Source organism: Candidatus Allofournierella merdipullorum (genome assembly GCF_048426865.1).
GTDB lineage: Bacteria > Bacillota > Clostridia > Oscillospirales > Ruminococcaceae > Allofournierella_A > Allofournierella_A merdipullorum.
This window is the reverse complement of the sequence record NZ_DBFNWJ010000026.1, coordinates 1-56,570: the sequence shown is the minus strand read 5'-3', so window position 1 is coordinate 56,570 and position 56,570 is coordinate 1. Positions and strand designations below refer to the sequence as shown.

51 protein-coding genes, 1 tRNA gene and 1 other RNA gene (1 of these 53 running past the window's edge) are annotated in these 56,570 nt (G+C 60.8%); 13 read left to right on the top strand and 40 right to left on the bottom strand.

The window, feature by feature from the left end:
• The 5 genes from ACMNAY_RS04650 to ACMNAY_RS04630 all read right to left on the bottom strand — a co-directional run.
• Positions 1-134 carry the start of a ComEC/Rec2 family competence protein gene (locus ACMNAY_RS04650; RefSeq protein WP_418718563.1) on the bottom strand. 859 nt of this gene lie to the left of the window's left edge, so 134 of the gene's 993 nt are visible here — the first part of the coding sequence; the start codon lies at positions 132-134; its stop codon lies off the left edge, out of view.
• A 9-nt stretch (positions 135-143) separates the two neighbouring features.
• Positions 144-2,057, bottom strand: a complete 1,914-nt coding sequence (locus tag ACMNAY_RS04645) for a YgiQ family radical SAM protein (RefSeq protein WP_418718562.1) — start codon at positions 2,055-2,057, stop codon at positions 144-146.
• Positions 2,058-2,081: 24 nt separating this feature from the next.
• A complete protein-coding gene (locus tag ACMNAY_RS04640; protein ID WP_418718561.1) occupies positions 2,082-4,613 on the bottom strand; it encodes a DNA translocase FtsK in 2,532 nt (843 codons plus the stop codon).
• A gap of 187 nt (positions 4,614-4,800) precedes the next feature.
• A complete protein-coding gene (locus ACMNAY_RS04635; protein ID WP_418718560.1) occupies positions 4,801-5,250 on the bottom strand; it encodes a GNAT family N-acetyltransferase in 450 nt (149 codons plus the stop codon).
• A gap of 271 nt (positions 5,251-5,521) precedes the next feature.
• The gene (locus ACMNAY_RS04630; RefSeq protein WP_394966643.1) at positions 5,522-6,226 is read right to left on the bottom strand and encodes a ClpP family protease; all 705 of its coding nucleotides are present in this window, start codon (positions 6,224-6,226) and stop codon (positions 5,522-5,524) included.
• Between the two features lie 271 nt (positions 6,227-6,497).
• On the opposite strand from ACMNAY_RS04630, the gene ACMNAY_RS04625 reads away from it, so the two are divergent.
• From ACMNAY_RS04625 to ACMNAY_RS04600, 6 genes are all read left to right on the top strand, one after another.
• A complete protein-coding gene (locus tag ACMNAY_RS04625; protein WP_394966641.1) occupies positions 6,498-7,136 on the top strand; it encodes a redox-sensing transcriptional repressor Rex in 639 nt (212 codons plus the stop codon).
• 25 nt (positions 7,137-7,161) lie between these two features.
• The gene (locus ACMNAY_RS04620; RefSeq protein ID WP_394966639.1) at positions 7,162-7,779 is read left to right on the top strand and encodes a thymidine kinase; all 618 of its coding nucleotides are present in this window, start codon (positions 7,162-7,164) and stop codon (positions 7,777-7,779) included.
• 140 nt (positions 7,780-7,919) lie between these two features.
• Positions 7,920-8,546 (top strand): TetR/AcrR family transcriptional regulator, encoded by a 627-nt coding sequence (locus tag ACMNAY_RS04615; RefSeq protein WP_394966637.1) that lies wholly within the window; start codon positions 7,920-7,922, stop codon positions 8,544-8,546.
• Positions 8,547-8,693: 147 nt separating this feature from the next.
• Positions 8,694-9,179: a hypothetical protein gene (locus tag ACMNAY_RS04610; protein WP_418718559.1), complete on the top strand. Its 486-nt coding sequence runs from the start codon at positions 8,694-8,696 to the stop codon at positions 9,177-9,179.
• 7 nt (positions 9,180-9,186) lie between these two features.
• Positions 9,187-9,372, top strand: coding sequence for a hypothetical protein (locus ACMNAY_RS04605; RefSeq protein ID WP_418718558.1), 186 nt, complete (start codon positions 9,187-9,189; stop codon positions 9,370-9,372).
• Positions 9,359-10,339, top strand: coding sequence for a DUF1266 domain-containing protein (locus ACMNAY_RS04600; protein WP_418718557.1), 981 nt, complete (start codon positions 9,359-9,361; stop codon positions 10,337-10,339). Before ACMNAY_RS04605 ends, ACMNAY_RS04600 begins: the two co-directional genes overlap by 14 nt.
• 266 nt (positions 10,340-10,605) lie before the next feature.
• On the opposite strand, the gene ACMNAY_RS04595 is transcribed toward ACMNAY_RS04600, so the two are convergent.
• From ACMNAY_RS04595 to ACMNAY_RS04550, 10 genes are all read right to left on the bottom strand, one after another.
• The gene (locus tag ACMNAY_RS04595) at positions 10,606-11,214 is read right to left on the bottom strand and encodes a V-type ATP synthase subunit D (RefSeq protein ID WP_177521807.1); all 609 of its coding nucleotides are present in this window, start codon (positions 11,212-11,214) and stop codon (positions 10,606-10,608) included.
• Between the two features lie 25 nt (positions 11,215-11,239).
• The gene (locus ACMNAY_RS04590; protein WP_394975681.1) at positions 11,240-12,643 is read right to left on the bottom strand and encodes a V-type ATP synthase subunit B; all 1,404 of its coding nucleotides are present in this window, start codon (positions 12,641-12,643) and stop codon (positions 11,240-11,242) included.
• A gap of 23 nt (positions 12,644-12,666) precedes the next feature.
• Complete coding sequence (locus ACMNAY_RS04585; protein ID WP_394966628.1) at positions 12,667-14,424, bottom strand: V-type ATP synthase subunit A; 1,758 nt, start codon at positions 14,422-14,424, stop codon at positions 12,667-12,669.
• Positions 14,425-14,448: 24 nt separating this feature from the next.
• On the bottom strand, positions 14,449-15,033 hold the full coding sequence (locus tag ACMNAY_RS04580; RefSeq protein WP_418718556.1) for a V-type ATP synthase subunit E: 585 nt from the start codon (positions 15,031-15,033) through the stop codon (positions 14,449-14,451).
• Between the two features lie 10 nt (positions 15,034-15,043).
• Positions 15,044-15,352: a V-type ATP synthase subunit F gene (locus tag ACMNAY_RS04575; RefSeq protein WP_177521811.1), complete on the bottom strand. Its 309-nt coding sequence runs from the start codon at positions 15,350-15,352 to the stop codon at positions 15,044-15,046.
• Positions 15,353-15,365: 13 nt separating this feature from the next.
• Positions 15,366-15,821 carry an ATP synthase subunit C gene (locus ACMNAY_RS04570; RefSeq protein WP_394975683.1) on the bottom strand — a complete coding sequence of 152 codons (456 nt, stop codon included), beginning with the start codon at positions 15,819-15,821 and terminating at the stop codon, positions 15,366-15,368.
• 93 nt (positions 15,822-15,914) lie between these two features.
• On the bottom strand, positions 15,915-17,894 hold the full coding sequence (locus ACMNAY_RS04565) for a V-type ATP synthase subunit I (protein ID WP_418718555.1): 1,980 nt from the start codon (positions 17,892-17,894) through the stop codon (positions 15,915-15,917).
• Between the two features lie 39 nt (positions 17,895-17,933).
• Entirely contained in the window at positions 17,934-18,899 is a 966-nt protein-coding gene (locus tag ACMNAY_RS04560; protein WP_418718554.1) for a hypothetical protein, read from the bottom strand.
• A 12-nt stretch (positions 18,900-18,911) separates the two neighbouring features.
• Positions 18,912-19,970, bottom strand: a complete 1,059-nt coding sequence (locus tag ACMNAY_RS04555; RefSeq protein ID WP_418718553.1) for a V0D/AC39 family V-type ATPase subunit — start codon at positions 19,968-19,970, stop codon at positions 18,912-18,914.
• A 1-nt stretch (position 19,971) separates the two neighbouring features.
• Entirely contained in the window at positions 19,972-20,298 is a 327-nt protein-coding gene (locus tag ACMNAY_RS04550; RefSeq protein ID WP_394966615.1) for a hypothetical protein, read from the bottom strand.
• Positions 20,299-20,561: 263 nt separating this feature from the next.
• Here ACMNAY_RS04550 and ACMNAY_RS04545 point away from each other — a divergent pair.
• Positions 20,562-20,637 (top strand) — tRNA-Ala (locus ACMNAY_RS04545).
• A gap of 105 nt (positions 20,638-20,742) precedes the next feature.
• Here the strand turns inward: ACMNAY_RS04545 and smpB are convergent.
• From smpB to ACMNAY_RS04515, 6 genes are all read right to left on the bottom strand, one after another.
• Positions 20,743-21,210, bottom strand: coding sequence for an SsrA-binding protein SmpB (smpB, locus tag ACMNAY_RS04540; protein WP_394969040.1), 468 nt, complete (start codon positions 21,208-21,210; stop codon positions 20,743-20,745).
• 56 nt (positions 21,211-21,266) lie between these two features.
• Positions 21,267-21,866, bottom strand: coding sequence for a recombination mediator RecR (gene recR, locus ACMNAY_RS04535; RefSeq protein ID WP_394975690.1), 600 nt, complete (start codon positions 21,864-21,866; stop codon positions 21,267-21,269).
• A 12-nt stretch (positions 21,867-21,878) separates the two neighbouring features.
• A complete protein-coding gene (locus ACMNAY_RS04530) occupies positions 21,879-22,217 on the bottom strand; it encodes a YbaB/EbfC family nucleoid-associated protein (protein ID WP_418718552.1) in 339 nt (112 codons plus the stop codon).
• A 29-nt stretch (positions 22,218-22,246) separates the two neighbouring features.
• On the bottom strand, positions 22,247-23,941 hold the full coding sequence (dnaX, locus tag ACMNAY_RS04525; protein ID WP_418718551.1) for a DNA polymerase III subunit gamma/tau: 1,695 nt from the start codon (positions 23,939-23,941) through the stop codon (positions 22,247-22,249).
• A gap of 83 nt (positions 23,942-24,024) precedes the next feature.
• Positions 24,025-24,123, bottom strand: an RNA gene (gene ffs / locus ACMNAY_RS04520) — signal recognition particle sRNA small type.
• Between the two features lie 134 nt (positions 24,124-24,257).
• Entirely contained in the window at positions 24,258-24,821 is a 564-nt protein-coding gene (locus ACMNAY_RS04515; protein ID WP_394969034.1) for a PduL/EutD family phosphate acyltransferase, read from the bottom strand.
• A gap of 186 nt (positions 24,822-25,007) precedes the next feature.
• Between ACMNAY_RS04515 and ACMNAY_RS04510 the strand changes: the two genes are divergently transcribed.
• Positions 25,008-25,574, top strand: coding sequence for a uracil-DNA glycosylase (locus tag ACMNAY_RS04510; protein ID WP_418718550.1), 567 nt, complete (start codon positions 25,008-25,010; stop codon positions 25,572-25,574).
• Positions 25,575-25,615: 41 nt separating this feature from the next.
• On the opposite strand, the gene ACMNAY_RS04505 is transcribed toward ACMNAY_RS04510, so the two are convergent.
• The 6 genes from ACMNAY_RS04505 to ACMNAY_RS04480 all read right to left on the bottom strand — a co-directional run bounded on the left by ACMNAY_RS04505 (position 25,616) and on the right by ACMNAY_RS04480 (position 31,251).
• Positions 25,616-26,377, bottom strand: a complete 762-nt coding sequence (locus ACMNAY_RS04505; RefSeq protein ID WP_418718549.1) for a 4Fe-4S binding protein — start codon at positions 26,375-26,377, stop codon at positions 25,616-25,618.
• 73 nt (positions 26,378-26,450) lie between these two features.
• Positions 26,451-27,092, bottom strand: a complete 642-nt coding sequence (gene hisH / locus ACMNAY_RS04500; RefSeq protein WP_394975697.1) for an imidazole glycerol phosphate synthase subunit HisH — start codon at positions 27,090-27,092, stop codon at positions 26,451-26,453.
• On the bottom strand, positions 27,089-27,859 hold the full coding sequence (gene hisF, locus ACMNAY_RS04495) for an imidazole glycerol phosphate synthase subunit HisF (RefSeq protein ID WP_418718548.1): 771 nt from the start codon (positions 27,857-27,859) through the stop codon (positions 27,089-27,091). Before hisF ends, hisH begins: the two co-directional genes overlap by 4 nt.
• Positions 27,856-29,223 carry an N-acetyl sugar amidotransferase gene (locus tag ACMNAY_RS04490; protein WP_418718547.1) on the bottom strand — a complete coding sequence of 456 codons (1,368 nt, stop codon included), beginning with the start codon at positions 29,221-29,223 and terminating at the stop codon, positions 27,856-27,858. Before ACMNAY_RS04490 ends, hisF begins: the two co-directional genes overlap by 4 nt.
• A 117-nt stretch (positions 29,224-29,340) precedes the next feature.
• Positions 29,341-29,901 carry an ANTAR domain-containing response regulator gene (locus ACMNAY_RS04485; protein ID WP_394969022.1) on the bottom strand — a complete coding sequence of 187 codons (561 nt, stop codon included), beginning with the start codon at positions 29,899-29,901 and terminating at the stop codon, positions 29,341-29,343.
• Positions 29,902-29,934: 33 nt separating this feature from the next.
• Positions 29,935-31,251, bottom strand: coding sequence for a glutamine synthetase family protein (locus ACMNAY_RS04480; RefSeq protein ID WP_394975703.1), 1,317 nt, complete (start codon positions 31,249-31,251; stop codon positions 29,935-29,937).
• A gap of 258 nt (positions 31,252-31,509) precedes the next feature.
• Between ACMNAY_RS04480 and ACMNAY_RS04475 the strand changes: the two genes are divergently transcribed.
• The gene (locus tag ACMNAY_RS04475) at positions 31,510-32,697 is read left to right on the top strand and encodes an LL-diaminopimelate aminotransferase (protein ID WP_418718546.1); all 1,188 of its coding nucleotides are present in this window, start codon (positions 31,510-31,512) and stop codon (positions 32,695-32,697) included.
• 56 nt (positions 32,698-32,753) lie between these two features.
• Here ACMNAY_RS04475 and ACMNAY_RS04470 read toward each other — a convergent pair whose 3' ends face one another.
• Positions 32,754-34,355, bottom strand: a complete 1,602-nt coding sequence (locus ACMNAY_RS04470) for a CTP synthase (protein WP_418718545.1) — start codon at positions 34,353-34,355, stop codon at positions 32,754-32,756.
• A 140-nt stretch (positions 34,356-34,495) separates the two neighbouring features.
• Entirely contained in the window at positions 34,496-36,595 is a 2,100-nt protein-coding gene (locus ACMNAY_RS04465; protein ID WP_418718544.1) for a glutamine synthetase III, read from the bottom strand.
• Between the two features lie 395 nt (positions 36,596-36,990).
• Here ACMNAY_RS04465 and gltB point away from each other — a divergent pair, with 395 nt between their 5' ends.
• From gltB to ACMNAY_RS04445, 4 genes are all read left to right on the top strand, one after another.
• On the top strand, positions 36,991-41,526 hold the full coding sequence (gltB, locus tag ACMNAY_RS04460) for a glutamate synthase large subunit (RefSeq protein ID WP_418718543.1): 4,536 nt from the start codon (positions 36,991-36,993) through the stop codon (positions 41,524-41,526).
• Positions 41,527-41,539: 13 nt separating this feature from the next.
• Complete coding sequence (locus tag ACMNAY_RS04455) at positions 41,540-43,021, top strand: glutamate synthase subunit beta (RefSeq protein WP_418718542.1); 1,482 nt, start codon at positions 41,540-41,542, stop codon at positions 43,019-43,021.
• Between the two features lie 35 nt (positions 43,022-43,056).
• Positions 43,057-44,643, top strand: coding sequence for an asparagine synthase B (asnB, locus tag ACMNAY_RS04450; RefSeq protein ID WP_418718541.1), 1,587 nt, complete (start codon positions 43,057-43,059; stop codon positions 44,641-44,643).
• A gap of 155 nt (positions 44,644-44,798) precedes the next feature.
• Positions 44,799-45,527: a hypothetical protein gene (locus tag ACMNAY_RS04445; protein WP_418718540.1), complete on the top strand. Its 729-nt coding sequence runs from the start codon at positions 44,799-44,801 to the stop codon at positions 45,525-45,527.
• Between the two features lie 43 nt (positions 45,528-45,570).
• Here ACMNAY_RS04445 and ACMNAY_RS04440 read toward each other — a convergent pair whose 3' ends face one another.
• From ACMNAY_RS04440 to ACMNAY_RS04390, 11 genes are all read right to left on the bottom strand, one after another.
• Positions 45,571-46,104: a biotin transporter BioY gene (locus ACMNAY_RS04440; protein ID WP_418718539.1), complete on the bottom strand. Its 534-nt coding sequence runs from the start codon at positions 46,102-46,104 to the stop codon at positions 45,571-45,573.
• Between the two features lie 51 nt (positions 46,105-46,155).
• Entirely contained in the window at positions 46,156-46,416 is a 261-nt protein-coding gene (locus ACMNAY_RS04435) for a D-alanine--poly(phosphoribitol) ligase subunit 2 (protein ID WP_418718538.1), read from the bottom strand.
• The gene (locus ACMNAY_RS04430; protein WP_418718537.1) at positions 46,409-47,869 is read right to left on the bottom strand and encodes an AMP-binding protein; all 1,461 of its coding nucleotides are present in this window, start codon (positions 47,867-47,869) and stop codon (positions 46,409-46,411) included. The genes ACMNAY_RS04435 and ACMNAY_RS04430 overlap by 8 nt, the downstream gene beginning before the upstream one ends.
• A gap of 15 nt (positions 47,870-47,884) precedes the next feature.
• On the bottom strand, positions 47,885-48,718 hold the full coding sequence (locus ACMNAY_RS04425) for a VanW family protein (protein ID WP_418718536.1): 834 nt from the start codon (positions 48,716-48,718) through the stop codon (positions 47,885-47,887).
• Positions 48,719-48,750: 32 nt separating this feature from the next.
• Positions 48,751-49,254 carry a hypothetical protein gene (locus tag ACMNAY_RS04420; protein ID WP_418718535.1) on the bottom strand — a complete coding sequence of 168 codons (504 nt, stop codon included), beginning with the start codon at positions 49,252-49,254 and terminating at the stop codon, positions 48,751-48,753.
• Between the two features lie 65 nt (positions 49,255-49,319).
• Entirely contained in the window at positions 49,320-49,487 is a 168-nt protein-coding gene (locus ACMNAY_RS04415; protein ID WP_418718534.1) for a hypothetical protein, read from the bottom strand.
• A gap of 69 nt (positions 49,488-49,556) precedes the next feature.
• A complete protein-coding gene (locus ACMNAY_RS04410; RefSeq protein ID WP_418718533.1) occupies positions 49,557-50,831 on the bottom strand; it encodes a hypothetical protein in 1,275 nt (424 codons plus the stop codon).
• A gap of 20 nt (positions 50,832-50,851) precedes the next feature.
• The gene (locus ACMNAY_RS04405) at positions 50,852-53,212 is read right to left on the bottom strand and encodes a hypothetical protein (protein ID WP_418718532.1); all 2,361 of its coding nucleotides are present in this window, start codon (positions 53,210-53,212) and stop codon (positions 50,852-50,854) included.
• Complete coding sequence (locus ACMNAY_RS04400; RefSeq protein WP_418718531.1) at positions 53,209-53,982, bottom strand: ATP-binding cassette domain-containing protein; 774 nt, start codon at positions 53,980-53,982, stop codon at positions 53,209-53,211. The genes ACMNAY_RS04405 and ACMNAY_RS04400 overlap by 4 nt, the downstream gene beginning before the upstream one ends.
• 20 nt (positions 53,983-54,002) lie before the next feature.
• Positions 54,003-55,214, bottom strand: coding sequence for a hypothetical protein (locus ACMNAY_RS04395; protein WP_418718530.1), 1,212 nt, complete (start codon positions 55,212-55,214; stop codon positions 54,003-54,005).
• Between the two features lie 145 nt (positions 55,215-55,359).
• On the bottom strand, positions 55,360-56,570 hold a 1,211-nt coding region (locus ACMNAY_RS04390), incomplete at its 5' end, for a hypothetical protein (RefSeq protein ID WP_418718529.1).

Genomic DNA, 56,570 nt, shown 5'->3' with positions numbered 1-56,570 from the left:
GCAGCACCCACACCGCTGGCCGCGCCGACCCACAGGCCAAGCGCCAGACAAAGACCGACCAGAGAAAAGACTACCGTTTGAAACGGTGTGAGGCTGGTTTTCCGCCTGCGGCGGGATGTTCTTCGTTTTGCCATGGGGATCTGTTACTTTCTGCCCTTGCGGGGCGGCTTGGAATTGGGTGTAAAGCGTCCCTGCTGTACGCTCCTCCCCTGCCGTTCATTCCGGCCTCTGGGTGTGGCTGCGGGGACGCGGGGCTCCTTTCTGGGCTTCCAGGTGGGAGCCAGCAGCGGGATGAGGTCCTCACGCCCGGTCTTGTGCAGAGCCTTGACCACCTTCTCGGCGTTGCGGGGCTCATAATACTGCAGCAGTGCCCGCTGGAGCGCCTTGCCTTCTGGCGTTTTCTCCACAAACACCGGCTTCATGGTATAGGGGTCAAGGCCGGTATAGAACATACAGGTGGACACGGTGCCCGGCGTGGGATAAAAATCCTGCACCTGTTCCGGACGAATTTTGTGCTTATAAAGGTATTCCGCCAAAATCACCGCGTCGTTCAGGGTGCTGCCGGGATGGCTGCTCATCAGATAGGGCACCAGATACTGCTTCTTGCCCGCCTTTTTGGTGAGTTCATAGAACTTGGCGGAGAACTTGTTGAACACCTCCACCGGAGGCTTGCCCATATACTTCAGCGTGTTGGGTGCGCAGTGCTCCGGGGCAACTTTCAGCTGGCCGGAGACATGATGCTCCACAAGCTCCTTGAAGAACTCGTCGTTTTTGTCCCAGATAAGGTAATCGTAGCGGATGCCGCTGCGGATGAACACCTTTTTGACGCCGGGCAGTGCCCGCAGTTTGCGCAGCATGGAAAGGTACTCGGTGTGATCCACCAGAAGATGGGGGCAGGGGCTGGGAGCGAGACACTTTTTGCCGCCCTGACACATGCCCTTGGTCATCTGCTCCTTGCAGCTGGGCAGACGGAAGTTGGCGGTGGGGCCGCCCACGTCATGGATGTAGCCCTTGAAACCGGGCTGACGGGTGAGCAGTTCGCCCTCTTCCACCACGCTTTCCACGCTGCGGCTGGTGACCCGCCGCCCCTGATGCAGGGTGATGGCGCAGAAATTGCAGCCACCATAGCAGCCGCGGTTGTGGATGATGGAAAACTCCACTTCCTCAATGGCGGGCACACCGCCCACCGCGTCGTAGCTGGGGTGCCAGCGGCGGGTAAAGGGCAGCGCCGCCACCTTGTCCAGCTCCTTGCGGTTCAGAGGCTTTGCCGGCGGATTTTGCACCAGATATTTTTCGCTCTGCTTCTGCACCACGATCTGGCCGGTAACGGAGTCCTGGTTATCCATCTGGATGCGGCAGGCACGGGCATAGGCCGCTTTGTCGGCGCTCACTTTGGCAAAGCCCGCGCACTCCACATAGCGGTCCGGTAGACCGGCAAAGTCGGTCATGTAGCAAGTGCCGGCAACGTCGCGGATTGTCTCCGCCTTCTCCCCCGCTGCCAGGCGCCGGGCGATGGCCACCGTCTGGCGTTCGCCCATACCGAAGCTGATAATGTCCGCCCCGGAAGTCTCGGCGATGCTGGGCAGCACGGTGTCCATCCAGTAATCGTAATGGGCAAAGCGGCGCAGGCTGGCCTCAAGGCCGCCCAAAATCACCGGAAGGTCGGGGTAGGCCTGCTTTGCAAGCTGCGTATAAACGGTGGCGCTGCGGTCCGGGCGCTTGCCCGCCACCCCGCCCGGGGTGTATTCGTCCACGTTGCGGCGGATCTTCGCCACGGAATAATGGGCCACCATGCTGTCCACATTGCCGCCGCCGATGAAAAATCCATAGCGGGGTTTGCCCAAAGCCTTGAAGCTCTCGGGCGTGGTGTAGTCCGGCTGGCTGAGCACGCCCACGCGGAAGCCCTCCGCCTCCAGCACGCGGCCGATGATGGCCGAGCCGAAGCTGGGATGGTCCACATAGGCGTCGCCGGTGACCAGAACGAAGTCCAGTTCGTCCCAGCCCCGCGCCGCCATCTCCTCACGGCTGATCGGCAGAAATTCCGTTCCCTGCTGCATGGAGCGGTCTCCTTTCGCTCTTTGTCAAATCTCGTCGGGCACCGGACCGCCCTCGGCCCGCATGCTCTTTTCGATCCACTGCTGGCGGGTGATGAGCACCTCCCGGGGCTTTGCGCCCTGGTACGGCCCGATGATCCCCAGCTGTTCCATCTCGTCCATGATGCGGGCGGCCCGGGCATAGCCCAGCTTGCAGCGCCGCTGCAAAAGGCTGGTGCTGGCCTGGCCCGCGTCGATGACCACTTCCACCGCCTGGTCCAGCATGGGGTCGTGGCCGCCGTCGCCCTCCTCGCCGCCGCTGCCGGAGCCTTTCTCCGCTGCGGCCAGCTTGTCCATCTGGGCGATCATCTCTTCATCGTACTGGCTGGTGGTATCCTGTTTAATGAAGTCCAGCACAGCGCTGATCTCTTCGTCCTTCACATAGGTGCCCTGGATGCGCACGGGCTTGGCCGCGCCCACCGGCATGAACAGCATATCGCCCATGCCCAGCAGCTTTTCCGCGCCGCCGGCATCCAGAATGGTGCGGCTGTCCACTTGGCTGGAAACGGCGAAGGCAATGCGACTGGGAATGTTGGCCTTGATGAGGCCGGTGATAACGTCCACACTGGGGCGCTGGGTGGCCACGATCAGATGCATGCCCGCCGCGCGGGCCTTCTGCGCGATGCGGCAGATGTAGTCCTCCACCTCTTTGCCCGCGACCATCATCAAATCGGCCAACTCGTCGATGATGATGGCGATGTAGGGCAGCTTTTCCAGGCCGTCGGTCTCGGCGGCAAGGCGGTTGAAGCTCTTGATGTCACGCACGTTGTTTTCGGCAAACAGATGGTAGCGGCGCTCCATCTCCGCCACGGCGCTGCCCAGAGCGCCCGCCGCCTTGCGGGGCTCGGTGACCACCGGCATCAGAAGGTGGGGAATGCCGTTGTACTCCGCCAGTTCCACCACCTTGGGGTCGATGAGGATGAGACGCACATCCTCGGGGCTGGCCTTATACAGGAAGCTGATGATGATGCTGTTCACGCACACCGACTTACCGCTGCCGGTGGAGCCGGCGATGAGCAGATGGGGCATTTTGCACAGATCCGCAATCTGGGAGTTGCCCGCGATGTCCTTGCCCAGAGCCAACGTCAGGGGCGACGCGCTCTTGGAATAGACCGGGGACTCGAATATGCTGCGGATGCCCACCGGGCTCTTTTTGCGGTTGGGCACCTCCACGCCCACGGCGGGCTTGCCGGGGATGGGGGCCTCAATGCGCACGCCGCCGGCGGCGAGGTTCAGAGCGATGTCGTCCGCAAGGCCGGTGATACGGCTGATCTTCACGCCCGCCAGCGGCTGCAGCTCGTAGCGAGTGACCGACGGGCCGCGGCAGATGTCCAGCACGCGGGTGCGCACGCCGAAGCTCTCCAGTGTGCTCACCAGCAGCTCGGCGTTCTTTTTCAGTTCGTCCTCCACGCCCGCGTCCTCCGACGTGCCGGTGCGCTCAAAGAGGCTCAGCGGCGGATAACGGTAAGCCTGCGGCTCCGTGGCAGCCGGGGCGATCATCATCTGGTCGTTCTTTCCCGTCACCACGGCGGCGGGGGTCATCTGCGAAGCGCTGGCCGCACCCATGGCCCGCTGGACCAGGTCATCCAGATCGCTGCCGCCCACCGTCTCGGGCAGAGGCTCTTCCACACTGGTCAGTTCGGGGGTGGGTTCTTCCTCGTTTTCAAGCAGAATGGGCGTTTCGAACTCCGCAGGTTCCTCGGCCGGCGCAGCATCCTTCGGCGGGAACATGCCAAAGGTACCGCCCGGCCCCACCAACGGTTCTTCCGGTTCGGGGGCAAGGTCGGTCTCGTGCACCGGGTCGGGGCCGAGGTCAATGTCCACCTGCGCGGAGCGGCGGCGCACCTTGGCCGCGGGGGCCGGCGCCGGGCGCTCCCTGCGCCGGGGCTGGGGCTCGGCAGGCTCTTCCTCCTGCTCCTCGTCCCTGCGCGCCTGGCGATCTGCCTGTTCGTTGCGCCAGAGGGCATAGCGGCCCGCAAAGAAATTCCACAAATCGCCCGGAGTAACGCCGGCAAACCACATCACACCTGCCGCCAGCAGCACCAGCAGCAGGATGTTGGCCGCAGGCCGGCCGCACAGCACCAGCAGAGTGCCGCCGACCACGCCGCCCAGCACACCGCCGCCCAACGCGCCCTGGCCCTGCTCATACAGGGCTTTGATGATCTGACTGAACTCCATGCCGGTGAGGTTCACCCGGGAGAACACAACCGCGGTGCCGCACAGGAACATCATGAGGCAAAGGGCTTTGGCGCATTTGGACCAGATGGGCAGGCCCAACGCCACCAGCACCGCCACATACAGCACCAGCAGGCCCAGGACGTACATTCCCAGGCCGAACACGCCGAACAGCGCCGCGCGCATCCACGCCCATGCGGATTCGCCCTGCACGAAGATCATTGTCACCAGAACGGCCCCCAAACCGAAAAGCAGGATGCTCCAGCTCTGGGCGATATCCGGCTGAGGTTTGCGTCGCCGGTTGCCGGAGGAGGTTTTTCTGGTGGAAGTTTTCTTTGTCGCCATAGTGTTTCTATATCCTCTTTTGCCTTGCGTTGATATCGTTCACCCGGGACCTGCACGGTCCTCGGCACAGAATGCTTAACTTAATTATTTTACCATCAACGGTGTGAATTGTAAAACCCAAATTTGGCGAACGCGGGCGTCTGAAAACGAAAGCTCCGGAGCAGTTTTCTCCGCGGACAACGCTCGCTTATTGCCGCAGGGTCAGCACAAGTTCCACTTCATCTTCAAATACTGCTCCGGTCGGCACAAAGCCTTTTCGCCTGTACAGATCCATCGCTCGGGTATTGTCTTTGTTGCAGGTCAAGACCACCCGGTCCGAAGCCCCGAAAGGCTTCGTTTTGATATATGCAAGCACCTGGTCCAGGGCGGCTCTTCCATAACCCAGGCCCTGGCTCGAGACATCGATCATCATGTGCCATATATCGTATTCCGGGATATCATAATCGTAGATGACCATCACATAGCCGACCATCGTGTCATCTTCATAGATACCGAAGGGCTGGCATTGTTGCCTGTAAACATACGCCTGAGCGAGGCTGCGGATCGGGTGTGAAACGAAGCGCTCCTGTTCGGGCGCAAGTTTCAAATTGAACGCGTCAACAAAATTTTCTTCGGTGATTTTTTCGAGATGGGTCATAAATACCTCCACAAATCATTCTTTGTTCATCTGCAAGCTGATTTTGCGCGAACATCTTATGAAGGGCATCAGACCGCATAAAAAAAGCCGCGGCAAATAAGCCGCGGCAAACCTATGAAACGCTCACAATGCGACCGAGGCCCTCAAAAGATATTCAGCTCGTGCATTCGTTCCGCTGTTTTTCATAGTTGAGCACCCCGCTTTCTCTGTTGATTTATTTCATCATAATCCCTGTCCTCAAAAATGTCAACAAAGGAAAGCGCCGGGGCTGTCAGCCCCGGCGTTCGATCTCGCCGTAAAGGTAATCCAGCGCGTCGTTCAAACTGCCCAGCTGGTCGATCAGTCCCTCGTGCACCGCTTGCTGGCCGGTGAGTACGGTGCCCACATCCATCACCAGTTCGCCGGTGTGCATCATCAGCTCCACAAAGCGCTCTTTGCTGATTTTCGAGTGGCTCTCCACAAAGCCTGCGATGCGCTCCTGCATCTGCTCGAAATAGCGCATCGTTTGAGGCACGCCCAGCACCAGCCCGGAATGACGCACCGGGTGGATGGTCATGGTGGCGGTGGGCACAATAAAGCTGCGCCGGCCACTGACCGCCAGCGGGATGCCGATGGAGTGGCCCCCGCCCAACACCAGAGTGGCGCTGGGCTTGCTCACCCCGCTGATGAGTTCCGAAAGGGCAAGACCCGCCTCCACGTCGCCGCCCACCGTGTTCAAAATCACCAGCAGCGCCTCAATGTCCGGGTCCTCTTCAATCGCCACCAGCTGCGGGATCACATGCTCATATTTGGTCACCTTCTGGCTCTGGTCCGCGCTGACATGCCCCTCGATCAGACCCACCACCGTCAGGCAATGAATGGCGTGGCGGCCTTTGGTGCGGATCACCGAACCGGTATCCATCATATACTCCTGTTCCAGTTTTTCCTGTTCCACCTGCGCGTCGGTGGGAGGCTGCCTGTTGTCGTTCGGTTCCATCGGATTCTTTCCCCCTTTTCAGTCGTCTTTGAAAGTGTTCCCACCCCGGGGGCGCTATTATACAAAAAACCGATGACTGCCCAAAAACTTTGTATAAGGTTTGACAAAGCCGATTCAAGGATTATACTATATAAAGGGCGTCTTGTTTTCAGGCGCTTTGCCCCGGTCTGTGGTCCGCAGCACAGCCGGATCGGGGAGCATGAGCGGCCTGCTGCTGCTTTGCATTTTTGCAAGCCTCGCTTGAAGAATCTGACAAAAGATGGTGAAACGAATGAACAACTCTCAGGGCAAGGTCTCTCTGCCGGTCATCAAACGGCTGCCGAAGTATTACCGCTATATCGCGCAGCTTCACAAATCCGGTGTGGCGACCATTTCTTCCAGCGAACTGGCACGCATGATGGGCACCACCGCCAGCCAGGTGCGTCAGGACTTCAACTGCTTTGGCGGCTTTGGCCAGCAGGGCATCGGCTACAACGTGGAAGTTCTGGAGAAAGAGATCGGCCAGCTTCTGTTCGGTCATGGTGAAAAACTGCCCACCATTCTGCTGGGCGCCGGCCGTCTGGGCACCGCGGTGTCCCGCTTTTTGACCACCGACACCAACGGCTACAATCTGCTGGCCGTTTTCGACGTTCGCCAGGAACTGGTGGGCCATGATTTGGACGGCGTACCCATCCATCACATTGACGAGCTGGAGGAGTTCTGCAAAGCGAACCACCCCACCGTCGCGGTGCTGTGCCTGCCCCGGGAAAGCGCAAAAGAAGTTTCCGGCCGGCTGGTGGAACTGGGTCTCAAGGGCTTCTGGAATTTCAGCCACTATGATCTTTCTGTGCCCTACCCCGGTGTCACAGTGGAGAACGCCCATCTGGGCGACAGCCTGATGAGCCTGGGCTATCGGCTGCGCAACAAATAAAACGGAAAGCGAGCGTCACTCTTTTATGGCAAAACTTTATTTCCGCTACGGCGCGATGAACAGCGGTAAAAGCACCGCTTTGATGCAGGTGGCTTTCAACTACGAAGAGCGGGGCATGCGGGTGTTCATCCTGAAGCCCAGCATCGACACGAAAGGCGGAGAGTGCCTGCTGAGCCGCCTGGGCGTCAGCCGTCCCGTGGACAAGGCCGTCACCCCGGATATGGACGTGTTCGAGCTGGTGCAAAAGGAAGCCGCCCGCGGCGACAAGCCCCTGGCCTGTGTGCTCACCGATGAGAGCCAGTTCTTCACCCCGCAGCAGGCGGAACAGCTCTTCATGGTCACCGTAAAGCTGAACATTCCCGTGATTGCCTACGGTCTGCGCACCGATTTTTCCATGCAGGGCTTTCCCGGCTCTACCCGCCTTCTGGAGCTGGCTCACGCCATTGAGGAGATGAAAACCATCTGCACCTGTGGCCGCAAGGCCACCTGCAATGGACGCAAGGTGAACGGCGAGTTCGTGTTCGAGGGTGACCAGGTGGCCATCGATCAGGAAAACAACGTGGAATATCAGAGTCTCTGCGCCCAATGTTATTTTGCCGAGCGTGAAAAGTTCTATCAGCGTCACCCAAGGGTTCGCGTCTGAATATCTTTTATATACTGCTCTGCTTTAAGAGTGCCGGAAGTACCGCTTCCGGCACTCTTTCTTTTACTTGTGCTTTCACTGCCACCATGCTATAATAAAAACAAATTCATTAAACGTGTTTTTATTTGTGAGGTGACTGTATGCCGCGGGTCGCGTATTCTGAAGCGCAGCGGAGCCAGATCCGAAAAGACCTGGTAGCTGTTGGCCTTGATTTGATGACGAAGCAAGGCATCCAGCACACCACTGTGGAGCAAATTTATCAGAAAGTGGGTATCTCCCGCTCCTTTTTCTACTCCTTCTTCCCCACCAAGGAAGATCTGGTGGTGGAAATGCTCTATCTCCAACAGCCTCGGATCGTTGAGTTTGCACGGCAGCTGCTGCGCACCCCCGAACTGGACTGGTGGCAGGCCGTCACCCGATTTCTCCACGCCTGCTGTTACGGCGAGCAAAATGGCATCGCGGTGTTGACCGTCGAGGAGCAGCAGAAGATTTTCCGTCGCCTCTCCCCCGAAAGCTACCAATCTTTCCGTGAAAAGCAGCAAAGGCTGTTTGGGCAGCTGCTGCAAGTTTTTGGTGTGCGACCTGAGCCAGACCGAATCAGCCTTTTCACCAACCTGTGCCTGGCGATTATGGTGATACAGCGTGCCATTCCCGGCAGCCTTCCCCTGCTTGTGCCCGAAGCCGCGGATGCGACCATTGATGTGCAGATCAACGCCATTGTGGACTGGCTTGCTTCTCTTCGCAGCCAGGACACGCAAAGTCAATAACATTCGGCCCGTTTGGCCTCTTTGCGGCGGTATTTCCAAACGGGCCATTCACTTACCCGCAATAAATACAAAATATCATTTTTATCTTTATGTATGTTTTCCCCGTCGTATGGCGGAGAGATAATAAATACTCAGGAGGGTTTTGACATGGGCATTTTCAGCAAGCTTTTCAAGGGGCCGGAGATCGACATGGAAAAAAGCGCAGCCAACGCCAAAAAAATGCGGGCGCTGTTTGACCATGTGGTGGAAGGCGGCAGCGAATACCGCTTGATTTTTGGCTATACCGAGGACGTGAGCCGCTTTAACTACGGATTTGTTCACGGCAGCAAGACGAAAATCGGCAATCTCATCGTGGGCTGGAACGAGGCTCAGGAGACCATCGTGGTCGTTCCCACTGTGCCGGATCTATCCGGCTGCGGCGAGCCCACCTATTACCGCCGCGCCGAAATTTTGAAGGCCTATCGGAACAAGTACCCCACCGACGCGTTTGTCATTTACCCGGATAAGCGGGGCTACATTGCCATCAACGCCTACGACTGGCTGGAGGATGAGAGTCTGTATGTTTACGTCTCTCAGGATGAAGAACTGGCAGCCTTCACCGATTTCTTCATGAATCGATTTACAAAAAAGTGAGGCGCCGATGTCCTGGAACGATCTTTTCTGGATACTGCTCCTGCTCACAGCGGTAACAATTTTCGGCCAGCTCTGGTTCCATTTCGTGGAGTTTTTGCTGGGGCGGGCAAAGCGCCTGTTGTTTCGCCATGAGCAGCCGCCGGTCTGGCACACCTTGCCAGATGAAAAGGAGAATGACGATGGACATCAATGAGATCATGAACCGTGCAAAGGCTGCGCAGGCGCGAGCAACCGCAAGCCTGCATGAGATGGAGGAAAAAAGCGAAGAGCTGGCCGCCTCTTCTTCCCCTAAGTCCCCCGCCCCGCCGCAGGACAGCGCCGACCGTGAGGCAGAGCAGCAGGCAGCCAACGCACAACGGCAGGTGGAGATTCTTGGACAGTTGTTTGACACCCAGACCATGGCCCAGATGGCGGCCAATCAGGAACAGCTGCAGCAGATGATGGAACAGCGGGTGGCAGAAGCTGCTTCCGCCAGCACCGAAGCTGTGATGAACCAGCTGTTTGGCGAGGACATGGGCGTGCTGGCCGCCGCTCTGGAGACGCTTTCCCTGGAAGCCGAGTGTGAAGGATTCGGCCTTGACAGCGAGAACGAGGACAACGATGTTCTCTACACCCTGCTGGACGAAACCATGGCCCGGCTCGAAACCCTGCCCGAGCCTGCATCTGCGGAATACGGCAGAGATACGGCACTCTGGGGCCAGTTTGGCATCTTGCTCTCAGGCATCGTGTCCACTCTCAATGACCACAGCCTGGATGGGCTGGACGTGGAAGAGCATGTGCCTGTACTGGAGCAGCAGGTTCTCTCGCTGGTCCGCCGCTCCTGGGGCATCGACGGACGGGGCGCTCTTCTTGAGACAATCCGTTACTTAAGTCAGGGCGGATACACCGAGCGATACCGTTTCTATTGCGAGGCAGAATCGCCGGAAGAACTGATGACCGGTGAAGAGGATTCGGATGAGCGTGAAGACGTTGTCCGTGCGTGGGAGTTTGCTCAGCACTATAAGCAGCAGTACTCCCCCGCTTTTATGACCGGCTGGGATGTGGGCCGCGCCGCCATGCTGGCCCGCTGGGGGAGCTATTTGGGCTGGATCACCCCCGAAGAAGCCCGGGGCATCCTGTGGGACTTGGCGCAGCGGGCCACGCAGGATCTGGGCGGTTGACGGGAATTTGCCCAGTCCTACCTTTTTGGCGGACTGATGTGGAAGCTGCTTTGCAACAGCCCGGCCGCGGGATATCTTGGTTACCTTTCCGATGCAGCCACTGCCCTTTTGATGGGCAAAGACGACGGCTCCGGAGGCCAGTGGCGCGACTTTTCCTGGCCTGCCCGGCGCAGGCTGGGTTTCACCCTGTAACATAACAGCAAAACAAAAGCCCCTTTGCGGAGATTCCGCAAAGGGGCTTTACTTTACAGGTTTGCAGCAGTGGTTCAGCCGTCCCGCTGCTTTTTGATGACCTTCAGGCGGGAGAAATCCTCCCGTTCCTTTTCCTCCAGCACCTCGGTGATGTACTTAATGGTGGCGGTGAACTGGGGGATCATGATGTTGTTCAGGGCGTTGGCGCGCTTCTGGGTCTTCTGGATGGCCACAGCCAGGCGATAGACGCTGCTCTCTACCTCGGCAAGTTCCACGGTGAGGCGTTTGACCTCGCAGAATTTCAGATACACGTCATCCAACTGGCTGTTGGTGGAATCCAGGCCGTAGTAAAGGCCGGGGGCGCTCTCCTCCATCTTCACGATGGGGAGCTCCACGCCCATGACGCTGCGGTAGTCCAGCTTGAGGCCGGTCTCTACGGGCACCGTCTTTGCAAATTCGCCCACAACGCCCAAGGTGATGTTGGCGCGCTGCAACGCCTTGTAGGCTGAGGAATAGGCGGTGGCGATCTCGTCCTGGATGACCGCCGCCCGGTCAATCAGCTGCATCATTTCCCGCACGAGGATGTTCCGTTTGCGGTCCATCAGGTCATAGCCCTGGCTGGCGAGCGCAAGGCTGCGCTTTTGCGCCATCAGGTTCGATTTTGTAGGGAAAACCTGTGCCATACGGCAGCCTCCTCTCTGTTAAGGGTCACTTTTTGAGGATCGTGCCGAGATCCTGATGGACGGCATTGGGCTTGTAGTAGTGGTCCAGCATGACCTGGTCCACACGGTCCAGCTCCTCGCGAGGCAGCATGGAAAGCAGCTCCCAGCCCAGATCCAGCGTTTCCTCGATGGTGCGGTTGGTGTTGCCCTGGCCCACGAACTTCTGCTCGAAGGCGCGGCCAAACTCCATGACCCGCTTGTCGCTGGCGGACAGCTCTTCCTCGCCGATAACGCTGGCCAGAGCCTTGGCGTCCTGCACGCGGGCATAGGTGGCGAAAAGCTGGTTGGCCAGGGGGTTGTGGTCCTCACGGGTATAGCCGGCGCCGATGCCGTCCTTCATCAGACGGGACAGGCTGGGCAGCACACTCACCGGCGGATAAACGCCGGTGGCATCCATGCCGCGGTCCAGAACGATCTGGCCCTCGGTGATGTAGCCGGTCAGGTCGGGGATGGGATGGGTGATGTCGTCGCCGGGCATGGTGAGGATGGGGATCTGGGTCACAGAGCCCTTGCGGCCCTCGATGATGCCGGCGCGCTCGTACAGCGACGCCAGGTCGGAGTAGAGGTAGCCGGGGTAGCCCTTACGGCCGGGGATCTCGCCCTTGGAGGAGGAGAACTCACGCAGAGCCTCGCAATAGCTGGTCATATCGGTTAGGATGACCAAGATGTTCTTGCCCAGGTCGAAGGCCAGGTACTCGGCGATGGTCAGCGCCGCACGGGGGGTGATGATACGCTCGACGATGGGGTCGTTGGCCAGGTTCAGCAGCATGACCACCCGGTCCATGACGTTGGCGGCTTCAAAGCTCTTTTTAAAGTAGTCGGCAACGTCGTTCTTCACGCCCATGGCGGCGAACACGATGGCGAAATCCTCGCCGTCGGAGACGTCCGCCTGCTTGACGATCTGCACCGCCAGCTCGTTGTGCTTCATGCCGGAGCCGGAGAAAATGGGCAGTTTCTGGCCGCGAATCAGAGTGGCCAGCGCGTCAATGGAAGAAATGCCGGTGCGGATGTAGTTACGGGGGTACACGCGGCTCACCGGGTTGATGGGAGAGCCGTTCACGTCACGCCGGAACTCGGGGTAAATTTCGCCCAGACCGTCGATGGGACGGCCCAGGCCGTCCAGCGTGCGGCCCAGAATTTCGGGGCTCAGGTCCACCATCATGGGATGGCCGGAGAGGGTGGTGCGGGTATTGTCCAGCGAGAAGCCGGTGGTGCCTTCGAACACCTGGATGACGCACTTGTCGCCCTCAATCATAACGATACGGCCCACGCGCTGGGTGCCGTCGGTGAGCTTCATCACCACCATCTCGTCGTAGGAAGCGTTCTGCACGCCGTCCAGGACCACCAGCGAGCCGTTGATCTGGCTTAAGCCAACATGTTCAAGGATCATATGTCTTTCGCTCCTTTCCCTTGTTAAGCGCGCAGCAGCTCGCCGATCTTCTGATCGATCTCGGCGGTGTACTCGTCGAACATTTCCAGCTTGTCGTTGGGGATATCGTACTTCATCTTGACCAGCTTGTCGAACAGGCCCAGACGCAGCAGCTTGCTAATGGGGATCTGCCGGGCCACCAGCGCCTGGCTCTTCTCGTAGAGATGCAGGATGACCTTCATCATCTTCAGCTGCTTCTCCAGGCTGACATAGGTATCCTGGTCATGGAAGAAGTTCTGCTGCAGGAAGCCCACACGAATGACACGGGCGATCTCGATGACCAGTTTCTGGTCGTCGGGCAGCACGTCGGAGCCGATCAGCTTGACGATTTCCATCAGGCTGGTCTCCTGCAGCAGCAGGCTTGCGATCTGCTCGCGGCAGGACAGAAAATCCGGGCCCACATTGTCGTAGTACCAGGGGGCCAGGTCGGTGATGTACTCGGTGTAGCTGGTGTTCCAGTTGATGGCCGGGTAGTGGCGGGCGTAAGCCAGAGCCTTGTCCAGCGCCCAGAAGCAGCGGGTAAAACGCTTGGTGTTCTGGGTGACAGGCTCGGAGAAGTCAGCGCCCGGAGGGCTGACGGCGCCGATAACGGTAACGGAGCCCTCTTCCCCGTTCAGGGCGCGCACATAGCCGGCGCGCTCGTAGAACTCGGCCAGACGGCTGGGCAGATAAGCGGGATAGCCTTCGTCGGCGGGCATCTCTTCCAGACGGCCGCTGATCTCGCGCAGAGCCTCGGCCCAGCGGCTGGTGGAGTCGGCCATCATGGCGGTGTGGTAGCCCATGTCGCGGTAGTACTCCGCCAGGGTGATGCCGGTGTAGATGGACGCCTCACGGGCGGCCACGGGCATGTTGGAGGTATTGGCGATCAGCACCGTGCGGTCGGTCAGAGGCCGGCCGGTCTTGGGGTCGATCAGTTCGCCGAACTCGGTCAGCGCCTGGGTCATCTCGTTGCCGCGCTCGCCGCAGCCAACGTAGATGATGATGTCGGCGTCGCACCATTTTGCCAGCTGGTGCTGGGTCATGGTCTTGCCAGTGCCGAAACCGCCCGGGATAGCGGCAGCGCCACCCTTGGCGATGGGGAACATGGTATCCACCACGCGCATGCCGGTGATCAGCGGGCGCTGGGCGGGCATGCGGGCCTGCACGGGACGGGGACGGCGGATGGGCCATTTCTGGCACAGGGTCAGTTCCCTCTCGTTGCCGTTCTTATCGGTGATGCGCACAACGGTGTCGTTCACGGTGTAGCTGCCGTTCTCCGCAACCCAGGTCACGGTGCCTTCCACGCCGGGAGCGGCCATGCACTTGTGCAGGATGACCGGGGTCTCGGGGCAGGTGGCATAGACCTGGCCGGGGACCAGTTTGTCCCCCACCTTCACGGTCACGGTCACGTCCCACTTGGCCTCGGCGTCAAGGCTGGGAATGTTGCAGCCGCGGGCAATGAAGGGGCCGCTGGATTTTTCCAGTGCGGGCAGCGGCCGCTGGATGCCGTCGTAGATGTTGCGCAGAATGCCGGGGCCCAGCGTAACACACAGGGGGCCGCCGGTGGTGGTCACGGGCTCACCGGGCGCAAGGCCGCTGGTCTCCTCGTAGACCTGGATGGTGGTGAGGTTTTCGTCCATACGGATGACCTCACCCACCAGATGGTCGTTGCCGACATGGACCATTTCCATCATGGAAAGGTCAGTCTTGCCTTTGATGGTGACCACCGGGCCGTTGATGCTGTAGATGAGATTTTGAGCCAATTCGGTTCACCTCGGTTTTCGAAATTAAAGGGCGATGGACATACCGGAATTCTGCAGGAACCAATCCTTCTGGGCTTCCAGCTTCATATCCAGCGTGTCATCCGCCTCCACCGCGCCGCTCTTGGCGCGCAGGCCGCCCAGACGGATGGTGGCGTCGGCGGTCACCTCGCAGCCAGCAGGAAGCACTGCTTTCGCGGCCTCCACGTCCTGCGGGCGGGCGTAGAATTCAGCCTTGTCCGCGTGGAGCAGCTGTAAAAGGGCCTCGGCGCTCTTTTTCAGATAGTCGGCATACTCCGGCTTTGCGGTAAAGGCGGCAAGTTTTTCTTCGCAGGCGTCGAACACCTTCTGGGAAATCTCGCTGCGGCGGGCGGCCAGCTCGGCGCCGGTCTCCACCACACTGTGAGACAGCTTGCGGTTGGTCTCCTCCTGCAGGCGGACCTTTTCATAGTCCCCCATCTGCCCCGCTTTGGCGGCGGCGGCGGTCTTTACCTTCTCCAGCTCTGCGGCGATCTCCTCGTCGATGGCCTGGATGATGGCGGTGCGGCGCTTTTCGCCGTCCCGCTGGATGGCCTGCATGAATTTTGCCGCGCGCTCGTTTTCTTCAATCATTTGCTGCACCTCAAATCTTAACGCCGATGGCTTCACGCACATAGCGGGTGATGCGGTCTCGGCCAAGGGCCGAACCGTGCCGGTCCGGGATGGCCAGCACCAGCGGGCCCTCCTGGTCCTTCTTCGCGTCGTTGACGATCTCGGTGAAATCGTCGGCGATCTTTTCCGTCACCAGGATCATGCCGATGTCCGGCTGCGAAAGGGCCAGTTCAAAGGCGTTGGTCACTTCCTCGGCGGTGTGGGCCACCACGCCTTCAATGCCCGCCAGCCGCATGCCGGTCTGGGTGTCGGTGTTGTCGCTGATCAGAAAGAAACGCATTGCTGCGCCTCCTTTATACCAGTTTGTTCAGGATCAGGATGGAGATAACGACGCCGTACAGAGCGATGGACTCGCCCAGAGCCACGAAGATCAGGCTCTTACCGAAGCTCTTGGGATCCTCGGAGGCGGCGGCGATAGCGGCAGGAGCGCCGGCGGCCACGGCCATACCACCGCCGATGCCGGCAAGACCGGTGACCAGAGCGGCAGCGATCAGGCCCAGGCCCATGCTCTCGTTGCTGGCAGCGCGCTCGGCAGCGGTCATAACAGCGGTGGCGGTCTCGCCCTCAGCGCTTACAGCAAAGGCAAAGCAGGCGGCCAGCAGCAGAACCACCACGAAGGCGGTGATATTCAGGCTCAGGGTGCGCTTGACAGGCATGCCCTTGGCAGACTGACGGGCCAGGTAGGCAGCGAAGCCCATGAGCAGGCTCAGGGGCAGAACGATCAGGCAGATGGTCAGGAAAGTATTCATGGTTAAATCCTCCAAATCAATTTAATGTCTTGTATTGAAAACAGGGTGCCGGGCCGGAAGGCTCCGGCGTCCTGTTCTGGCAATGGGAAAAACTCACTCGGCCTTGTCGGTCAGGCTCACACCCTTGAAGGGATGTCCGCCGCCCTCGTAGCAGCGGCTGAACATCTCGTAGAACTCAAGACGCAGGCCCTGGATACCGGAGAGCAGGCCTTCCAGCGCGATGATAAGGGCGTTGCCCAAAATCACAACGATGGGGTTGACCGGGTCGCCAGCCAGGCTGAAGATGGCCATCATCATGGCCGCGTGGACAAAGACGAAAGCGCCCACACGCAGGAAGGAAACGGTGTTGCTGAAATAGCTCAGCACATACTCCAGCAGCTCGAAGATGTTCTGCATGCAGTAGTCCGCCCAGCTTTCGGGTTTCCAGTTGGGATGACGGTCCACAAGGCCGATCAGGATCTCCTTGAAGAACAGCAGCACCAGACCGCCGCCGATCAGGGCAAAAGCCACCCCGGAAGGCAGGAAATGGGGACCGCTCATGAAGTCGCTGACGAAGGACACGCCGCCGCAGTAGACCAGAATGCCCACCAGGCCGTTGTTGGAGAAGATCGCCTCGCCCCACTGGCCTTTGCGCACAGCGGCGATGATGTGCAGCACCATAGCGGCCAGAACCAGCGCCACGCCGATGAAGATGGCGCAGACCAGAATGGGGTTGATGGCGGCGGTGTCAAGCACCGAATGGGGTGTACCGGGCCAGTTACTGATGGGCTTGCCGGACATACCAAGCATCTCATACACCGGATTCAGCGCTTCTTCGAAGCCGAACACGGAGCCGAACATGAAGCCGAACACCATGCTGGAGATACCGCAGGGAACGATGAGCCGGGCAAGGGCCATCTTCTTCCATTTCCACAGGATGAAGCCGCCCACGGCCAGCACAGCGCCCTGGCCCAAATCGCCGAACATGATGCCGAACAGCACCGTGAAGGTGATGGCCACAAAGGCGGTGATATCCATCTCACCATAGCTGGGCAGGCCGTACATGTCCACAAAGAACTCGAAAGGTTTGACGAACCAGGGGTTCTTCAGCTTGGTGGGCGGGGTCGCATTCTCCACCTCTTCCGGGTCGGAGATGGTCACCCGCATATGGCGGATCTGCTTGACCTTCTCGGCAAAAGCATCCGCCTGCGCGGCGGGCACCCAGCCCACCAGGAAGAAGTAGTTGTCGCGGTAAGCAGCGTAGTGGCGAAGGTCAAAGGCTTCCTCATGCCACTTCAGCTGCTGGTAGATCTCGCTGCAGGTCTCTTTCTGCTCGGCCCAGCAGCGGGTGATCTCGGCTTCTTTCTCCTCAATCTTCTTCTGGCAGTCGGCGATCTCATCGCTCAGCTGCTTTACGATGGACTCGGGGGTACCGGAAGCTTCAGGCAGATGCAGACGCTCGAAGAACAGAGTGGCGAAGATGCCGTCGATCTCGTCGGCATTCTGCAGCGGCGTAAAATAAATGCCCCAGTAACCGCCCTTGTCCTCACTGCAGGTGACGAACAGAACATGGGGGTTTTCAGCATACGCCACCATCATGCGGGCGTAGCTGGCCTTGGGCAGAAAGCCGAAACGCACCTTGATGTACTCGCCCTTGATGATCTCGTCAAAGGGCATATCCAGGCCGGTAAAGTGGCTGAACTGGGCTTTCTTTTCTTCCAGTTCGCTCTTTTCCTTTTCCAGCTCCGCTTTCTCGGTCTGCATGCGGGCCAGGCTCTCGGCGAGCTCTTCGATTTTTTCCTTGTCGTCCGGCTGGATGTCGCGGGCGGTCTGGGCGCTCAACGCCGGAGCGCTCTCCCCCACCAGCTGGAACAGTTCCTCCATCTTCTGCACATGGGCGGTATAGGGGTTGTCCTCGCTGAGGGTGATGTAACCCAGGGAGCCGGACATGTGCTGGATCGCCGGTTCCGGATGGAAGTTGCCGTCCAGACAGCAGTTGTAGATGACGCTGTCCAGATTTTTGAGCAGGCCGTCCACCCGCACCAGTTTCATTTTTTCAATGGCCAATGTATCCTCATCATCCTTTCGGGTCATACCGACCTTCGGTCGTGGCCGCTGATTCAGCGGCCTTCATCACTGCTCGGGATTCTCCTGTTTCCAGCGGCGCATGGGCATCGTCATGTCCTGGGCAAGATTCAACCCGCCCACGCCGGAACATGCATCGGTGAAAGCCGGGATATCCGGCTGCGCCACCCACACACAGTAGAAGAAGTGTTCGCCCCGCACCGCCGCACAGCGGCGCAGTTCAAACAGCCGGGCAAGACTGCAGACCGAAGCATAGATGCCGGCGACCTTCCATTTTTCCTCGTTCCAAAGCCGGGCCATCTGCCCGTTTACCTCGGCGATCTCGCTGTTCAAAAGTTCGATGTTCTTTTGCAGGTTCGCCACGATCTGCTCGGGAGTGCCCGCCGCACCGGGCAGGCGGACACGCTCGAAAAACGCCTCGGAGAAGATGCCGTCCACACGAGCCGCGTCCTTCTTCGGTGCAAAGTAGACGCCCCAGAGGGCCTTGTCGTCCTCGCTGCAGGGGACGAACAGGATGTAGGGGTCGGAACTGAAATCCTTCTGAAGCATCGCATACCCACGCTTGGGCAGGCGGCCGAAGCGGATCTTCACATACTCGCACTGCTGGGTCAGTTCCACCGGCACATCCAGAGAGGAAAAGTGCGCGAAGGACTCGGCACCCTTTGTGCAAATCTCCAGCTGTTTTTCCATTAGTTCCCGATCCTTGCGGTGAGTCTCCAGACGCTCGTTCAGGTCGGCGAGATAGTCCCGCGTTCCCTGAGCGCGGCCGTCTGCGAGAGTAGGTTCCACCACCGGGATCTCAAACTCTTTGGCCAGAGCCTCGATCTGCTCCACCATCGGGCCCCAGGGATTGTCCTCGTTCAGCGCGGCGTAGCCCGCGGAGGCGCTCATGTGGTCCAGCGCCCGGGCGGGATGCACCCGCTTGCCGTCCACGCAGCAGCCCTCGATGAATGCGTCCAGCTTTTCCAGGGGACCGTCCACCCAGACAAGCTGCATTTTGGGGTCAAAAAACATTGCGGCACCCCCTTAATCGCCCACGCCTACCAGCAGGGTGGCGATATCGTCCGGGGCAAGGCCATAGCGCACGCCCTCGATGATGTGCACGATGTTGGTAAGCTCGTTTTCAGCCAAAAAGATGTAGCAGAACAGCACCACGCTGGGGTTAGTGGAAAAGCGCAGCTTTTTCAGATGCCAGCGATAGTCGATCTTGCGCACGCCCTCTTCGATATAGTCGAAGCTCGCGCCGTAGAATTCGGAAGCATAAGGCGTGTTCACCAACCGGTGGATCACATCCTGGGCGTCCTGGGCGTCCATGAGGTTTTCCAGCTGACGCGGCGTCATGTTGGAAACGCTCAGGCTCACCCGCTTGCGGATAAACGCCTGGTCGGCCCGAAGCACGCTCTTCAGGCGGTAGATATCTGCGATGGCCCGCAGATCGCTCTGACGGCGCAGTAGATACAGCATCTCTTCCTTGCTCTTGCCCGACAACTTGGTAGAAGCGATCTGTTCCACCTGGGTGTTGACGAAGCTGTCCAGCGCTGCTTCCAGTTCCAGCAGACCGCTGTTTTCCAGCGCGAAGTCAGGATCGTCTGCAAAGGGGCGCAGCACCTTTGCGTAAGGCGTGCCTTCCAGCGCCAGCACCAGCATTTTGAAGCTGGTGGCAATGGACATGGCGTTGAGGTTCAGGCAGGAATGCTTTTTGATGAAGTCCGGCATGGTGTAAATGGACACATCCCCATCCGGCGCATGAAGTTCCTGCAGACGGGTGGTGATGGCCTGTACCTCGCTGCGGATGATAAAGTAACGATAGAAGTCGTGGCCGATGTTCATCTCATACCGGCACAGGGAGGCGTACTGCTCAAACAGATTGAGCCGTAAAAGTGTCTCCAGGTGAGCACGATGGGTGGTGGCCGGGTTCGCCGCCTGCAGCGCCTCGGAATAGGCGGTGCGGGTCTTGAGGTAGCTGATCAGGTCCGGCAAGTCGCGGCAGTTCAGCAGTTCCTGATAGTTTCGTGCGGTGAGCCGGCGGCCGTACATCGCCCGCGCCTTTGCCAAAATGGCGTTAGACGCCTGGGTGTTGCCCATGTCACTGCCCCCCGCCCAACACTCGGGTCAGAATGGTATCGACCCAGGCGTCCTGATTTTTTTCAAGCTGCTGGTCCAGCTGGTCCAGGATCTGCTGCTTGCGCTTGGCCTGGGCGGCAAGCTCGCCTTCAGCGCGCTCTTTCTCCGCCTGCGCGAATGCGTCCACGTCGCGACGCATATCCTCCATCGCCTGCTCCTCCAGCTGCTTTTCCTTCGCAGCCTTGTCGGCCTGTGCTTTTTGGCGATACTCCTCGGTGGCCTGGGTGCGTACCCGCTCCTCCTCGTCGATCTTTAAAATGGCGCGCAGCAATTCATTGGTGCCATTCATTGCAAAACATCTCCTTCCAAAAAACGCAGGGTGATTGCCTGCCAGAGCAAATTTCGGTTTGGCACCGCAGCTCTTTAATGCTTATTATATAAGTAAACGGAAGCCAAATCAGCTTCATTATAAACCTATTTCAGAGGTGAAACAAGAGATTTGAATTTTTTCGTCAAGTTACACATTTCCCATTTCTTTTTAATTTTCCTCTTGACAAGGTACATAGCGTTTGATATAATAGCGAAGCAGCCTTGAAACGGCAGCACCAATATGGGGGTATAGCTCAGCTGGGAGAGCGCTTGAATGGCATTCAAGAGGTCAGCGGTTCGATCCCGCTTATCTCCACCAAACAAAAATCCGAACCTTGGAAGAGGTTCGGATTTTTTGTTGCCACCAGCAATAAAGAAAGCCCGGGCACTCGCTGCTGTGCGAATGTCCGGGCTTTTTGTCGATTCAGCGGCTGCGCTCTTTCATCGCGCGGTCGATGTCCCGCTGGGCGGCACGTTTTGCCGCAGTCTCACGCTTATCGTATAGCTTTTTGCCCTTGCACAGGCCCAGCTCCAGCTTCACACGGCCATGCTTGAAATAAAGGGCCAGCGGAACCAGAGTGTACCCCTGCAATTTCACTTCCTGTGCCAGCTTGCGGATCTCATTTTTATGAGCCAGCAGCCTGCGGGCGCGCAGAGGATCGCGGTTGAAGATGTTTCCTTTTTCGTAAGGGCTGATGTGCATTCCCCGCACATACAGCTCGCCATCCTCTACATCGCACCAGGAATCTTTCAGGTTCACCTGCCCCATACGCAGGCTTTTCACCTCAGTGCCCACCAGTTCAATGCCGGTCTCAAGGCTTTCCACCACAAAATATTCATGGCGGGCCTGCCGGTTCAGGGCAATGGTTTTGGTTTTCACTTGCTCGGGCATCTGTGTTTTCTCCTTTGCCTGAACGGGCATGTTTAGCAGTGTAACGGAATTTTGCTTTACAGTTCTCCCCTGCCGCTCAGAGCCTTGAACAGTGTGGTCTCATCGGCGTATTCCAGGCTGGAACCAACCGGCAGACCGTAGGCCAGCCGCGTCGTCTTGATGCCCAGAGGCTTGATGAGTTTTGCCAGATACATAGCCGTAGCTTCCCCTTCCACCGTGGGGTTGGTGGCCATGATGACTTCCTTCACGGTGCCGTCGGTGAGGCGGGCCAGCAGTTCCTTGACGCACAGCTGGTCGGCGCCGATGCCGTCCATTGGGCTGATGAGGCCGTGGAGCACGTGATACAGGCCGTTGTACTCCCGGGTGCGCTCGAACGCAGTGATATCCCGGGGGCTTTCCACCACACAAATAACGCTGGTGTCCCGCTTGGGCGAAGAGCAGATGCGGCACACCTCGTTTTCGGTGTAATCCTGGCAGATGCGGCAGCGGTGCAGTTTGGTGTGCGCCTCTTCAATGGCGCGGGCCAGCTCCATGGCTTCGGCGGCAGGCATGCTGAGCACCTGATATGCCATGCGCGTTGCGCCTTTGCGCCCCACGCCCGGGAACTTGGAAAACTGCTCCACCAGCCGCTCCAGAGGCGCCGCGTTGTATCCCATGGTCGCTCCCCCTTACAGGCCGGGGAAGTTCGCCCCGCCGGTGATCTTCTGCATGGCGGCCTCGGCGTCCTCGTCCACCTTGCGCACCGCCTCGTTCACCGCAGCGGCGACCATATCTTCCAGCATCTCGATGTCATCGGGATCGGCCAGCTCGGGCTTGATGTGGATGGCAGTGACCTGGTGTTTGCCGGTCATAGTGACCTCCACCATGCCGTCGGAGACGCTGACGGTGTACTCGGTGTTCTCCAGCTCCTCCTGCTTGGTCTTCATGTCTTCCTGCATTTTCTGGGCCTGGCGCATCAGCGCGTTCACGTCGGGTTTGCCGTAGCCCTGGGGCAGTCTTGCTTTCATGGGGATCTTCTCCTTTATCTGTTCTATTCTTATTCTTTGTCCTTGTATACCACATCTACACCGTGGTTTTCAAGATCTTTCAGTGCCTGCTCCACCGTGGGGTGTTCGGCCGCCTGTTCCGCGGGCGGCGTGTAGGGGCCGATACCGCAGGCAAGGCCGCTCACTTCCTGAATGATGGCCTTGAGCAAGGCCTGGGAATCCTTGTTCTGGCGGATAAACTCCCGGAAAATGTCGCCGCCGTCAATAAGCACCCGCCGCCCGTCGTAATAGGCTTTGGAGCCCTTGAGGTAGGCGGGCAGCATGTGATCCCGCTTTTTGAGCACCTCCAGCACCTGCGGCCAGGCGTCAAAGGGCTGAGGCGGGCCGGAAACAGCGGGCTTTGCCGCCGCAGGGCGCGCCGGGCGGGGTTTCGGCTCCGGCACCGGCTGTTCCTCCATCGGCTGGCCTTCCCAGGGCAGCGGCTCAGGGGCTGGCTCTTCCTGGACTACAGGGGCCGGCGAAGGCGCAGTCTGGGCCGGGGCCGGGGTCTGCGTCGGCGCGGCAGGCTGCCATGCGGAAGATGGTGCTGCGGGCGCGGCCGCAAAGGGCGCGGGCTGGCGGGTCTGAGGCGCAGCTGCCTGCACCTGAACGGCCACAGGCTCCGCGACCGGCCGGGAAATGGCGAAGAGCGCCAGTTCCAGCTCGATGCGCGGGTCTGTTCCGCGGCTCATCTTTTCCATGGCTTCGCCCAACTGACGAATGGCCCGCACACTGCTCTGCTGGGAAGTTCCCTCCCCTTTTTGCAGATAGAGCGCCTCTTCTTCGGGAGGCACGCCTGCCAGCAGGTTTTTGCCGCCGGGCAGCGCGGCCAGCATGAGATTGCGGTAGTGGGCGATCAGCTCCTCGCACAGCCGTTTCATGTCCACCGACTGCTGCCGCAGCTTTGCCACCTGCTCCAGCGCCGCCGCGGCGTCTCCGCCCGCAAGCGCATCGCTGATGGCGAAGAGATAACTCCGGTCTGTGACGCCGGCCATCCGTCGCACCAGCGCCTCGTCGATGGCCTCGCCCACACCGGCGCAGGTATCCAGAATGGAGAGCGCGTCGCGGAGCGCGCCGTCCGCCAGACGGGCGATGAGCTGCGCCGCCGCCTCGTCCAGTTCCAGGCCCTCCTCTTTCGCCACCTGCCGCACCCGGCCCGCGATGTCCTCCGGGCGGATGCGCCCGAAATCATAGCGCTGGCAGCGGGAAAGGATGGTAGCGGGCACCTTGTGGATCTCGGTGGTGGCCAGGATGAACACCACATGCGAAGGCGGCTCTTCCATGATCTTCAGCAGCGCATTGAACGCCGGTGTAGAGAGCATGTGCACCTCGTCGATGATGTACACCTTATAGGTGCAAACGCTGGGCGTATAGGCCGTTTCATCCCGCAGGTCGCGGATATTGTCTACGCCGTTGTTGGAGGCGGCGTCGATCTCCACCACGTCCAGGATGGAGCCATCGTCGATGCCCCGGCACACCTCGCACTCGCCGCAGGGGTCGCCGCTCTCGTTGTGGGGGCAGTTGATCGCCTTGGCGAAGATTTTGGCGCAGGTGGTCTTGCCGGTGCCGCGGGTGCCGGTGAACAGATAGGCATGGCCCACACGGTGGGCTGCGATCTGGTTTTGCAGCGCGGCCACGATGTTCTGCTGACCCACCACGTCCTCAAAGCGGCTGGGCCGCCATTTGCGGTACAATGCCCGGTACACGCCGGCACCCCCTTTGGAAAATACTACAAAAAACGGACAGGCCCGCAGAGGAATGCTCCCCCGCCTTTACGCCGCTCGGCATACGGATGCAGACTGACTGCGGCGCACGCGGCAGACCACTTAATGCTGCTCGGTTCCCCGCCTGACATGGTTCATGGCGCCTCGTCGCGCAGGGCCCGCATCCGTATGCCGAACAGCGCACGGTTTTGGCTCTGTCCGAACAGATATATTATACACAAAACTTTCGGCAAATGCAACCTTCCAGAATAAAAACAGCCCGCCTCTTCGGACGGGCTGTTTTTTGCTCTGAAAAAGCTTATTTGACGATCTCGCCCTCGCTGGCGCCGCCGCAGGCGTTGGACTCGTCGGTGTCGATGTGCATGGCGGTGGCGAACTTCTCGCTCACGCGGATGACCACGTCGTCAAACACCAGCTTACGGCCTTCGCTGCCGCAGGCGACCTTGACGATCTCCTTGTCGGCCACGCCCAGCTTCTCGGCGTCCTCAGGGGTGACGTGGATGTGGCGCTTGGCCACGATGACGCCCTCCTTCAGCTCCACCTCACCGCAGGGGCCCACCAGCTTGCAGCCGGCGGAACCGGCGGTGTCGCCGGACTCGCGCACGGGAGCAGAGATGCCGATGGAGCGGGCGTCGGTGGCAGACAGCTCCACCTGATCGGCGCCGCGGCAGGGACCGAGGATGGACACATTGGCCAGCTCACGCTTGGGGCCCACCACAGTGACGCGCTCGTTGGAGGCGTACTGGCCGGGCTGGCTCAGGGGCTTCTTAACGGTCAGCTCATAGCCCGCGCCGAACAGGGTCTCCAGGGTCTCCTTGCAGACGTGCACATGACGGGCAGAGGTCTCAACCAAAAATTTCATTGTGATATTTCCTCCCTTTATGCAGCGCTGAGCCGATAAAGCGGCGCAGCGTTTCCATTTACCGTATCTATTTTAGCACGCACATTAAAAAGTTCAAGACAAAACCCCGCATTTTGTGATATAATAAGCGCAAATGTGCAAGGCCGGCGCATTTTTTTGCACACGGCCGGAAAGGAATCACCACCGATGGATTTTGAACAGCTCAAACAGGAGTGTCTGGCCTGCCGCAAGTGCGGCCTGTGTGAGACCCGCACCAACGTGGTGTTCGGCACCGGCCCCAAAACGGCGGAAGTGCTGCTCATCGGCGAAGGCCCCGGCAAAAACGAGGACGAACAGGGTCTGCCCTTTGTGGGCCGCAGCGGCAAGCTGTTGGACCAGTATCTCACCGCAGTGGATCTGGCGCGGGACAAAAACGTGTTCATCGCCAACATCGTCAAGTGCCGCCCGCCGGAAAACCGCGATCCTCTGCCTGAGGAATGGGACGCCTGCCTGCCCTGGCTGCGGGAGCAGTTCCGCATCATCCGCCCGAAGATCGTTGTATGTCTGGGCCGTATCGCTGCCCAGCGGCTCATCCGCCCGGACATTTCGGTGACCAAGGAACACGGTGTATTCGAAGAGAAGAACGGCGTTTGGTTCATGGCCACCCTGCACCCTGCCGCCCTGCTGCGCAATCCCAGCCAGAAGCCAATGGCCTTTGGCGATTTTGTTGCCCTGCGGGAAAAGATCAACGAAGTGTGCGACCACACCTATTAAGAACAGGAAAAGGCCCGGAGACGTTCTCCGGGCCTTCTTTTTTACGCGAACCACTCCACCGCGCGGCGGGCAGAGAAGTTTTCCTCCAACCAGGCCTTCGTCTGGCTGGTGTCGAACTGCCAGGCATACGTCGGGCAGGAAAAACGGCACACAAGGCAGTTGACGCATTTTGTGCTGTCCACTTCCAGCAGTTCGTTCAGCGCTCCGGCAGGGCAGGCACGCACACAGCGCCCGCAATGGTTGCAGCGGTCCTTGTCCCGGCTGCGCCCAATGGGGTGCAGGGGTTTGCGGGGTGCGTCCGCATCGCCGGGCAGGGCGGCGGGGCGCAGGGGCACATTTTCGCAGGCGGCCAGCACCTTTTGGGCAAAGGTTGCAAAGGCGGGCATGTCCTCTTCGTCGGGCCGGCCCGCGCCCAGGGACGGCGCAAACACATGGGGCGTGATGGGGGCGATGCCACCCACGCAGACAAAGCCCTGCTCGGTCATCTGCCGCGCGGCAGCCGCCAGCGCGTTTTCATAGTCTCGGTTGCCGTAGGCCGCCAGAATGACGCAGGGGCCGCCCTGGCCGCGGAGCTGGCTGAAAAGGCCCTCCACCCGGGGACCGAAGCCGCCGTACACCGGCAATGCTAGCACCAGAAGCTCATCCTTTGCCACAGGGATAGCCGTGGGCAGCTTTGCGGGCGGGCAGGTGCAGTCGATGTACTCCATCGGCAGTCCGAACTGCTCGCACAGAAGCATTGCGGCGCGTTTTGTGCCGCCGGAGGGGCTGAAATATGCCGCTTTGATGGCTTTGACGGGGCTCATTTCCGGTCACTTTCCTTTGTTTTGGTTTTCCATGATTATAACGCCCGGCGCGCCCCTTCGTCAACGCCGCGAGTCAGCCCAGCCCCTCCACAAAGGCCCGCAGCATGGCAAGGCCCACCGGACCGCTTTTCTCCGGGTGGAACTGAAATCCTGTCACATTCCCCCGCTGCACCGCAGCGCAAACGGTATGGCCGCCGTATTCCACCGTGGCGGCACAGTCCTCCCTGCGGTGGGGCAGCGCCTGAAAGCTGTGGACAAAATAAACCTCATCGCCGTTTTTCGTGTTTTTGAAAAGGCCTTGCTCCGCACCGGGGGCAAGGGTCAGGGCGCTCCAGCCAATGTGAGGCACCTTCAGCGGTGAGCCGTCCGCCGTTTGGGGCGGCAGTGGTTTCACCGTGCCTTCCACAAGGCCCAGGCCCTTGTTGAAGCCGCCCTCGGTGCTGGAATCCAGCAGCATCTGCATGCCAAGGCAGATGCCCAGCAGCGGCGTTCCCTCCCCTGCCTTTTGCAGAAGCGGCTCTACCAGATGCTGGCGGTGCAGCTGTGCCATGCCGTCGGCAAAGGCGCCCACGCCGGGCAGCACCAGCGCCTTGGAACGCAGAATCTCCCCCGGTTCGGCGGCAAAGCGCACATCCGCGCCGCAATGTTCCAGCGCACGGCGCACACTCAAAAGATTGCTGCGCCCGTAATCCACCACTGTCACCATCGGCCTCATCGTCTCACCTCCACGCCCAAGGCCCGCACTTCTTCTTTCAGCGCGGGCACGTCAGTCTTGCCGTAGTGCAGGATGCTGCCCACCGCCACCGCGTCGGCTCCTCCCTTTGCCGCGGCGGCCACGTCTTCGGCGCAGGAAGCGCCTCCGGCGGCGATGACCGGCACATCCACCAGCCTCGCCACCGCGGCGATCAGCTCCTGGTCCATTCCCTTTTGAAAGCCCTCCTTGTCCACGCTGGAGAGGAGTATCTCCCCCGCGCCGAGAGCCACCGCCTGTTTTACCCATTCCAGAACGTCCCGGCCGGAGTGCTCCCGGCCGTTGTCGTAATAGGCCTCCCAACCGGCAGCGGGGCGGGCCGGATCCCGGCGCTTGGCCTGGATGCTGAGCACCATGCACTGACTGCCAAAGGCGCGGGCGATCTCGGTGATGAGCGCCGGGCGGCGCAGGGCGGCGGTGTTCACGGCCGCCTTGTCCGCGCCGCTTTTCAACACAGCGCCCACATCCTCCACACTGCGAAGGCCGCCGCCCGCCGTGATGGGGATGAACACGTCGGCGGTGGTGCGCTCCAGGATATTACCCAGATTGTTCCGCTCATAGAGGCTGGCCACCGTGTCCAGATACAGGATCTCGTCGATGCACTGCTCATAGTAACGACGGGCGAAGTCGTGAGGGTCCCCCAGCTTGCGCAGGCCTTCGTACTGGATGCCCTTCACCAGAAAGTCGTCCTTCACATCCAGGCGGGCGATGAGGCGTATTTTTCGGTTCATGCCTGCCCCTCCTTCCGGGGCGCGCCGTAGTCGCAAAGGCTCTCCCCATCAAAGGGCGTGTGGCGCAGGCTCCAGCGGCCATTCTCATACTGCCACAGATGGGGCGAGCGGAAACGGTCCGCCAGATGCATGAAGTAATCCAGGTCCATTTCCGGCTGCTCGAAGCAGTCGGCGGCAGCGCCGAAGTGCTTTTTATCGATGGAGATGTACTGGAAGAAATCCTGGGCAAAGCGCATTGGGAACTCGCCGTCGAACTTTTTGCAGAGGGCCACGCCCTCCTCTCGGGTGATCTCGTGGTTGCGGATCTCCTGGGCCGCGTCGTAGGTGCAGCGGCCGATGCCGTATTTGATATAGGTGGTGTAGTAGAAGAAGTCGTCCACCTTGTCGTCGATGGAGTTGTATTTGGAATAGGTGCCCGCCGTGCGCTCGGGGCTGGGCACAAAGCCGCCGTGCTCCACGCTGTAATAGTAAGCGCCTTGGGGATGCCACTTTTCGTAGTAGCCCATGTAGTGCACCTGGATGTGGTTCTTCTCCACGTCGGAGGTGTCGCTGGGCAGATAGATGGCCAGGTCCGCCTTGTCCACCTTGAAGTCCTCTTCCAGCTGGCGCAGGGACACACCGCCCAGATAAATGTGGTCGAAATCGTTGGTGGCGAAAAAGTGCTCGTCCCGCAATGCGCTGTCATTGTCGGCGATGGGATTGCCGAACTCGGCCTCGTTCTCGCCGTAGAACACCAGCGGGATGCCGAACTTGGCGGCCATTTTTGGGGCCAGCTGCTTCTGACCCAGGATGAAGGGCTGGAAGGGGTGGAACAGATTCTCGGTGGCAAGGCGGGTGAGCAGCCGGTGAGTCAGACCGTTGGGGGTGCACAGATAGTTGTCGAACCCCGCGTGGATCCACGCCTCGAAGTTCTGCCAGCCCCAGGGGGTGTAGATATGGGGCGCCCAGGTGACCGTGAGCGGGTGCATGCTGTACTTGTATTTCAGCAGATGTGCGGCATAGAAGCTGTCCTTGCCGCCGCTGCCCGGCACAAGGCAGTCGTAACTGCCGTCGGTCTTGCGGTAGCGGTCACACAGTTCCCGCAGCTGACGCTCCCGGTCGGCCCAGTCAATTTTGCCTTCCTTGTTATGGCAGGCGTGGCAGGCGTCACAGACCCCGTCCTCCTGGATGACCATGGTCTTCTTCTTGGAATGGATGGTGTGCTCGAACTCATAGCAGCTGTTGGGCTTCTGGTCGGTCATCACGCACTCTTTGCAATACTGCACATCCTGGGGCAGGCCAAAGAAAGTTTCCCGCTTTTCGGGCGGGATGTCCGGAGCGTATTTGGAATAGTCGATGGGAATATAACGGGGAAGTTTTTCCATGATGAAGGTCCCTTCTTTCTTTTTTCATAACAAAAAGGCAGGGCAAAGGCGCCGTGACGGCAAGAGAAAACACTCCCTTGCCCGGCGGGCGCCTTTGCCCTGCCCTGTGTTGTTTTTTTATGATTCGCCGTAGGTGCGGATGATGGCCTGGGCCGCTTCCCGGCTGGAGATGCGGGCGTCCATTGCCCGCTTTTCGATGAGCCGGTGGGCCTCCTCCTCGGTGAGACCCGCATGCAGCGCCAACAGGCATTTGGCCTGGCAGATGACCCGGGCCTCGTCCAGCCGCTTTGTAAGGCGGCGGTTCTGGTCGATGATTTTCTGCATCCGCTGATGGCCGGCGCGCAGAAGGCGCACCGCGAAGGCCGCCTGCTGGCGGGAGAGGGGCTTTGGCAGCACCAGCACCCCGTATTTTTCCAGCCCTGCGGCGACCTTGTCCGCCTGGGGCGCGGCGCAAAGAAAGATGACGTCCAGGCCGCTTTCCACCGCCTGGATGGCCAGTTCCCTGCCGAACTCGTCCGGCAGCGGGGCGTTGATGACCATCAGACTGCCTCCACCTGCGGTAAAGCTCCGGCGGGCCTCCCCCGCGCTGGTGCAGCACACGGCAGACCCGCCCGCCGCAAACACGCTTTTCAGCGCTTCGTGAGTTTGTTTTTCGCCGACGATCCAAACGCCTGCCATGCCCTTCACCTGCCTTTTCGGGGGAATGTTCCGTCAGATGCGATCAAAATACTGCTGCATTTCGTACTCGTGAGGGTCCTCTGCCCCGGCGCTGGCCGCAGCCAACCGCCGCTTCTGCGCAAGGTAGGAATCCAGCAAACGGGACGGCAGCGTCTGCTGCAAGAAGCGGCTTTCTTCCGCCACTTTCACCGCCTGTGCAAGGCTGGCGGGCAGCGTGGCTGCCACCGGGCCTGCACCGCCGGCCGCAAACAGGTCGCGGTCCGCTGCGGGAGGCAGCGGCAGGCCGTCCCGGATGCCCTCCATGCCGGCTTCCAGCAACAGAGCGGTGACGTAATAAGGGTTACAAGCCGGGTCCGGGCTACGCAGCTCCATGCGGCAATCCGCACCGGTGGCGGCCGGCACCCGCACCAGCGAGGAGCGGTTCTGGCAGGACCAGCTCACCGTGCCCGGCGCTTCGCAGCAGCCCAGCCGCTGATAAGAACCCGGCAGCGGGTTTGCGAACACCGTCAGCTCCGGCACCCGGCGCAGAATACCCGCCAGGAATGCCGCTGCCACCGGGTCCGGCTGGTCCTTGAAGTTTTCAAAAAGGTTCCGTCCGTCCTTGATGACCGAGAAATTCAGATGCAAGCCGCTGCCGCTCTTGCCGGGCAAAGGCTTGGGCAGGAAAGACGCAAACAGGCCGTGCTGCCCTGCGATGGCCTTGACCACCGTATGCACCGTCATCAGATCGTCCGCCGCCTGCAACGGAGACGCACAGCGGAAGTCGATCTCGTTCTGGCCCGGGCCCTGCTCGTGGTGGCTGCGCTCGGGCTGGATGCCCATCTCCTCCAGGGTCAGGCAGATGTTGCGGCGCACATTCTCACCCCGGTCGATGGGCGCCAGGTCAAAGTAGCCGCCCTGGTCGAAGGGGGTGCGGGTGGGCTGGCCGTGTTCGTCGGTCTCAAAGAGGTAAAACTCGCACTCCGGCCCCAGCAGGAAGTGATAGCCTTCCTTTGCCGCCGCCTGCTCGGTGCTGCGCAGCAAAGCCCGCCCGTCCCCCTCAAAGGGGCGGCCGTCCGGGTAGCGCACGTCGCAGAACAACCGCCCCACACAGCCCTCACTGGGCCGCCAGGGCAGCAGGGCGAAGGTGTCCAGGTCCGGCTGAAGGAACAGGTCCGACTCGGCCACGTTGGCAAAGCCGGGAATGGCGGAAGCATCGAACGACACCCCCTGCTCCGCCGCGTGGCGCAGTTGGCTGGACATGATGGCGATGTTTTTCTGCACGCCGAACATATCACAGAACGCCAGACGGATGAACTTGATGTCGTTTTCCTCCACAAAACGGAGAAGCTGGTCAAGGGTGTGGGTCATGGAGATCCCCTCCTTTAAAGCTGTGGAAAATTGCAAAAAGCGCTACGTTGCCCTTGGGGGAGAACGCAGCGCCTTTGCTGTTTCGATCAATGGTATTATACCCGCCCGCGCCTGCCGCGTCAAGATATTTTATTGACAAGCAGAGCGGGGAATGCTATCCTTAGGGTCGAACAACGGCGTTCAAGCCGCCCGCCTTGCGGGCCGGCCTGGATGCCGTTTGTTTATTTTCCGGCCCGCGGGGCAGAAAGGACACAAGCCATGGCTCAGATCATCAACCATTCCTTTGATACCATTCCTAAAAGTTATTTGTTCAGTGAAGTAGCGCGCCGGGTGGCAGCTTTCCGCGCCGCCCATCCGGAAAAGGCGCTCATCCCCATGGGCATCGGCGACGTGACCCGGCCCCTGCGCCGCCCGGTCATCGACGCTCTGATCAAGGCCGCCGAGGAGCAGACCCACGCCGAGAGCTTTCACGGCTACGGCCCCGAGCAGGGCTATGACTTTTTGCGCGAGGCAGTGCTGGGCCACTACGCGGGCTTCGGCGTACATCTGGAAAAAGAGGATGTTTTCATCAGCGACGGCGCTAAAAGCGATTTGGGAAACCTGCCGGACCTGTTTTCGGAAAACTGCGTAGTGCTGCTGCCCGACCCGGTATACCCCGTATACCGGGATTCCAACCTGATGGCAGGTCGAAAAGTCAAATACCTTGACGCCACCCGCGAGAACGGTTTTGCGCCTCTGCCGGACAAGGACACCCACGCCGACCTCATCTATCTGTGCAGCCCCGCAAACCCCACCGGCGCGGCCTACACCAAAGAGCAGCTGAACGTCTGGGTGGACTGGGCCCTAGCCAATGACGCGGTCATCCTCTACGACGCGGCTTACGAGTGTTTCATCCGGGACGACCTGCCCCACAGCATCTATGAAGTAGAGGGCGCTGAAAAGTGCGCCATTGAAGTGTGCAGTCTGAGCAAGACTGCCGGCTTCACCGGCATGCGCTGTGGTTATACTGTGGTGCCCCACGGCCTTGTTCGTGAGGGGCAGAACCTGCATGATCTGTGGCTGCGCCGCCAATGCACCAAGATGAACGGCGTGGCCTATCCCATCCAGCGTGCCGCCGAAGCGGTGTTCACCCCCGAGGGCATGGCCGCCTGCAAAGAGGACATTGCCGCCTACCTGCGGGCCGCGGCCATCGTGGCCGAAGCTCTGGACGAACTGGGCGTCTGGTACTGCGGCGGCAAGAATTCCCCCTATATCTGGATGGAGTGCCCCAAGGGACTGGACTCCTGGCAGTTCTTCGACGCCCTTTTGGAAAACGCCGGCATCATCGGCACACCTGGCAGCGGCTTTGGCGAAAACGGCGAGGGTTATTTCCGCCTGTCGGCCTTCTCGGGCGAAGAAAACGCCCGTGCCGCCATGGAGCGCCTGCGCGCCTGGCTGAAAGGCTGATATGCTTTACAGATACAACAAGCGCCCCGAGGAGTATCCCCGGGGCGCTTGTTTTTTTATTTCTGATGATTCAGAGCAGCGGCAACAAAGTCGCGGAAGATGGGCTGAGGTTTGTCCGGCCGGCTCTTGAACTCCGGGTGATACTGCACCCCCACAAAGAAGGGATGTCCGGGCAGTTCCATGGCCTCCACCAGCCGTCCGTCGGGCGAAAGGCCGCTGAACACAACACCCGCCTCACTCAGCGCCGCGCGGAAGTCGTTGCTCACCTCGTAACGGTGGCGGTGGCGTTCGCTGATCATGCTCTGGCCGTAGATGCGATGGAGCAGCGTGCCGGGCTGCACCGCGCAGGGGTAGGCTCCCAGCCGCATGGTGCCGCCCTTGGGCAGGTTGCCCTGCTGGTCGGGCATGAGATCGATGACACAGGCGTCGCCTTCGGGGTCGAACTCACGGGAATTGGCCCCGGGCAGGTTCGCCAGGGTACGGGCGGCGTCGATGACCGCGATCTGCATGCCGAGGCAGATGCCGAAGTAAGGCACTTTGTTCCGGCGGGCCCGATCCGCCGCCAGCACCATACCCTCGATGCCCCGCTTGCCAAATCCGCCGGGCACCAGAACGCCGTCCGCCTTTGCCAGGCGCGCATCCACCGTCTCGGGGGTGAGAGATTCCGAGTCCACCCAGTCCAGAGTTACAGCGGCGTTGTTGGCATATCCCGCGTGGTTCAGTGCCTCCACCACCGAGAGATATGCGTCGTGAAGCTCCACATACTTACCCACGATGGCGATGTTCACCCTCTTCTGCAGGTCATTGATGCGCCGGCAGAGGGCAGACCATTCGGTGAGGTCGGGCTCCTTCGTCTCAAAACCCAGCCGCTTGCAGACCAGATCGTCCAGCCCGGCAGCGTGGAGCATCAGCGGCACCTCGTAAAGGCTGCCCAGGGTGCGGTTTTCAATGACGCAGTCCGGCTCCACATTGCAGAAAGCGGCCAGCTTTTGCAGGATGCCCTCCTCCAGCGGCTCGTCGCACCGGGCGATGATGACGTCCGGCATAATGCCCATGCTCTGCAGCTCCCGCACCGAGTGCTGGGCCGGTTTTGTCTTATGCTCGCCGGAGCACTTGAGCCAGGGCACCAGCACCACATGGAGGAACATGCAGTTCTCCCGCCCTTTTTCCCGGCTGATCTGGCGCAGCGCTTCCAGGAAAGGCTGGCTTTCGATGTCGCCGATGGTGCCGCCGATCTCGGTGATGACCACATCCGCGCCGGTGTAATCCCCCAGACCGTAGACGAACTGCTTGATCTCCCCGGTGATGTGGGGGATGGTCTGCACCGTGCGGCCCAGATACTCCCCTGCCCGCTCCTTGTGCAGCACGTTCCAGTAGACCCGGCCGCTGGTGAGGTTGGAGAGCTTGTTCAGATCCTCATCGATGAACCGCTCATAGTGCCCCAGATCCAGGTCAGTCTCCACGCCGTCCTCCGTGACAAACACTTCACCGTGCTGGTACGGGCTCATGGTGCCTGGGTCCACGTTGATGTAAGGGTCCAGCTTCTGGGCTGCCACTTTGAGGCCCCGCTGCTTGAGCAGCCGGCCAAGGCTGGCCGCGCTGATGCCCTTGCCCAGGCCCGACACCACGCCGCCGGTGACGAAAATATGCTTTGCCATAAAAATCCACCTCTGCTCCCTGCGCTTTTGCAAAAAAAGAGAGGGCGTCCATCACCCCGCCGAAAACGACGGAGCGATGGACGCCCTTGTCCTAACGAAAAGTCATTATAAGCTCGTCTCTGAGGTTTGTCAACGGGAAATCACACAGAAAAGAGCAGAGCGCTGTAATCGGGATAAGGCAGCACACCGGCAGGCAGGTAACCTTCAGCGGCATCCGCCAGACCGCGCACAGCATCCATGGCAGGCAGCACCTCGTCCCGGTAGAAGCAGGCGGCCTCCTGGCCGTCGCCCAGGGCTTCTGCTTTGGCCAGCGCCTCTTCCAGCTTGCTCTGGGCCGCGTCGATCCGGCCGTAGCTTTCAGACAGCTGTTCCAGCCGGGCCTGCTGGGCGGCGCAGGAAGCGGCGGGCGCCGCCGTCTTGCAGGCGTTGATGGAGGCGGCCAGGCCGTCCACCGCAGTGAGCACTGCGGGCAGGAACTGTCCGCGCACCATCATGCCCATGGTCTTTGCTTCCACATGCAGGGTCTTGCAGTAGTTCTCCAGCAGGATGGCGTAGCGGGAGCGCACCTCGCCCTCGGTAAAGATGTGATGGGAAGTGAACAGGCGGATGTTCTTTTCCGCCACCATCTGCGGCAGCGCCTCGGGCGTGGAACGCAGGTTGTAAAGCCCTCTTCTTTCCGCTTCAGCCACCCACTCGTCGGTATAGCCGTTGCCGTTGAAGATGACCTTCTTGTGCTTTTTGATGGCGCGCTTCACCAGCTCGTGCACCGCGGCGTCCATCCCGTCGGGGGCGGCGTCCTTCAGTTCATCATAGAACTCCCGCAGGGCCTGAGCTACAGCGGTGTTCAACACCACGTTGGGGCCGGACACCGACAAAGACGAACCGGGCATGCGGAACTCGAACTTGTTGCCGGTGAAGGCAAAGGGGCTGGTGCGGTTGCGGTCGGTTGTATCCTTGAAGAACTGGGGGATGACCGACGTGCCCATCTGCATGGCCACCTTCTCCTGTTTGCCGAAATACTCGTCGTTCTCGATGGCTTTCAGCACGGCGGTAAGCTCGTCGCCCAGGAATACCGACACGATGGCTGGCGGCGCTTCGTTGGCGCCCAGACGGTGATCGTTGCCCGCGGTAGCAACGGACACGCGCAGCAGATCGGCGTATTCGTCCACCGCCTTGATGACCGCCATCAGGAACACCAGGAACTTGGTGTTTTCCGCGGGAGTGCGGCCGGGATAGAGCAGGTTCGCACCGGTGTTGGTGATGAGGGACCAGTTGTTGTGCTTGCCGGAGCCGTTGATGCCCTCGAAAGGCTTTTCGTGGAGCAGACAGGCCAGGCCGTGGCGGTCGGCCACCAGTTTCATCATCTCCATGGTCAGCTGGTTGTGATCCACGGCGATGTTGGCGGTGTCGTACACCGGGGCCAGTTCGTGCTGGGCGGGAGCGACCTCGTTGTGCTTGGTCTTGGCGGGTACACCCAGCTTCCACAGTTCCTCGTCCAGGTCGTGCATGAAGGCCGCCACACGGGGACGCAGCGCACCGAAGTAGTGATCCTCCATCTCCTGCCCTTTCGGCGCGGGCGCGCCCAACAGCGTGCGGCCGGTAAACACCAGATCCTTGCGCTTTTCATAGAGGGCCTTATCCACCAGGAAATACTCCTGCTCCGGGCCGATGGTGGTGGTCACGCTGGTAACTGCCTCGTCCCCCAGCAGGTGCAGGATGCGCACCGCCTCATGGCTCAGGGTCTCCATGGAACGCAGCAGCGGAGTCTTTTTGTCCAGCGCCTCACCGCTGTAGGAGCAGAAGGCGGTGGGAATGTAGAGAGTTCCGTCCTTGATGAAGGCGGGGCTGGTGGGATCCCAGGCGGTGTAGCCCCGGGCTTCAAAGGTGGCACGCAGGCCGCCGGAGGGGAAGCTGGACGCGTCCGGCTCGCCTTTGATGAGCTCTTTGCCGGAGAAATCCATGATGACCTCGCCGTTTCCCACCGGGGAGATGAAGCTGTCGTGCTTTTCCGCGGTGAACCCGGTCATGGGCTGGAACCAGTGGGTGAAATGGGTGGCGCCGTGCTCCACAGCCCACTCCTTCATGGCCACCGCCACCGCGTTGGCCACGCTTCGCTCCAGCGGCAGGTTCTCGTCGATAGTCCTGCGCAGGGCTTTGTAAACGTCCTTTGGCAGCTTTTCCCGCATGACGCGGTCGCCAAACACCAGGCTGCCGTACAGTTCAGGCACATTCTTCGTCATATAACAGCTCTCCTTTCCCCTTTTGCGCCCCTAAAGGCACAAAAAAGCGGCGCTCCCGGATGAAACCTCATCCGAAAGCGCCGTTGCTTTCTATGGCTGCAATTTTACTCGTTTTTTCCGCCTTGTCAACACCCATTTTTGCGCCTTGCCGCGTCTTTCTGCCGTTCGCCCGGCGCGGCTATAATGTATTTTATCCGCTTTAGTGCTGCAAATCGCTAAAACAGAGTGGTCTTCACGGCCGGAAATTTTCGCAAAACGCCGATTCTCGCAAAATCGCTTTACAAATCCCCCGTCCCGGGCGTATCATAAAACACGACAAAGGCGTCAAAGCTCCCTGCAAGAGGGGGTTTTGACGCCTTTGCCTTTTTTTATTTCTCGATTCGGGAGGTACCGCCATGAAAACACCCGGCAGCCAGGGCCTTTACTGCCCGGAATTTGAGCACGATAACTGCGGCATCGGCGCCGTTGTGGACATTCACGGCCGTAAGAGCCACCAGACGGTGGTCGACGCGCTGACCATCGTGGAGCATCTGGAGCACCGCGCCGGCAAGGACGCCGAAGGTAAAACCGGCGACGGCGTGGGCATCCTCACCCAGGTGCCCCATAAATTCTTTTGCAAGGTCTGTGCCGGGCTGGGCATCGAGCTTGGCGGCGAGCGGGAATACGGCGTGGGTATGTTTTTCCTGCCCCAAAACGAGCTTGCCCGCCGGCAGGCCCAGAAGATGTTTGAGGTCATCGTGAAAAAGGAAGGCCTCACCTTCCTGGGCTGGCGCACGGTGCCGGTGCAGCCTGAGGTGCTGGGCCACCGCGCGCGGGACTGCATGCCGGTGATCTGCCAGGGCTTTGTGAAAAAGCCGGAGGATGTGCCAGCGGGCCTTGCTTTTGACCGCAAGCTTTACATCGTGCGGCGGGTCTTTGAGCAAAGCAACGAGGGCAGCTACGTAGTGAGCCTTTCCAGCCGGACCATCGTCTACAAAGGCATGTTCCTGGTGGGGCAGCTTCGCACCTTCTTTGATGATTTGCGGGACGAGGACTATGAGTCCGCCATCGCCATCGTGCACTCCCGCTTTTCCACCAACACTGACCCAAGCTGGGAGCGGGCCCACCCCAACCGGTTCATCGTGCACAACGGTGAAATCAACACCATTCGGGGCAACGCCGACAAAATGCTGGCCCGGGAGGAGACCATGAGCGCCCCCGCCTTCAGCGCCGACGACATCACCCGGGTGCTGCCGGTAGTGGACACCTCGGGGTCCGACTCCGCCATGCTGGACAACACCCTGGAATTCCTGGTGATGAGCGGTATGGATCTTCCTCTTGCGGTGATGGTGGCCATCCCCGAGCCCTGGAGCCACAACGATACCATCAGCCAGCGGAGGCGGGATTTTTACCAGTACTACGCCACCATGATGGAGCCCTGGGACGGGCCGGCCTCCATCCTGTTCAGCGACGGCGATGTGATGGGCGCAGTGCTGGACCGCAACGGTCTGCGCCCCAGCCGTTACGTCATCACAGACGACGGGCGGCTCATCCTGTCCTCTGAGGTGGGCGTGCTGAAGCTGGACGAAGAGCGCATTCTCAAAAAGGAACGGCTGCATCCGGGCAAGATGCTGCTGGTGGATCTGGCCCAAGGCGCCGTGCTCAGCGACGACGAGGTGAAGGAACGCTACGCCGGCAGAGAACCCTACGGCGAATGGCTGGACTCGAACCTGCTGCATCTGAGCGACCTGCATGTGCCCAATCAGAAAGTCCCCGCCCTCACCGACGAGGAGTGCGCCCGGCTGCAAAAGGCCTTCGGCTACACCTGGGAGGAATACCGGGATTCGGTGTGCTCCATGGCCTTGAACGGCACCGAGCCCATCGGCGCCATGGGCGCTGACACGCCGCTGGCGGCGCTCTCCGGGCAGTATCAGCCGCTGTTCAACTATTTCCGGCAGATGTTCGCCCAGGTGACCAATCCCCCCATCGACGCGCTGCGGGAAAAAATCGTCACCTCCACCGCGGTGTATGCGGGCAAAAACGGCAATCTTCTGGCTGAAAGCGCCGACAACTGCCATGTGCTGAAAATTGAGAACCCCATCCTCAGCGATCTGGACCTTTTGAAGATAAAAGCCATGGACCGCCCCGGCTTCAAGGTAGCGGTGGTGTCCATTCTGTTCTACAAATCCACCCCCATGGACCGGGTGCTGGAACACCTGTTCGTGGCGGTGGACAAGGCCTACCGGGAGGGCGCCAACATCCTCGTGCTCACCGACCGGGGCGTGGACGAAAACCATGTGGCCATCCCCTCGCTGCTGGCGGTGTCCGCCGTGCATAAGCATCTGGTCAAAACAAAGAAATGCACTGCGCTGTCCCTCATTCTGGAATCCGGCGAGCCCCGCGAAGTGCACCACTTCGCTACTCTGCTGGGCTACGGCGCCTGCGCGGTGAACCCCTATCTGGCCCACGCCTCGCTGGCGCAGTTGGTGCGGGACGGCCTTCTGAACAAGGACTACTACGCCGCCGTGGCGGACTACGACAATGCGGTCTTGCAGGGCATCGTGAAGATCGCCTCTAAGATGGGCATTTCCACCCTGCAAAGCTACCAGGGCAGCCAGATCTTCGAGGCCATGGGCATCAGCCAGGAGGTCATCGACGCCTACTTCACCGGCACCGTGAGCCGCATCGGCGGCATCACGCTGGAAGACATCGCCGCACAGACCGACGCCCAGCACTCCCGGGCCTTTGACCCGCTGGGTCTGGCCTTTGACCTGAGCCTGCCCTCGGTGGGGCGGCACAAATACCGCAGCCAGGGCGAGGCTCATCGCTATTCTCCTCAGGTCATCCATCTTTTGCAGCAGGCCGCCCGCACCGGCAGTTACGAGCTGTTCTGCCAGTACACACAGGCCGCGGACGCCGAGCGAAGCGGTCTTTTGCGCAGCCTGCTGGAATTCAACTGGCCCGCCCAAGGGGTGCCGCTGGAGGAAGTGGAGAGCGAGGAATCCATTCTGCGCCGCTTCAAGACCGGCGCCATGTCCTACGGCTCCATCTCCCAGGAGGCCCACGAGGCTCTGGCCCTGGCCATGAACCGGCTGGGGGGCAAGTCCAACAGCGGCGAGGGCGGCGAGAGCGATGAACGCCTTGCCAGCGCCGGCACTGCCGACGACCGCTCCAGCGCCATCAAGCAGGTGGCCAGCGGACGCTTCGGCGTGACCAGCCGCTACCTTGTGAGCGCGAAGGAAATTCAGATCAAGATGGCCCAGGGCGCAAAGCCCGGCGAGGGCGGTCATCTGCCTGCCGCCAAAGTCTATCCCTGGGTCGCCAAGACCCGCCATTCCACCCCGGGCGTGAGCCTCATCAGTCCCCCGCCCCATCACGACATCTACTCCATCGAGGACCTTGCCCAGCTCATCTACGACCTCAAGAGTGCCAACGACAAGGCCTGCATCTCGGTGAAACTGGTGAGCGAAGCGGGTGTGGGCACCGTGGCCGCGGGCGTGGCCAAGGCCGGGGCGCAGGTCATCCTCATCTCCGGCTGCGACGGCGGCACCGGAGCGGCGCCCATCAGCTCCATCCATAACGCGGGCCTGCCCTGGGAGCTGGGCCTGGCGGAGACCCACCAGACGCTGCTGCGCTCCGGGCTGCGACGCCGGGTACGGCTGGAGACCGACGGCAAGCTGATGACCGGCCGGGACGTGGCCGTTGCCGCGCTGCTGGGCGCGGAGGAATTCGGCTTTGCCACCGCTCCGCTGGTGACCCTTGGCTGCACCATGATGCGGGTGTGCAATCTGGACACCTGCCCCATGGGCATCGCCACCCAGAACCCCGAACTGCGCAAGCGTTTTTGCGGCAAGCCGGAATACGTGGAGAACTTCATGCGCTTTATCGCCCGGCAGCTGCGGGAATACATGGCAAAGCTGGGCGTGCGCACCGTGGACGAGATGGTGGGGCGCACCGATCTCTTGCGCCAGACTCACAGCGAAGGCCGCGCGGCCGAGCTGGACTTGAGCCGTGTGCTGGCATCGGCCGGCAGGGAGAACGGCAGCGCCGTGTTCGATCCCGCTGAAGCCTATGATTTCGCCCTGGACAAAACGCTGGACCGGGCTCTGACGGAAAAGGAGCCGGTACGCCGTTCCCTTTCCGAAGGCGCGCCTTACCGCCTGAGCGTAGAGGTAAAGAACACCGACCGCGCCTTCGGCGCGCTGCTGGGTGCCGAGATCACCCGTCACAGCCCCGAGGGCTGGGCGGAGGACACTCTCATTCTGGACTGCACCGGCGCCGGCGGCCAAAGCTTTGGCGCGTTCATTCCCAAGGGCCTCACCCTCTCCCTCACCGGCGACAGCAACGACTACTTCGGCAAGGGCCTGTCCGGCGGCAAGCTGGTGGTCCGCCCCGACAAAAAAGCCCGGTACGCCGCCGAGGAAAACATCATCGTGGGCAATGTGGCGCTCTACGGCGCCACCTCCGGCCAGGCCTACATCAACGGCATGGCCGGCGAGCGATTCTGCGTGCGCAACTCCGGCGCGGTGGCCGTGGTGGAAGGCGTGGGCGAGCACGGCTGCGAGTATATGACCGGCGGCCGGGTGGTGGTGCTGGGCCCCATCGGCAAGAACTTCGCCGCCGGCATGAGCGGCGGCGTGGCCTATGTGCTGGACGAAGACAGCACCCTCTACCGCAACCTGAACAAGGCCATGGTCAGCATGGAAAAGGTGGAAAGCAAATTCGACCGGGAGGAGCTCTGCCGCCTCATTGAGGCTCATGTGGCTCACACCGGCTCGCCCAAGGGCCAGCGCATCCTGGCTTCCTTCGACGAGTATCTGCCCCGGTTCAAAAAGATCATTCCCAGCGACTACAAGCGGCTGGTCCAGCTCGCCTCCCAGTTTGAGGAGCAGGGCGTGACCCCCGAGCAAGCCCAGATCGAAGCGTTCTACGCCAGTCTGGCCAAAAAGTAAAGGAGGATCGGTCATGGGCAAACCCACCGGTTTTTTGGAATATCCGCGGCAGGAAAGCGCTGTCGTGCCCCCGTTGGAGCGGCTGGAGAACTTCCGGGAATTTCATCGTCCTCTCTCCCCCGCCGCCCAGGCGCAGCAGGCGGCCCGCTGCATGGACTGCGGCGTGCCCTTCTGCCAAGCAGGCGTGATGCTGGCAGGCATGACCGCCGGCTGTCCGCTGCACAATCTCATTCCCGAAATGAACGACCTTATCTTCCACGGCAACTGGGAACAAGCCTGGCAGCGCCTGGAGCGCACCAACTGCCTGCCCGAGTTCACCGGCCGTGTATGCCCCGCCTTGTGTGAGGCGGCCTGCACCTGCGCGAAGCAGGAAGGCGCCGTTTGCACTCACGAAAACGAGCTGCAGGTGGCGGAGTATGCCTTCAGCCACGGGCTCGTGAATGCCGCCCCTCCTGCTGTGCGCACCGGCAAAATGGTGGCGGTGGTGGGCAGCGGCCCGGCCGGTCTTGCCGCCGCCTGGCAACTGAACCGCCGCGGCCATCAGGTCACCGTGTTCGAAAAAGCGGACCGCCCCGGCGGCCTGCTGCGCTACGGCATTCCCAACATGAAGCTGGACAAAGCTGTGCTCGACCGGCGCATCCGCCTGATGGAAGAAGCAGGCGTGACCTTCGCCTGCAATACGGACGTGGGCCGGGACGTCACCGGCGAAGAACTGTTGGCAACGTTTGACCGGGTCATCCTGACCGGCGGCGCGGGAAAGCCCCGGGACCTGGCGGTGCCCGGCCGGGAAGCGAAGGGCATCCTTTTTGCGGTGGACTTCCTCGGCCAGGTGACAAAGGCTCTGCTGGACTCGGATTTTGAAAAGCCGCCCCGCAAGCTTGCCGAAGGCAAGAACGTGCTGGTGGTAGGCGGCGGCGATACCGGCAACGACTGCGTGGCCACCGCCCTGCGCCTGGGCGCAAAGAGCGTGACCCAGCTGGAAATGATGCCGGAGTTGCCCCTTGCGCGCGCAGAGAACAATCCCTGGCCCCAGTGGCCGAGGGTCCGCAAGACCGACTACGGCCAGCAGGAGGCCATTGCCCTGTTCGGAGCCGATCCCCGGCGTTACCAGTCCACCGTATCCGCTTTTAAAGTTGATAAGCGGGGGCGGGTGTGCGGCGCGGTGGTCCAGAAGCTGGAGCCGCATCAGGGCGAGAATGGGCGCACGGTGATGGCGCCGGTGGCGGGCAGCGAGGAGCTCCTGCCTGCCGAGCTGGTGCTCATTGCCGCCGGTTTCACCGGTTGTGAAGGCTATCTGCCTGCCAGCTTTGGCGCAGCGCTCACCGGGCGTGGCGTGGTGGCTGCGGGGAACGAAAACTATGCCACCGACGTGCCCCGGGTTTTCGCCGCAGGCGATATCCGCCGTGGGCCTTCGCTGGTGGTGTGGGCCATCGCCGAAGGCATGGGCGCGGCCAGGGCGGTGGATGCATCCCTGATGGGATACAGCAACCTGTGACCCTGCGGCGCATTTTGGAATAAGGGGGAGAAAGTATGTGTACCATCCTGTGTTATGCGGGCCATGACATCGGCCCGGGCCGATTGCAGGAATATCTTTTGCGCAGCCGGCGGCGCGGGCCGGACGACTTCAGAGTGGTGGAAACGCCTTTTGGATATCTTGGCTTTGCCCGCCTTGCCATCATGGGGCTTTCCCCCGAGGGGATGCAGCCCTTTGAGCAGGACGGCAGCTGGGTGGTGTGCAACGGCGAGGTGTACGGCTTCCGCAGTCTGAAAGAAGAACTCGGTCAACGGGGCTACACCTTCAGGAGCGGCTCGGACTGCGAGGTACTGCTGCCCTTGTGGCGGGAGTACGGTGTTGAAATGTTCGCCCATCTGGACGCGGAGTTTGCCTGTGTGCTTTACGACGGGGCCAGCGGCAGCCTCATCGCCGCCCGCGACCCCATCGGCATCCGTCCGCTGTTCTACGGCTACCCTGCGGATGGCGGCACCATCGCCTTTGCCAGCGAGGCAGCCGAGCTGGAGGGCTGGGTGGACGAAGTCCGCCCCTTCCCTCCCGGCCACTATTACAAGGACGGCCGCTTTGTGCAATATGAGGACATTGCCGCCGTGCGCGGTTACGTTCATGCGCCGCTGGAAGAGCTGTGCCGCAACATCCGCGAAAAACTGGCGGCCGGTGTGGAAAAACGGCTGGACGCCGACGCGCCTCTGGGCTTTCTTCTCTCCGGCGGATTGGATTCCAGCCTTGTGTGCGCTATCGCCGCCCGAAAGCTGCAAAAGCCCATCCGCACCTTTGCCATCGGTATGGAGGGCGACGCCATCGACCTGAAATACGCCCGGGACGTGGCGGACTTCATTGGCGCGGACCACACCGAGGTCATCATGACAAAAAAGCAGGTGCTGGAGGCTCTGCCCCAAGTGGTGCAGGCGCTGGCCACCTGGGACATCACCACCATCCGGGCCAGCGTGGGCATGTATCTTGTCTGCAAGGCCATCCATGAAAGCACCGACATCAAGGTGCTGCTGACGGGCGAAATTTCCGATGAGCTGTTTGGCTACAAATACACTGACTTTGCCCCCAACGCCGCAGAGTTCCAGAAAGAATCGGCCAAGCGCGTTCGCGAGCTTTACTGCTACGATGTGCTTCGGGCGGACCGCTGCCTCGCCGCCAACAGTCTGGAGGCCCGGGTGCCCTTTGGCGATCTGGACTTTGCGCGGTATGTGATGTCCATCGACCCGGCCCGCAAGCTGAACACCTACGGCAAGGGCAAGTACTTATTGCGCAAGGCCTTTGAAGGCGAGGACCTGCTGCCGGGGCACATTCTCTGGCGGGAAAAGGCAGCTTTCAGCGACGCTGTGGGCCACAGCATGGTGGACGACCTGAAAGAATACGCCGAAGCGCTCTATTCCGATGAGGAATTCCGGACTGGAAAGGCAAAATACGACTACTGCCCGCCCTTCACCAAAGAAAGCCTGCTCTATCGGGAGCTGTTCGAGCGGTTCTACCCCGGCGGGGCACGGATGATCCCTGGTTTCTGGATGCCCAACCCCGACTGGAAGGGCTGCAAAGTGGACGACCCCAGTGCCCGGGTGCTGGCAAACTACGGCGACAGCGGCATTTGAATCAGCGGTAAAACAGGGCGGGCCCGGCAGGCCCGCCCTGTTTACAGTTTTTATACAACTTGTTTGCCGCAGCATGAGTGAAACCCTCCCTCCGGCCATGGTATACTTGCCCCGGCAGGCAAAGAGCGTCGCTTTCGGAAAGGGAGTAGTTCACGATGAAAAAATTTCTTTTTGTTGTCTGCGCGGCAGTGCTGGCTGCGGCTGCGTTTTTCCTCTATTCATTGGCAACGGTGGAGCTGCCGGAACCGGCGAGCAATTCCTCCGCTCAAACCTATTCTGATGTGGAACCCATCCAGAGCTGCCCGGAGGGCAGCTCCTCCGCCCCTTCCGAGCCGGTGTCCGATCTTTCTTTTCTCAGTGAAGAACAGCGAAACGTTTTTGCCGGCGCTCAAGAAGCGGTTCCCTATCTGGCGGACCCTTCCAACCTTATGAGCCGTGAGGGCAACGCCGCGGGCGAGGAAGTGCAGCTGGACGGTCGAAGCTACCTGCTCATCACGGGGGAGGACGAAAACTACGAAGATTTCCGCGCACGGATGCTTGGCATCTTCACCGAAAACTGTTTAAACCAACTGGACTTTGATCTGCGCTTCCGTTCAGTGGACGGCAAGCTGGCCGCCCTTGTGGGCGGCATGGGCGGAGCCATTGACTATGCTGAATGTCCCGACACCTACCGGCTTGAGAGCTCTGGCGACGACGAGCTGACTTTCACCCTCATCGGGCACTACATCGAACAGCGTGCCGGAGAATCTGACACAGAGTTTCTTACCCGGCGCGCAAACGGAGAGTTTGACAGCACCCTGGAATTCACCATCCGCCTTGCGAACACCGAAAACGGCTGGCGCATCGATGAGTTGCACAGCCCGCTTTATCCCTACACATTTTGAACAAAAAAGGGCCGTCCCCGCGGGGACGGCCCTTTTATTTGTTTCACAGTTTCAGCCTGCGTCGGATGGCGCCGGCCAGTGCCAGCGCGCCCAGGCCCTTCAAAAAGTCCGGAATGACGAAGGGCAGCACACACACCGTCAGACTGGCCCAAAGGCCCATGCCGCTGACGAACATGAACCAAACAGTGCCCAAGCCGTAGCAAACCAGCTGGCCCGCCAGCACCCCCGCAAGGCGCAGCGCCATGCGCTGCGTTTGGCGGCAGACCACCGCCAGCAGCGCCGCCATCAGCGGATAGGCCCACAAAAAGCCGGCGGTCATGCCGGTGAGCACCTGCACGCCGGCGGCCATATTGGCGAACACCGGCAGGCCCACCGCGCCGATGCAGATATAGGCAAGGATGGAGGCCGCCGCCCAGCCCGGGCTGAGCATGGCCCCGGCGAAAAATACCCCCAGAACGCTCAACGTCAGGCTGATGGGCCCGATGGGAATGCTTAAAGGCGCCACCACCGCCATGAAAGCGGTGCAAAGGCCCGCGAGGGCAATGTTCTTTACTTTTGTTCCCGAGGCAGCGTTCACGGCTCTCACTTCTCTTTCTTTCGTTTGAGCAGCCCTGCCGCCCGCGGCTCATTATACCACAATGCCCGTCTCGCGCGCAAAGGTTTTGCACAGCTCCACGATCCCGGTCACAGTGCGGAAGGCCTCCCGCTCCACCTGGGTGGGCTGTATCTCCACCCCCATATCTTCCAGCCCGTCCAACAGAGTGATAAACGCCAAACTGTCCAATAGGCCGGTCTCCAGCAGGTCAACACCTTGCCGCAGCACGGTGTCGCTGCCGCAGGCTTCGGTCAGCAGACGGCGCACCTCATTTTCAAACTGCGTCTCACTCATGTTCCATCATCCTTTCCAATGCTGCATAGTCGCATTTGCCCCGCTCATTCACCGGCATCCGCTCCACCACGTACCAGCGTTTGGGCAGCATATACTCCGGCAAAACACGCCGCAGACGGGTTGCACATTCTTCAGGGGTCAGAGGTTCTTTTTCCCACTCCACCGCGGTGACAAGGCCCCGCACTTCACAGCCGGCCCGAAGAGGCAGCACCGCCGCAGCCCGCACCTCATCCCAGGCGAGGATGGCAGCCTCCACCTCCCCCGGCTCGATGCGATAGCCTTTGTATTTGATCTGGCGGTCCCGCCGGCCAAGATGCCACAAAAGGCCGTTCCGGATAACGCCCTCGTCCCCGGTGCGGTATGCTTTTTCTCCGTCAAACGAGCCAAACCCGCCCGTTTCACCGCCGATGTAACCGCTGCCCACGCTATGCCCGCAAATGACGATTTCTCCCCGCTCGCCGTCGGGCTGCGGTTCTCCCTGTTCGTTCATGATGATAAGGCGGCTGGCCGCATTGTCCACCCGTCCCACCGGCAGCGTCCCTTCCCTGCCCTGCACCTCTGCCGCCGAGACGGCGCAGGCCGCTTCCGTGGGGCCGTAGGCGTTGAGGATGCGCAGGCCGGGAAAGCGTTTTCCCAGCGTTTTGACGGTGCGTGGCACAAGGGTCTCACCGCAAAAGAAGATGGTTTCAAGCTCCGGCAACAAGTCGCGGCAAAAGGCCGCATCACACAGGCACAACCGGGCAAAGGACGGCGTACAGACCAGCCGCCGCGCGCCGCTGTTCCCCAAAGCCTTGTACAAGGCAAGCAGGTCCCCCTGCTCTTCCGGTTCCAGTGCCCGGACCGTGCCGCCTGCAGCAAAGGTGGGCCAGAGGTCCGCCACCGAGAGGTCAAAAGAAAAGCGTGCCTGATTGACGTTCACCCCTGCCCCGCACGCCGCCACTGCCGGGAGGCTGAGCATCCACTCCACAAAGTTTTCCAGCGCAGAAAGAGGGATGCGCACTCCTTTGGGGTTGCCGGTGCTGCCCGAGGTGAACATCCAGTAGGCGTCCCGCTCCCCATCTGTGGCAAACCGTTCCGGTTCCAACAACTCGTGTCCTCCGAACAGCTGCTCGGCCTGCACTGCTTTCAGCGCCGCAGCAGCCGGGTGGCTGCCGCAACAGAGAACGTCGGCGCTCCCAGCCTGGAAGCGTATTTTCAAAAGGCGCTCCACAGGCTGCTGCGGGTCCACGGGCAGCCAGGGCCTGCCTGCCATGAGGCAGGCCAGGAAGCAGACGGGCATCCCTGCCTCCTTTTCGCCGCAGACGAGAACAGGTCCTGTGCTCGCTCGCAGGCGAAAGGCCAGCGCACAGGCGGAATGCCAGAGTTTTCCATAAGTGAGCGTTTGGGTGCGGTTTTGATAAGCCGGGCGCTCGGGCGTTTTTCGGGCGTGCCGGGCAATGGCTTCTAAAAGCATATTTCTCCCTCCCCCTCAAGAATCCTGCAGGATCTGGTCCGGCGGAATGAGGGCCGGGTCGTACATCACACGGGAGTGATTGTCCAGCACCAGCTCTTCGGCCAGAAGCTGCCCGCTTTGGCGGTCGATGACCCGCCGATAGACCCGGCTCACCCGGTACCATCCGTCCGCTTCTTTGCGGAAGTGGCTGTCTCGCTCCACGATGCGGTAGCGGTGCGGAAAAGGTTCCGTGGTGCGCAACTCGCCGCACAGGTCGGTATCAGTGAGCCAGAAAAGCAGCTGCACCGGCCGGTCAGTGGTGTTTTTGAACTGGTAGTCCACATTTTTATAAAACACTGAGGTGCCGGTGCCGAAGGGAACGGTCCGGCGGTCGTCGGGAAACAGGGCGTCGGAGTGGTGATGCAGTTCGGTGACCGTGAGAGGGCTGTTCAGAACAAGCCAGTGGGTCATGTTCGCCAGCTGGCACAGCCCTCCCGCAAGGCCCGGTTTCATCCGGGTGCCCGCAATGACCAGGCCGTTTGTATACCCTTGCTTGCGGGTGGGATGCCCAACAAGGCCCCAGAAGGAGAAGGTCTCCCCCGGCCGGACGATGACGCCGTTCAGCCGCGCTGCCGCAAGAGCAAGATTTTTCACCTTGCCCTTTTGCAACTCCATGTCTACCCCGTGCAGCTGCCGGAGCAGCGGCGAGGTGTGCCCCTTCACGATGCAGGGCAGAGGCTCAGAGTTCCGCTGCCGGGCATACCGCTGGCCGCTGAATAAAGTCTTTAGGTCCCGAAGGAGGTACTCCTTGCGCAGAGAGAGCCAATACCCCGCCGGGCCGGTTTGACAGAGAAGTTTCCGGGGCCGCATCCTCCCGCCTCCTCATTTTTTCTTGGCCTGAGTCAACTCTCCGGCTCGTTTATTCTCCGTTGTGCGTCGATGTATTGCGCCACCATGACGAAGTTTTGCAGGTCCATTTCGTCCAGCCCTTGGAAGGCACACAGTTCGTCCCAAAGCAGGGTGCTGCCCTCCACCATGTAAAAGCCGCTGGCAAGGTCCACACCCACAAAGATGCGTTCTATGCTGCCTCCCCAGAGTTCGGAATCATCCCTGTTTTCGGGCAGGTAGAACCGCTTGCCCGCGCCCTCGTTTTCAAGATAAAACGCCCGGGGCACGGGGGCCGCACCTGCCGGCAGCTTTTCTGCCCAATACTCGTTCATGGTCACATTGTCGGCAATAACGTCCTGTACTTTCGGGTCGGCTATCTCGGTGAGCGGATAGTTCTTTTGCAGATATTCCAGCACCTGCGCGCCTGTCTTTCGATTCGGGGAAAGCAGGTCTTTGTTCTCCCGCCAGGTCGCCTTCCAGCGGGCGACCATCTCTTCGGTGGGTTCCCGAGTGATCATAGGGCATGCCTCCTTTTTAACAGCACACAAAGGCGCCGCACACGCGGCGCCTTTGCACGAAAAGCTCAATTGATGAAGACAATCAGCACAAACACCACCACGGCCGAGCACAGGCAGGCGAACAGCTTGTTGTTGGAGCGTTTGTCTTCGTCTTCGGCACGGAGCGCCTCCACCAGAGAGTTCGGGAAACAGAACGCAGCCACCACCGCTGCCAAGAGGAACAGCCATTCCATGTGTCACTCCCCCTTTTTGCGGTTCTCTTTTCTTCATCTTATCACGGGCGCCGCCTGCTTGCAACAGTTTCACTGCAGCGGTGTGCGGTTGTCGGCGCCGGCGTAATAATCCGCCTTTTTCAAGAGATAAAAGTCGGTGGCGTAGTAGGAGCTGGTCTCCTCCACGCCGGTGGGCCCCGTCACCTTCGCGGTGCGCAGGCTTTCGCCCAGAGGGATAATGAAATGCTGCTCTGTTTCTCCAGCCACCTCGTAGGGCACGCCGTAGCCGTCGCGCAGGGTGACCTCCTGGCAGCTGCCATTCGTCAGGTCGATGGCGAAGGTGCTGCCAGCCATACCGTCAGCAGTTTTTTCTGAGCACGTGAGCAGGAGTTTGCCGTCCAGAAAACAGCCGTCCTCCGCCACCTGGCTGCCGTAGTAGGGCACGCTTTCCGCCACCATCTCTTCTCCGCCGGAGAGCAGGTCGCGGCGGATCAGTTGCGCGGTACGTTCGCCGGAGGGTTCCAGGATATAGAGATACTGCCCATGAGAGAAGGCGACGGAATGTGGCGCGGGGTTGTGATCATCCGACATTTCGCCGCTGGCCTCGTAGTGGAACAGCTGCGTCTCCTGACCTGTGGTCACATCCAGTTCAAACACGTCCGCCACAGCGCTGAGATAGGAATCGTTGTTGTGTTCCAGCACCAGCTTCTGGTCGTAGGCCCCCAGCAGGATGGTGGGCTGGTCGTACTGTTTCAGTTTTTCCAGCTTCCCGTCCGAAAGACTGGCCTGATACAGGCATTTCACACTGCTTTGGGTGGCGGGGTCAACCTCAGAACTGAGGAAATAGACAAAATCGTCGCTGGCTGCCATCTGCAGATCCACCAAACCGTTTTGATACTCCATGCAGGGGGTGCGGTCCGCGCCGTTAGCGCTCATGCGGTAGAGCCGCACGGTGGGATACTGTTCTCCCGATGGGTCCTCGGTCGAGGAATAAAGATACAAGGGCTGACTTTCATTTTGCTCATCCAGCAGCAGGTAGAGCAACCCCGGAGCCCAGGCGGTGCAGCTGTCGTCGGAGTGGGGGCACTCGGGTCGGGCACACAGCGGCACCGACTGGCCGCTGGCCTCGTCATAATAGTACACGGTGTTCGGGGCGCTAACGCCCAAATAATACACGCCCTGCGCCCCCGCCGCCACATCGTCTCGCTTGCCGAGGAACCGAATGGGAGACGCTTCTTCCTCCGGCTGAACCTGCGCCTGGCTTTGCGGCCGGCTTCCATCGTTTTGAGATACCAGCTCACCTTTGCATGCCGCGAGGCTAAACAGCAGAGTGACTGCGGCAAACAGTGTCAGAACTCGTTTCATTGCATTTTTCTCCTTTTGTTTTATTCCCATCTTGCGCGCAGCCGGTCCACGCACAGCCAACAGACCACTGCAGCCAGGATAAGGACAATAAGGCCCGCCGCGCCGTCGGAAGGGCGGCGCAGCAACTCGGCCAGGTGGAACAGCGGATACGCCCCCACCCAGCGCAGGGGCCACAGGCCGCTCAAGGCCAGCAAGGGCGGCAGGCAAAAGACAAGGGCCGACAGAAACATGGTACTGAGGGCGCTGCCCAGTGCCTCCGAGAGCCAGAGCGTCGCCGCCGCCATGCACAGCACTGCTGCCAAACGGGCAAGCCCCGCCAGCGCCAGCACCCCGGCAAGAGTCAGCCAACACGGCAGATGCAGATAATCATAAAGGCTCATGGCCGGGGCAAAGGGAGCGGGCAAATCGTAATCCCGCAGGACCACAATGAGCCGCGGCAGGCCCACCAGCGCCCACAGCAGCACCGCCGCACCGCCGGTGGCCAGCAGCTTCGCGTCCACCGTTTTGCGTCGGCCCAAGGGGGTGGCCATTACCACACGCTTCATGCCGCCCCGGTGTTCAAAAGCGAACAGGCCCGAAAAACAAACGCTGACCAAAAGGCCGGTCACCATGGTATCCCGCAGGTCTTCTTCCCCTGTAAAGCAGAACAGCTTTTCCCACCCGCTCTCGTATACCAGTTGCGCGCCGGGGTGCTCTTGCAGATAGGGCAGGTTGCCATAGACGATGCGGTCGAACACCTGCATTTTCTGGGTGAGGCCATAGTAGGCCCCCATCTGCATCTGGTACTCCTCCACCGTTATTTCTCCTGTTTGCAGCGCCCGGTCCAGCCGACGGATGGGTTCGAACTCTTCGCTTTGCTCCTGCAGCCACTGGTATGCCTCCTGATCGTAGGGGCCGGAGATATGGGTCATGTAGTACTGATAATATATTTCGTCCGCGTTGATGAAGCTCTTGGTTTCGGCGGTCTGCCATACCTGATACCCGGCAAAAGCAATCAACACCGCAAGCACACCGCAGCTGAGCGCCAGTTTGCGCGCCTCCTGTCGCAGCACAGTAGTGGGCCGGGTACGAGGGTTGCCCAGCCGCAGGCCCGCGAAGGCCGGGGCGGGCAGCAGTGCCGCCCGGCAGAACACCAGACAGAAGGCAGCCAGCAGCGCCGCGCACCACAGCGCCGCGGCGGTCCATTCCACCAGCGGCAGCGGGATGGGGTGGTCAAACCAATAGAGATTTCGATAGTTGCCTAATAATTCGTTGGTACGAAGAATGCTCGCCAGGTTTGCATATTTCACCACGTTCAGCCGGCTCGTTGCGGGGATGGCCTGCCGGATGAGCCACTGAGCAGCGGGCAGCGCCAGCCCGGCACACCAGCCCGCAGCCGCCCGGCTGCAGACCAGCGCCGCCAACATGACCCAAAGGCCCATCACAAAGGCTCCCGCCCATTTGGCCAGCAAAAACACCCCCAGGTACTGCCCCACGGTGATGCGTATGGTGCAGCGCATGAGAGCGGGCACGCTCTGGATGCTGCGGTCAAGTGGGCCAAGGCCAAAGGTGAGCTGGCAATAGGCAAGGTTCACCCCATAGAGCAACACAAGAACGGCCAACAGACTGACCGCCAGCGCCCCCAGCTTTGCCGCCGCCGTTTTCAGACGCCCGCCGGGGGTGGTACGCACAAAGGCCAGCATACCGCTGTCCCGCTCGGCGCGCACCAGAAGGCTTGCCAGCAGCAGCATGGCCGCCAGCAGGATGAGGTCTGTGAAGGGATAGTTCAGCGCAGTGTAGATGCCCTTTTGGGGCGCATAGTTTATTTTCACATCGCCCATTCCGGCGTAAACGGCAGCAGTCTTATCGATGTTTTCCAGATCGTAGCCGCTGCGGGAGTTTTGAAAGATGGAAATGCCGGAAAGCTGCTGCGCTTTGGCCTGCACATCGGCCAGAAATGCCGGATAACCGGCCACCGTGTCCAGTTCCTCCTTAACAGTGGTGAGGAAGTTGACCTCCTGGCCCAGATCCTCGGTGTAGAGGGTATAGCTTTTGTCCTGGTACACCTGCTCGTACTGTTCGAACAACTCGGGGTACTGGGCATGCGGGTCGGACATATAGCCGTACTGGGCGTTCAAGGCATAGTCATAGAGCAGCTGCCCCACCCGATAAACGCCCTTGGCGGTATCCAGCTTTTCGTTGATGAGCGTCTGCTGTTCAGTGGTGGAGAGGCCGCGCAGATCCCGCCCCACGGCCCGCCAGGCCGAAGCGGGGGCGGCGTTCGCGCCGGGTTTGGTGCCGGTGTAGAGCAAAAACAGGTTCGCCCCCGCCAGCATCGCAAGGCAGAGGGCGGTGACCCGGCGGCCCCAGACTTTGCGCAGTTCCGCAAGCAGGAGCCTCATGCGCCGCCCTCCTCTCCAAAGACGTGGAGATACACGTCCTCCAGGCTTTTGCCGGGGGCGTACTGCTCCACCAAAGCGGCCACCGGGGCCTGCGCCACCAACCGGCCGTCTTTCAGCAAAAGGATCTCCTTGGCCACCGTCTCCACATCGCTGACCACATGGGTGGCCACAAGAATGATGCGGTCTTTGGCAAGTCCGGCCAGAAGCTGGCGCAGTCGCACTCGTTCCTTGGGGTCAAGACCGGCGGTGGGCTCGTCCAGAATGAGCAGCTTTGGCTCGCCCAGCAGAGCGCTGGCCAGTAAAAGCCGCTGCTTCATGCCGCCGGAATAGGCGGCGAGGCGCTTGTCCAGTTCGTTTGAAAGGTTCACCCATTCCGCCACCCGTTCCACCTGTGCCGCCGTCTCTTTTGCCGGTATCTCTTTCAATGCGCAGAGATAGGCCAGAAAGCGGCGGCCGGTGTAGCTGTCGTAAAGGCCCTGCTGCTGGGGCATGAAGCCCAACGCGCGGCGAAATTTGACGTCCAGCGCCCGGGCGTTTTTGCCGCACCAGAGAACCGAGCCGCTGTCCTGGGAAAGGCCACCGGTAATGATATTGATGAGGGTGGATTTGCCCGCGCCGTTGGGGCCCAGCAGGCCGTAAAGTCCGGGCCCGAGAGTGAAGCTCACCCCGGCCAGTGCCTGCTTTCTGCCCGCCGGGCGGCCGAACCGCCCCGGCAGCGCATAGCTCTTTTTCAGTTCCTTCACCTGCAAAGCCGGGACGTTCGGTTCCATGGCGGCCTCCTGTGTTTTGTTTATTCAGGCAGCTGCGAGTTCAGATAGTCCTGCCAGCTGCACACCACGTATTCGTATCGCTGGAAACTGTAGACGTCGTTCCCGCTGTAACGGGGCACCTGTACCACCAGTTTGTCCCCCATCGTGCCCATCACCTGGTAGGGGTAGCCGCGCACCGGATCGTAGAGCTTTATCTCCCGCAGCTCACCCGTTTCGGGGGTATAGGCCCAGCGCTGAACGCCGCTGCCGCTGCTTTCGCCGGGGCTGAACACAGTGAACATCAATGTGCCGTTATAGCGGGTGAGGGACATCACATACCCGTTCTCCCCCACTTCCAGGCCCGGGTCATAGTCGGCGTCGGCGCCCGAAGCAAGATCCCGCACGGTAAGATGGAGTTTGCCCTCCGGGGCGCTGAGAAGGCAGAGGGAGTCGTCGGCCACCAGCTCCCAGTATTCGTCCTGCACCCAGTCCAGCACAGGCGTCACCTCGCCGGTGGCGGGGTCCACCGCTTTCAGGTAGTGGCGCTGAGTATAGAAATCATCCGGAGATGTATTTGTGTCGGACTCGCTGCCGATGGTCTTGATCATCAGCTTGCCGCAGGCCACGCCCATTAAAAAAGTGCTGTTATCCACCTGGCACAGGTCTGTCAGACTGCCCTCGGAGAGATTCAGCCGCGCCAGAGACATGGTGGGAGAATCGCCCTCGTAGGTGGCAAGCAGGAAGTAGAGGTTTTCACCGTCACCGGCAACGCTGCCGCCGAACGACTGATTTGCCTCAAAAGTATACACCGTCCTGCGTCCGGAACCGTCCGGTTCCATCACGTCGATGTGGCCGGGCTCCTCGCCGGACCCACTTTCGCCGAACAGCAGATACAGCTTGTCGCCATTGAAGGCCAGATAGGGGCCGCTGGAAAAGCACGCCGGGCAGGCATCGGAATCATGGGTACAGCTGGGGTTTGAGCACAGTACGATATCCTGGCCGCTTGCTCCGTCGATAAAGTGCACATTGGAATAGTCGGCGCTGTCCTGGATGTAATAGAACCCTTGCTCGCCCTCGGCCCCATAGCCGATGTTGTCCGGCGAGGCGGAAAGAAACTCAAGTTGCCCGCCTGCCGCATTGGAGGCAGCAGGGTCGCTTGTGGCCGCCGATGGGGCGGCGGAAGGAGTTGCTTCGCCGCATGCGGCCAGCAGCAGGCAGGCCGCGAGGCAGAACGGAAGAATGTGTTTTTTCACGGTGCAAAGACCTCCTTTTGTCGGGTGAAACGCCTCGTTCAGCGGGCCGCTCCCCCGTTGCGCGTTCAGTATAGCACGGTCCGAACGCCCGTCTCTATCATTGGGGTGTATGCTTTGCGTATCGAAACTGTAAAAAGCGGTCGCTTTATCCCACCCGGGTCACCGCGCGGTAGTTCGGCATGCTGTTCCAGAAGTCCCCCGCACTGATGAGGGCAAAGGCGTATTCCACGATGTCCTCGCCGTAGGTCGCGCCGTTCGGAGCCGGTGTGCGGACGGTATTGTAAGTGCGGCTGGGCGAAACGAGATAGTTTTGACCCTGCCGCGCAAATATCTCCAGCATCCGCATGTCGTCGCGGTCTTCGGTGCTGTCCGCCTGCAGCGTTTGCCGGGTCGTTTTGCCTTCAAAATCCACAAGCAGGTTGCAGTAGCCTTCCTCCGTCGCCGCTTGCACCACATACCCCTGTTCGGTCACATTGGCCAGCATGAGCCACGGAATCGATTCGCCCGCCAACAGGTCGGTTTGCAGTTCGGTCACGCTACCGTCCTTCAGCGAGACGGAGCGGATGGCCCCGGTAGTCTCGTCCACACAATAAATCGCTCCCTCGCTTACCACCGCCGCGCTTGCGCTGGTCATGTCCAAATCCCGCAGCGCTTTTGTGTCTACATTGTAAGCGGCGTAGTAATTGCGGCCGGTGCCGGACTGCAAAATCAGTTCTCTGCCCCATGCGCCCACGATGCGCAGTTCGTCCCGCTGGACCGACTCGTCGGCGCTCACCGCGCCGGTGGCGAGGTCGACGGTCACGATCTTGACCACGGCTTTGTCCGCTGCGCCGTAGTCTGTGACAACTGTGTAAAGATTTTTTCCGTCCACCGCCGGCATAGAGCTGATCGCTTCCGCCGCGCCAAAGCGGACCAACTCCTGCCGGTCCGAGCCGTCCGGTCCGCATTTGATAATGCGGGGCAGCGCCTTTTCCCCGTAGGTGTCGAACACCCAGTCGCTCCAAGGGGCACCAGGGAAAAGGATATACAGGGAGTCCCCGGAGGCAAGGACATTCGCTCCGACGCCGTTCCAGGCAAACCAGGCCGGACAGTTTTCGTCCCGGTGGGCGCAGTTTGGCTGGCCGCAGAGGACCACGTCCTGCAGCGTGGCGTAATCCACAAAGCGCAGCAGGCTGTTGCCGTTTTCATCACTGGTGAAATAGTAATAGCCTGATTCGTTGCCTGACCCATAGGGCGAATCCGAACTCAAAAAGCGGATGGCATCTTCTTTTTCCCGGGTTGCGGTTCCCGGCGCACCGCAGCCCGCCAGGATCAGACAGGCAGAAAGCGCAGTGGCGAGAAGGTTTTTCCTGATTT

Bases quoted from the DNA above. Each gene is read 5' to 3' on its own strand.
- ACMNAY_RS04645 (WP_418718562.1), bottom strand. From the start codon at position 2,057: ATGCAGCAGGGAACGGAATTTCTGCCGATCAGCCGTGAGGAGATGGCG.
- ACMNAY_RS04640 (WP_418718561.1), bottom strand. From the start codon at position 4,613: ATGGCGACAAAGAAAACTTCCACCAGAAAAACCTCCTCCGGCAACCGG.
- ACMNAY_RS04635 (WP_418718560.1), bottom strand. From the start codon at position 5,250: ATGACCCATCTCGAAAAAATCACCGAAGAAAATTTTGTTGACGCGTTC.
- ACMNAY_RS04630 (WP_394966643.1), bottom strand. From the start codon at position 6,226: ATGGAACCGAACGACAACAGGCAGCCTCCCACCGACGCGCAGGTGGAA.
- ACMNAY_RS04625 (WP_394966641.1), top strand. From the start codon at position 6,498: ATGAACAACTCTCAGGGCAAGGTCTCTCTGCCGGTCATCAAACGGCTG.
- ACMNAY_RS04620 (WP_394966639.1), top strand. From the start codon at position 7,162: ATGGCAAAACTTTATTTCCGCTACGGCGCGATGAACAGCGGTAAAAGC.
- ACMNAY_RS04615 (WP_394966637.1), top strand. From the start codon at position 7,920: ATGCCGCGGGTCGCGTATTCTGAAGCGCAGCGGAGCCAGATCCGAAAA.
- ACMNAY_RS04610 (WP_418718559.1), top strand. From the start codon at position 8,694: ATGGGCATTTTCAGCAAGCTTTTCAAGGGGCCGGAGATCGACATGGAA.
- ACMNAY_RS04605 (WP_418718558.1), top strand. From the start codon at position 9,187: ATGTCCTGGAACGATCTTTTCTGGATACTGCTCCTGCTCACAGCGGTA.
- ACMNAY_RS04600 (WP_418718557.1), top strand. From the start codon at position 9,359: ATGGACATCAATGAGATCATGAACCGTGCAAAGGCTGCGCAGGCGCGA.
- ACMNAY_RS04595 (WP_177521807.1), bottom strand. From the start codon at position 11,214: ATGGCACAGGTTTTCCCTACAAAATCGAACCTGATGGCGCAAAAGCGC.
- ACMNAY_RS04590 (WP_394975681.1), bottom strand. From the start codon at position 12,643: ATGATCCTTGAACATGTTGGCTTAAGCCAGATCAACGGCTCGCTGGTG.
- ACMNAY_RS04580 (WP_418718556.1), bottom strand. From the start codon at position 15,033: ATGATTGAAGAAAACGAGCGCGCGGCAAAATTCATGCAGGCCATCCAG.
- ACMNAY_RS04575 (WP_177521811.1), bottom strand. From the start codon at position 15,352: ATGCGTTTCTTTCTGATCAGCGACAACACCGACACCCAGACCGGCATG.
- ACMNAY_RS04570 (WP_394975683.1), bottom strand. From the start codon at position 15,821: ATGAATACTTTCCTGACCATCTGCCTGATCGTTCTGCCCCTGAGCCTG.
- ACMNAY_RS04565 (WP_418718555.1), bottom strand. From the start codon at position 17,894: ATGACCCGAAAGGATGATGAGGATACATTGGCCATTGAAAAAATGAAA.
- ACMNAY_RS04560 (WP_418718554.1), bottom strand. From the start codon at position 18,899: ATGTTTTTTGACCCCAAAATGCAGCTTGTCTGGGTGGACGGTCCCCTG.
- ACMNAY_RS04555 (WP_418718553.1), bottom strand. From the start codon at position 19,970: ATGGGCAACACCCAGGCGTCTAACGCCATTTTGGCAAAGGCGCGGGCG.
- ACMNAY_RS04550 (WP_394966615.1), bottom strand. From the start codon at position 20,298: ATGAATGGCACCAATGAATTGCTGCGCGCCATTTTAAAGATCGACGAG.
- smpB (WP_394969040.1), bottom strand. From the start codon at position 21,210: ATGCCCGAGCAAGTGAAAACCAAAACCATTGCCCTGAACCGGCAGGCC.
- recR (WP_394975690.1), bottom strand. From the start codon at position 21,866: ATGGGATACAACGCGGCGCCTCTGGAGCGGCTGGTGGAGCAGTTTTCC.
- ACMNAY_RS04530 (WP_418718552.1), bottom strand. From the start codon at position 22,217: ATGAAAGCAAGACTGCCCCAGGGCTACGGCAAACCCGACGTGAACGCG.
- ACMNAY_RS04515 (WP_394969034.1), bottom strand. From the start codon at position 24,821: ATGAAATTTTTGGTTGAGACCTCTGCCCGTCATGTGCACGTCTGCAAG.
- ACMNAY_RS04510 (WP_418718550.1), top strand. From the start codon at position 25,008: ATGGATTTTGAACAGCTCAAACAGGAGTGTCTGGCCTGCCGCAAGTGC.
- ACMNAY_RS04505 (WP_418718549.1), bottom strand. From the start codon at position 26,377: ATGAGCCCCGTCAAAGCCATCAAAGCGGCATATTTCAGCCCCTCCGGC.
- hisH (WP_394975697.1), bottom strand. From the start codon at position 27,092: ATGAGGCCGATGGTGACAGTGGTGGATTACGGGCGCAGCAATCTTTTG.
- hisF (WP_418718548.1), bottom strand. From the start codon at position 27,859: ATGAACCGAAAAATACGCCTCATCGCCCGCCTGGATGTGAAGGACGAC.
- ACMNAY_RS04490 (WP_418718547.1), bottom strand. From the start codon at position 29,223: ATGGAAAAACTTCCCCGTTATATTCCCATCGACTATTCCAAATACGCT.
- ACMNAY_RS04485 (WP_394969022.1), bottom strand. From the start codon at position 29,901: ATGGCAGGCGTTTGGATCGTCGGCGAAAAACAAACTCACGAAGCGCTG.
- ACMNAY_RS04480 (WP_394975703.1), bottom strand. From the start codon at position 31,251: ATGACCCACACCCTTGACCAGCTTCTCCGTTTTGTGGAGGAAAACGAC.
- ACMNAY_RS04475 (WP_418718546.1), top strand. From the start codon at position 31,510: ATGGCTCAGATCATCAACCATTCCTTTGATACCATTCCTAAAAGTTAT.
- ACMNAY_RS04470 (WP_418718545.1), bottom strand. From the start codon at position 34,355: ATGGCAAAGCATATTTTCGTCACCGGCGGCGTGGTGTCGGGCCTGGGC.
- ACMNAY_RS04465 (WP_418718544.1), bottom strand. From the start codon at position 36,595: ATGACGAAGAATGTGCCTGAACTGTACGGCAGCCTGGTGTTTGGCGAC.
- gltB (WP_418718543.1), top strand. From the start codon at position 36,991: ATGAAAACACCCGGCAGCCAGGGCCTTTACTGCCCGGAATTTGAGCAC.
- ACMNAY_RS04455 (WP_418718542.1), top strand. From the start codon at position 41,540: ATGGGCAAACCCACCGGTTTTTTGGAATATCCGCGGCAGGAAAGCGCT.
- asnB (WP_418718541.1), top strand. From the start codon at position 43,057: ATGTGTACCATCCTGTGTTATGCGGGCCATGACATCGGCCCGGGCCGA.
- ACMNAY_RS04445 (WP_418718540.1), top strand. From the start codon at position 44,799: ATGAAAAAATTTCTTTTTGTTGTCTGCGCGGCAGTGCTGGCTGCGGCT.
- ACMNAY_RS04435 (WP_418718538.1), bottom strand. From the start codon at position 46,416: ATGAGTGAGACGCAGTTTGAAAATGAGGTGCGCCGTCTGCTGACCGAA.
- ACMNAY_RS04430 (WP_418718537.1), bottom strand. From the start codon at position 47,869: ATGCTTTTAGAAGCCATTGCCCGGCACGCCCGAAAAACGCCCGAGCGC.
- ACMNAY_RS04425 (WP_418718536.1), bottom strand. From the start codon at position 48,718: ATGCGGCCCCGGAAACTTCTCTGTCAAACCGGCCCGGCGGGGTATTGG.
- ACMNAY_RS04420 (WP_418718535.1), bottom strand. From the start codon at position 49,254: ATGATCACTCGGGAACCCACCGAAGAGATGGTCGCCCGCTGGAAGGCG.
- ACMNAY_RS04415 (WP_418718534.1), bottom strand. From the start codon at position 49,487: ATGGAATGGCTGTTCCTCTTGGCAGCGGTGGTGGCTGCGTTCTGTTTC.
- ACMNAY_RS04410 (WP_418718533.1), bottom strand. From the start codon at position 50,831: ATGAAACGAGTTCTGACACTGTTTGCCGCAGTCACTCTGCTGTTTAGC.
- ACMNAY_RS04405 (WP_418718532.1), bottom strand. From the start codon at position 53,212: ATGAGGCTCCTGCTTGCGGAACTGCGCAAAGTCTGGGGCCGCCGGGTC.
- ACMNAY_RS04400 (WP_418718531.1), bottom strand. From the start codon at position 53,982: ATGGAACCGAACGTCCCGGCTTTGCAGGTGAAGGAACTGAAAAAGAGC.